Origin of the sequence: Streptomyces sp. ID05-26A, assembly GCF_033794685.1 — a bacterium.
GTDB lineage: Bacteria > Actinomycetota > Actinomycetes > Mycobacteriales > Pseudonocardiaceae > Lentzea.
On sequence record NZ_JARAYZ010000005.1, the window covers coordinates 567,763 to 624,537 of the forward strand.

A 56,775-nucleotide genomic window follows, 5' to 3' on the forward strand; every position below is an offset into this window, starting at 1 on the left:
CGCTGCGCGCGGCCATCAAGGAGTACGAGTCGATCCGCGACGATCTGATGGTGGCTCACCAGAACGGCGTCCGGCTGACCACTGTCCAGGGTGCCGGCAAGGACATGCCGAGCCAGGTCTACGCGAACTGGGCGCGCGCTGCCGGTGAGGCGCATCAGCTGTCGAACGAGCAACTCCAGGACACCCTGACCACCAGGATCGAGAACCTGCAGGCCACGCTGCGTCAGTACGAGCAGACCGAGCAGGGCAACCGGGACAACCTCAAGTAGAAGGACTGAGCTGGTGCGCATCCGAACCCTGGTCGCAGGTACCGCGGCACTTGCGTTGCTGGCCGGCTGTGGCGACAGCGGTGGTACGACCGGCACGCCGACCACCGCGAGTCAGCCGACGAGCACCGGTAACAGCGGGGGAACTCCCGAGATCGAGAACCCGCTCGACGTCAAGGCCTTCGAAGCTGACCCGTGCAGCGCGGTCACCCCAGCTCAGGTAGAGGCGTTCGGCATGCCCGGAGTGGGCGGCAGGGTGAACAACACCGAGCTCGGGACGGCCTGCATCTGGCTGGGTGCGAGCACGCCGGCGAAGATGGCTCCCGGGGTCGCGTTCCTCCCGGAAGGCACGAACCTCTCCACCATCGTTCCGAACAAGGACAACATCTACAAAGCCTTTGAACCGCAGCCGGCCATCCAGGGCTACCCCACCTACATCGCTCTCGTGTCCGAGGCCCGCGCCAAGGGCGACTGCGCTTTGCTCGTCGGTGTCTCCGACGTGAAGGCCATCACCTTCACCTTCCAGAGCAATCAAGGCAGCCCGAAGTTCGCCGACCCGTGTGCGGGGATCACGGAGTTCGCGAACCTCGCCATCACCACGATGAAGGCAGGTGCGAAATGACACGGCCCGCGCCCAGCTGCTTCACCGAGGACAACACCCGTGCCGAAGGCTTCTCGGGAGCGCAGATCTACTCCCAGATGCACGGCGGTCCCGGCACCGCGTCGGCGGATGTCGCCGCCACCGCGGCCGCCGGGCTGGGGCGCGACTACGCCGGCATCGAGGCCAGGCTCAAGCGGGTCAGCGAGACCTTGGGCGAGGCGTGGAGCGGCGCGAGCGCGAGTGCCGCTCAGGCCGCCGGCAACCCGATCAACCAGGCCATGATCCAGATGCAGGACGCGCTGAAGCAGGCCGATCACTCGATCTCCAACCAGATCCACCAGTTCACCCTGAACAAGGGGCAGCTGAAGAACATGCCGGCGTCCAAGCCGGACACGAACCTGTGGGACGACGCGACTCCGTGGGACACCGACACGGAGGACAAGGTCAACAGCTACAACTCCGAAGAGGCCCACAACCGGGGCGTCTACAAGGAGTTCCAGAGCGCCAGCAACACCAACCGCGGTGAGCTGCCGAAGGAGTTCCCCGGTGTCCTGACTGACAGCCTCGTGGTCGAGATCGCCCAGACCGGCGGCAACAACGGTGAAGAGAAGACCACGACCACGAGCACCACGACGACGCGCTCGTCCACGACGGGTCTGCCGCCCTCCACGAGCACGCCGCAGAGCACGACCGGCACCGGGTGGACCGTGCCGACGACCAACGGCGACCAGACCACCACGAGCTCGTCGAACACCACGGACACCACGACCACGAGCAACACCAACAACACCGGCAGGCCCGACCACCTCACCACCAAGCCCCCGGTCGGCAGCGTGATCGACAGACCGAACAACACGGGCCTCCCGCCCATCGGTGTGCCGGTCCGCCCGAACACCGGCGGCCCCAACGGGCCCGGCAGCCGTGGTGGCCCCGGCGGTCCCGGCGCGAGTGGTGGCGCGGGCAAGTTCGGCGGCGGCGGAGGTGGCGCGGGCGGTGCCGGCAAGTTCGGTGGCGGCGGCCTGGGTGGTGGCGCTGGCAAGTTCAGCGGCGGCGGCCTGGGCGGCGTCGGCAGCGGAACGGCCGGTGGCACGGCTGCCCAGCAGCCCGGCGGCAAGGCCGGGGTGTTCGGCGGCCTGGGCGAGACCGCGGCGGGTGCGCGCGGCGGTGCGGCGGGCACGGCCGGAAGGGCCGGTGCGGCCGGCATGGGCGGGATGGGTGGTCAAGGGCAGAAGGGCCAGGGCGAGGACGACCTGGAACACAAGTCCGCCGACTACCTCATCTCCGAGGAGAACACGAACGAGATCATCGGCGACATGCCGATGGTCGCTCCACCGACGATCGGGGGGTGACGTGCTGCGGTCGTCCATCCAACTGTCCGACCTCGCCTTCGACGTGTTGTGGAAGCAGGAGAGACTCGGCGAGTACCACCCCGCGCTCTCCGTCGACTCGCCCGGGCAGACCGAGGACGAACGCGTGCTCATCGAACGCGACGTCATCGGTGAGCTGCGCCGGGTCGGCCTCGACCACCCGGACGTCCGGGGCACGCTGCACCTGATCGCCAAGGCGGACCACGACTACTCGGCCTGGATCGGGATCACGCCGAACGAGACCAGGCCCGTGGTCGTGGCGGCGAACGCGCAGCACGGGGTGCTCGCCCTGCACGACAACGGGTTCGTGCAGCTGCACCCCATCCGGCCGGAGAACGCGCCGGAGGTCCTCGCGATGCAGCTGCCCGACGTGCCGGCGGGCCGTGGCGCGTCGATCAACGTGCACGAGACCGAGATCAAGCTGCACCAGCCCGGCAAGGCGTCGCCGTCGATCTCGTTGCGCCAGCTGCTCGCCCAGCCCCGCAAGGGCACGGCGAAGCTGTACGCGGCGAAGCGCAACGGCGAGGGCAGGCAGCGCGCCAAGACCTTCCTCACCACGATCGACTTCGAGGACGGCCGCTGGCTCGTGGTCAAGTACACCGACGAGAACAACCAGACGTGGGTGCACGCCACGCCCGCGTCGCGCCAGATCATCACCGACTGGCTCAAGCGTTTGACCTGATCAATTCACCTCGGGTTGGGCTCCCGGTCAGAACCGGCGACTAGAAACCGCCCATGACCTTCGACCGTCGCACGTTGTTCAAGGCAGGCGCACTCGGCACGGCAGCCGTGCTGGTGCCGAGTGGCGTCAGCCTCGCGAAGACCGACCGACCGATCCTCACCCACGGCGTGCAGTCCGGCGACGTCACGTGGGACGGCGGCATCGTGTGGACGCGCGCCGACCGTCCCTCGCGGATGGTCGTCGAGGTGTCCAACGACCCGGGGTTCCGCTTCTCGCGCCGCGTCCGCGGCCCGTTGCTCACCCCGGAGACCGGTGGCACCGGGCAGGTCAGGGTGTCGAGCCTGCTGCCCGGCCGCCCCGCGTACTACCGGGTCACGGCCGAGGACCTGCACGGCCGCACCCGCAGCGAACCGGTGACGGGCAGCTTCACCACCGCGCCGCTCGGCCGTGACGACGTGCGGTTCGTGTGGTCCGGGGACGTCGCGGGCCAGGGCTGGGGGATCAACCCCGACATCGGCGGCATGCCGATCTTCAAGGCCATGGCCGACCGCAGGCCGGACTTCTTCATCCACAGCGGCGACAGCGTCTACTCCGACAACCCGATGCAGGCGAGCGTGACGCTCCCGGACGGCCGGATCTGGCGCAACCTCGTCACACCGGAGAAGTCCAAGGTGGCCGAGACGCTCGACGAGTACCGCGGCCAGTTCGCCTACAACTTCCTCGACGACAACGTGAAGCGCTTCGCGTCCCAGGTGCCGGTCTTCGCACAATGGGACGACCACGAGGTCACGAACAACTGGTACCCGGGCGAGATCCTCGAGAACCCGCTCTACACCGAGAAGCGCGTGGACGTGTTGGCACAGCGGGCTTTCCAGGCTTTCCACGAGTGGATGCCGATCGATCAGAAGCGCGCTGTGGACGGTCGCGTCTACCGGAAGTTCTCCTACGGCCGCAACGTCGAGATCTTCGTGCTCGACATGCGCACCTACAAGGACAAGAACACCTCTCCCAAGGACAAGTCGGGCGTCATCCTCGGCGCGCAGCAGGCGAAGTGGCTCGTCGACGGACTCAGCCGCAGCACCGCCACGTGGAAGATCATCGCGGCCGACCTCCCGATCGGCCTGACCGTCCCGGACGGCGCGGACGTCGAGGGCGTCGCGAACGGCCTGCCGGGCGTGCCCAACGGCCGTGAGCACGAGATCGCGTGGGTGCTCCGGGAGCTCAAGCGGCGCCGGGTCCGCAACACCGTCTGGCTCACCGCGGACGTCCACTACACCGCCGCGCACCACTACTCGCCCGACCGCGCGGCTGTCGGCGACTTCGACCCGTTCTGGGAGTTCGTGTCCGGCCCGCTGCACTCCGGCGCGTTCGGTCCCAACACGCTCGACCCGACGTTCGGCCCGCAGGCCGTGTTCGTGCACGCCCCGCCCGCCGCCAACACCTCACCGCTGGACGGGTTCCAGCACTTCGGCGAGGTCAGGGCGTCGCAGCACGAGCTCACGGTGTGGCTGCGCGACGCGACGGGCGCCTCGCTGTGGTCCAAAACCCTCAGGGCCGCCTGATGACGTCGTAGGGTCGGTGGGTGCCCATCTCGTTCGACACCACCGGCTTCCGTCAGCTCGACCAGAACACCTGGCAGCACCCCAGCGGTGACCAGGCCGAACTGGCCTACCACGGCCTGGTCCCGGACCTGCCGGCCGGGCTGGACGACCTGCCGAGGCTCCGGCACGACCTCGCCCTGGTCCACGGCGAGACCGGGTGCCTGATCGAGGCGCACGTCGTCCAGCTCGGAGGGGCACCGACGCTGCTGCGGATCGTCAAGATGCCGCTGCCGAACCAGCCGCACGGGCAGATGTTCGTCGCGTCCTTCACCATCCCGAAGGAGAACTGCAGCGCGGTGCTGCAGCTCGGCGCGGTGGAACGGGGCATGACGGGCACGCGGGAGGCCATCCTCGCGGCCGAGATCGGGTTCCAGAACTGGACCAAGCAACACCCGTACGCGCCCGAGCTGGCGGGTGTGCTGCCGTTCCACGCGGGGGATGACCCTCGTCACGACGCACGCTTCCCCGACCACCCGTTGTCCCGCGTGCGCGCGTGGGCCCACCACGTGGTGCGCACGGCACGGGTGGATCCGGGGTTCGCCTCGCTGCCGCCGTTCCGGGGCCAGACGCCGCCACCGCCGGTCGAGCCCGGTCAGACCCTCGTCACCGCGCTGCCCAGCCTGCCGGTCAGGGACTTCATCGGCCTGCAGATCGGCGACCAGACCACGTACTGGCGGACGGCCGACCCGAAGCTCAGGGAGATGCTCGGCCTCGGCCTCATGGGGCGCTCGCCGCTCGCCGAGACCCGGTTCCGCGACATGCTCCTCATCGACGTCGAGACCGGCGAAGCGATGATCCCCGATCGGTTCACCACCAACGGCCAGATGACCGCGCACAGCACGCGCCTGCAGCAGGTCTCGCTGCCCGAGGCCGACGGCGCGCTGTCCGACGACGACGTCATGGACGCCTTCAAGTGGGCCGGCCGGATGGCGGGAGCAGCGGCGGAACGCGGTGAGTTCCTGTCACTGGAACCGATCGAGAACCAGGACGAGCAGGCCGATCCGCACATCCTGCTGGCCGTCCAGCAGCACGAGGGCCGGCAGATGGTCATCGCGCAGTTCTCCCCGCCGCCGTCGGAGGGACCGCTGGCGGGGGCGCCGAGCCGCAGTGCTCCGGCCACGCCCGAATCCGTCGAGGGCATCGGCGTGATCGCCGGCCTGGCGGTCAACGAGTGGCGCTCCCATCCGCTGAAGATGGCGATCACCTACCGGCGTCCGGCGGGCTGATTGCAAACATTTGCAGTACCCGACGTATTGTTTCCCGCTGTTTGTCGTGGTTTCGTGCAGCAACCCTGCAAGAGTTTGCGACAAGGAGGTCGCGATGCGTCGGGTCGTCGCCGCGCTCGCTGCACTGGTTTTGCTCCCCCTGACACCCGTTCAGGCCGTTGCCGCTCCACCGCAACGCCTGGCCGTGGGGGAGGTGGTGGACATAGCGCCCGGTGTGCGCGACGGGGACGCGAAACTCGCGTTGCCGCCCAAACGCGACGACCTTCGGGGCGAGCGCTTCTACTTCGTGATGCCCGACCGGTTCGCGAACGGGGACCCCGGCAACGACCGGGGCCGTTCGAAGGCGGCCGAGCACGGCTTCGACCCCGCTGACAAGGGCTTCTACCACGGTGGTGACCTCAAGGGCCTGCACCGGAAGCTCGACTACCTCGACGGCATGGGCATCACGGCGATCTGGATGACGCCTATGTTCCTCAATCGCTGGGTGCAGGGCGACAGCGCCGGTTACCACGGCTACTGGACGCTCGACTTCACCAAGCTCGACCCGCACTTCGGCACCACGCAGGAGATGCGCGACCTGATCAGGGACGCGCACCGGCGTGGCATCAAGGTCTTCTTCGACATCGTCGCGAACCACACCGCCGACGTGATCAAGTACGCGGAGAACAAGACCCAGTACGTGTCGACGGGCGCGCAGCCGTACCTCGACGCGTCCGGCAAGCCGTTCGACATCGCGGACCACGCGGGCCGCAAGGACTTCCCGAAGCTCGACGCCAAGAAGTCCTTCCCGTACACGCCGGTGAAGGACGGCCCGACGAAGTATCCGTTGTGGCTCAACGACTCCACGCTCTACCACAACCGCGGCGACTCGACGTTCTCCGGCGAGTCGAGCGAGCAGGGCGACTTCTCCGGCCTCGACGACCTGATGACCGAGCACCCGCGCGTGGTCAACGGCATGAAGGACATCTTCACGAGCTGGATCGACACGCTCGACATCGACGGCTACCGCGTCGACACCGTCAAACACGTCAACCTGGAGTTCTGGCAGGCCCTCGCGCCGCACGTGAAGCAGTACGCGAACCGCAAGGGCAAGAAGGACTTCTTCGTGTTCGGCGAGGTCTTCGACTCCTCGCCCGAGAACACCTCGAAGTACACGACCGACGGCCGCATGCAGGCCACGCTGGACTTCCCGTTCCAGAGCAGCGCGCTGAACTTCCTGTCCGGCAAGGGTTCCCAGGGCCTCGGTGAGGTCCTGCTCGACGACGACCGCTACACCGACGCCGACTCCAACGCCTCGTCGCTGCCCACGTTCCTCGGCAACCACGACATGGGCCGGATCGCGTGGATGATCCGCAACGACCGTCCGGGCATCTCGGACGCCGAACTGCTGGAGCGCCTCAAGCTCGGCAACCAGCTGATGTACCTGTGGCGCGGCAACCCGGTCGTCTACTACGGCGACGAGCAGGGCTTCGCGGGCACGGGTGGCGACAAGCTCGCACGTCAGGACATGTTCGCCTCGAAGACGCCGGAGTACATGGCGGAGAAGCTCATCGGCTCCGACCGCACCGGCGCCGTCGACAACTTCAACACCTCTCACCCGCTGTACCAGCAGCTCAAGGCCCTCGCGGCGCAGGTCGACCGCGATCCCGTGTGGCGTGACGGCAACCAGGTGCTCCGGTACGCCGACGGTGACGTGTTCGCGTTCAGCCGCATCCTCGGCCGCGAGCACCTCGTCGTCGCCAACGCCGGCACCTCGCCCGCGACCGTCACCGTGCCGGTGTCCTCGGCCGGATTCGAGAACGCCGCCGTGCAGAACGGCCGCGTCACGGTCACCGTGCCCGCGCTGTCGTCGTTGGTGCTCAAGGGAACCAGCAACGTCGCTGCGACCAAGCCCTCGCCGACGCTGGTCGCCCCGGCCGCCGGAACCGTGCTGGACGAGCGCGTCGAACTGCGTGCGGACGGCATCAGCGCGCCCAACGCGGCCGCCACGTTCGCCGCCCGTGTCGAGGGCACCCGCGACTGGACCGTGCTCGGCACCGACGACGCCGCCCCGTACCGCGTGTTCGCCGACCTGTCCGCACTTCCGGGTGCGGCCGTCGGCAAGCGCGTGGAACTGCGCGTGGTCGCGAAGTCGGGCGAGATCGGCGCGGACGGCGCGTTCGTGTCGCTCGTGGCCGCGCCGCCGCTCCCGGACCCCGGCACGAAGAACCCTGACTGGCTGGTCGTGCACTACGCGCGCGACACCTACGACGGCTGGGGCCTGCACGCCTGGGGCGACGTCGAGACGCCGACCGAGTGGAACGCGCCGCTGCCGTTCGCGGGGGAGGACGCCTACGGGCGCTTCGCCTGGATCAAGCTGAAGCCGGGCGCCAAGTCGGTCGGGCTCATCGCGCACAAGGGCGACGAGAAGGACACGTCCGTCGACCGGTTCGTGGACCCGAGCGTGACGCCCGAGATCTGGCTGAAGCAGGGCGACCCGGCCGTGCACCCGTCGGAGCAGGCGGCCACGGGCAAGGCGGTCGTGCACTACGTCGGTGACGCGGCCGGTGCCGTCGTCCGTGTCGCCGGACGTGGGGACGTGCCGTTCACCAACGGTGTCGCGGAACTCCCGCCCACCACGGACTTCTCCGTCGTGCGCGGCACGACGGTGGAGGCGTCGGGCAAGTTCACGAGCGGCCACTCGTGGGTCGCCGGTGGCAAGGTGCACGCTTCGAAGGCGGCCGCCGAGAACCGGGCGGTGATCCACTACAACCGGCCGGACGGCGACTACACCGACTGGACGATGTACCACTGGACGGGTTCCGAGGAGCCGTCACCGGGCTGGAACCAGTCGCGCGTGCCGGACGGACGTGACCAGTTCGGCGTCTACTGGTCGGTGCCGCTCGCGGCCGGCGCGGCGGGCCTGAGCTACATCGTCCACCGCGGCGACGCCAAGGACCCGGGCCCCGACCAGTTCCTGGACCTGGGCCAGAAGGGGAACGAGGTGTGGCAGTTGCAGGGGAACGAGACCTACCTGCTGCCTCCCAACGCCGGTCCGGCCGCCGATGACGACCTGACCAAGGCCAAGGCGATCTGGATCTCGAAGGACAAGGTCGTCTGGGACGTCCCGTCCGTGCAGTCCGACGGCTACCGGCTCGAGTACGGCGCGAAGGTCCTGCGGCTCTCGCCCACGACCGACGAGGTCCCGGCGCAGTTCCCGCACCTGCGCGGCAAGCCGGTGTTCGCCGTGCGCGGGTTCGTGGACGAGGCGTTGCGCGACAAGCTCTCCGCCGTGCACGTCGATGCGGGCGGAGCCATCCGGCACCGCACGAGCGTTCAGATCGCGGGCGTGCTCGACGACCGTTATGCCGCCGCGGCGACGAAGCTGACGTTCGGGCCGACGTTCGACCACGGCCGTGCGTCGGTCAGGCTCTGGGCGCCGACGGCGTCCAACGTCAAGCTGCGCCTGTTCGACCAGCCCTCCGGAGAGCCTCGGAAGGTCGTGCAGCTCCAGCGCGACGACGCCTCGGGGTCGTGGACCGGTTCCGGTGACTGGAAGAACGCGTACTACCAGTTCGAGGTCACCAACTGGCAGCGCGCGGTCGTGGTCACCGACCCGTACTCCGTGGCTCTGTCGGTGAACTCGACGCACTCGCAGTTCGCTGACCTGAAGGACTCGCGATCGATGCCCGCCGGGTGGGCTCGTGACGTCGCGAAGGGCATGGGCGGCGCGATCACCGAACTGCACGTGCGGGACTTCTCGATCAACGACCAGTCCGTTCCGGCAGCGGATCGCGGCACCTACAAGGCGTTCACGCACCGCGACTCGACGGGCATGAAGCACCTGAAGACGCTGGCCGCGGCGGGCATGGACACCGTGCACCTGCTGCCGACGTTCGACATCGCGACGATCCCCGAGAAGCGTTCCGAGCAGGCCACCCCGGCCTGTGACCTGCCGTCGCTGCCCGCTGACTCCGACCAACAGCAGGCCTGCGTCGGCGCGGTGGCCGGTCGTGACGGCTTCAACTGGGGTTACGACCCGTTCCACTACGACGTGCCCGAGGGCTCGTACGCCACGGCGGACGCGCAGAACGGCTGGGCGCGTTCGAAGCAGTACCGCGAGATGGTGAAGTCGTTGCACGACAACGGCAACCGCGTGGTGGTGGACGTGGTCTACAACCACACGGCGGCGTTCGGCGACGCACCGACGTCCGTGCTGGACAAGGTCGTGCCCGGCTACTACCAGCGGCTCAACCTCGACGGCTCGGTCGCGAACTCCACGTGCTGCGCGAACACCGCGACCGAGAACGCCATGATGGGCAAGCTCGTCGTGGACTCGGTGGTGCGCTGGGCGCGCAACTACAAGGTCGACGGGTTCCGGTTCGACCTGATGGGCCACCACCCGAAGGCGAACATCCTCGCGGTGCGGGCGGCGCTGGACGCGCTGACCGTGGAGCGGGACGGTGTGGACGGGCGCAAGATCGGCGTCTACGGCGAGGGCTGGGACTTCGGCGAGGTCGCCGGCAACGCCCGGTTCGAGCAGGCCACGCAGGCGAACATGGCCGGGACGGGCATCGGCACGTTCAGCGACCGGTTGCGTGACGCCGTGCGCGGTGGCGGTCCGTTCGACGACGACCCGCGCGTGCAGGGTCTTGGTTCCGGTCTGGCCGGGGACGTGAACTCCTCGCCCGCCAACGGGAACGTCGCTCAGCGGCTGGAGAACTACAGCGACCTGGTGAAGCTGGGCATGGCGGGCAACATGGCCTCGTACCGGTTCCAGTCCACCGCCGGGCCTGTCGTTTCCGGCCGGGACGTGAACTACAACGGCTCTCCCGCCGGCTACACCGGGCAGCCGTTGGAGGCCATCACGTACGTCGACGCGCACGACAACGAGGCGTTGTTCGACGCGTTGATGTACAAGCTGAAGCCGGAGACGTCTGTTGCCGACCGCGTGAAGATGCAGACGGTCTCGCTGGCACCGGCGTTGCTCGGGCAGGGGCGCCCGTTCGTGCACGCGGGCACCGAGTTCCTGCGCTCGAAGTCGTTGGACCGCAACAGCTACGACTCGGGTGACTGGTTCAACGCCTACGACCCGTCGTTGCGCGACAACGGTTTCGGTCGCGGGTTGCCGCCCAAGGCCGACAACGAGGCGAAGTGGCCGTACGCGAAGCCGTTGCTGGGTCTGGCGAAGCCTTCCTCGTTCGACATGAAGGCCTCGCTGGACGCGACGCTGGAACTGCTGCGGATCCGCCAGTCGTCGCCGCTGTTCTCGCTGGGCTCGGCGGACCTGGTGCAGCAGAAGGTCTCGTTCCCCGCCGCTCAGTCCGGTCTGGTCGTCATGCACGTCGACGACACGGTCGGGCCGGACGTCGATCCGGCCCGTCGCGGGCTGGTCGTGGTGATCAACCCTTACCCGACGGACCAGGCGGTCACGCTGCCCGCCGGTGACTGGAAGCCGCTCACCAGGGAGAAGAAGGCTGGTGCCGCGCGTTCGGTCGTGGTGCTGGAGCGATAGTTCCGCTGGAAAATAGTTTTGTTCCAGATCAGTTTGCTACCGTGGGCTCATGGGCACGACGGGGTGTACTGACCTGATGATGCTGCTGCATCGGACGGGGCACGCGCTCGAGACAGAGCTGACGGCGAGGCTCGCGGAGATCGGACTGACTCCGCGAGCCCGCTGCGTCCTGTCCAGCGCGCTGGACGCGGAGCTCACGCAGACCGAGATCGCGGACCGGATCAGCATCGACAAGACGACCATGGTCGTGACGATGGACGCGCTCGAATCCGCCGGGTACGCCGAGCGCAAGCCGTCGCCGACGGACCGGCGCGCCCGCGTCGTGGTCGTGACCGAGGCAGGCCGCGCCATCGTGGCGAAGGCGGACGACGTGTACTCCGATGTCGTCGGCAGCGTGCTGGGCTCGTTGCCGGACGACGAGCGCGAAGGCATGGTCAACGGCCTGACGCGCCTGGTCGAAGGCCGGTTGAGCACCCCGGTCGCCTGTGAGAAGCCCCCGCGCAAACGTGCGCTGCGTCATGCTGTTGGGTAGAAGATAGTCCCGTACAAAACTATCTGTTACGGTTCCTCTTATGACTTCAGGGGGATCGAAGACCGACGCGCGCTGGCTGGCGCTGATCGTGCTGTGCGCAGGGATGTTGATGATCGTGCTGGACCAGACGATCGTGAACGTCGCGCTGCCCGCGATCGCGGAGGACCTCAAGTTCGGCCAGGCGGGACTCGCCTGGGTCGTGAACGCGTACCTGATCGCCTACGGCGGTCTGCTCCTGCTCGCGGGCCGCCTCGGCGACCTGATCGGGCACAAGAAGGTGTTCCTGATCGGCCTCGGCGTCTTCACGGTGGCCTCGCTGCTGTGCGGCCTGTCGTTGAGCGCCGAGATGCTGATCGTGTCGCGCTTCGTGCAGGGCGCGGGCGGTGCGCTGGCCACGTCCGTGACGCTGGGCATGGTCGTGACGATGTTCCCGGAGAAGGACGAGCAGAGGCGCGCCATCGGCATCTTCAGCTTCGTCGCCGCTGCCGGTGCGTCTTTGGGGTTGTTGCTCGGTGGGGTGCTGACGGACGGCATGTCGTGGCACTGGATCTTCTTCGTGAACATCCCGATCGGCATCGTGGCCGCCATCGCGGCCGTGCGTCTCGTGCCTGACTCCGTCGGCCTTGGGCTGCGTGAAGGCGCGGATGTCCTTGGGGCGCTGCTGATCGTGGCCGCGGTGATGCTCGGCGTCTACACGATCGTGAAGGCTGAGCACTACGGCTTCGGCTCTGCGCACACGCTTGGGCTTGGTGCCGTGGCGGTGGCGTTGTTGGTGGGGTTCGTTGTGCGCCAGCGGACTGCCGCGAAGCCGTTGCTGCCGTTGCGTGTTTTTCGCTCCAGGAACGTGACTGGCGCGAACCTGGTGCAGATCTCCATGGTGGCCGGCATGTTCGGGCTGTTCTTCCTGGGGACGCTCTACATGCAACTCGTGCTGCAGTACACGCCGTTGCAGATCGGGCTGGCGTTCATGCCCGTTGCCGGGGCCATCGCGGTGTTCTCGGTGTCGTTGTCGGCTCGGTTGAACGCGCGGTTCGGTGAGCGCAACATGCTGATCGTCGGGTTGCTGTTCATGCTCGTCGGCATGGTCGTGTTCACACAGGTGCCCGTGGACGGGTCCTATGTGGCGCACATCCTGCCCGCGGTGGCGCCGTTGGGTGTCGGGCTCGGGTTGTCGTTCCCCGCGTTGATGACGCTGGCGATGTCCGGTGCCTCGCACGACGAGGCCGGGCTGGCTTCCGGGCTGGTGAACACGACCGCGCAGGTGGGTGGCGCGTTGGGGCTGGCCGTGCTGGCCACGACCTCCACGAGTTACACGTCGTCGTTGCTCGCCTCCGGGGTGGGGCGGTTGGAGGCGTTGACGTCCGGGTTCCACCTGGCGTTCTGGATCTCGGCCGTGCTGGTGGCGGTGGCTCTCGGGCTGGCGGTGTTCGTTCTGCGGCAGGTTGCCGTCGATCGGTCCGATCAGCCCGTTCTGGTGCACTAGTGGTCGGCTAGCTCTTCTCGCTCACGGACGTCCTCGGTGCGGAGGATCGTGAACTTGCGGTCCTTCGCGTCCAGGACCTTCAGGAAGCCCGGGCTCGTCTCGAAGACGTAGACCTCCTGGGCGTCGTTGATCCGTTCCTTCGGGACCCACGGAGTGCTGACGATCGCCGCCACGGCCAGTGCGGAGCCCGCCAGGATCCAGGCGAACCACTTGAGGATCCAGCGGGCGTTGCGGATGGCCAGCACCATGGCCGCGCCGATCGCCACCGCCCCCAGCGCCAGCCACCAGCGGTGGTACGTGAGGGTGTGGGAGACCATCAGCGCGATGAGCACGATCAGCGCGAGAAGTGCCGTCGTGTGGGGGCGCTCCGGGTCTGTCCTGGTGCGGAGGTAGTAGAAGAACGTGGCCGGGGTGACGATCATCAGCAGGACCGTGCTGATGCGGTCGTCGGCCATGAACGTGCCCAGGAACAGGCCGGGGGCGTCGTCCAGTTCCAGGGTGTGCAGGAGCGCGAACGCGGTGTGCCAGTCGTAGTGGGAGACCGCGAGGAGCCTGAGTAGGACGAACAAGACGGCTGCGCCGGTCACCGCGGAGCCCGTGTGCTTTGCACTCACGCTGCGCACTATCGCAGGTGTGGCGTTCGCTACCCTGTCGTGCACATCCCGTACCTGTTCTTCGAGGAGTCGTACCGCCGTGTCCGAGCGCACCCTTGTTCTCGTCAAGCCCGATGGCGTCGCCCGTGGTCTCGTTGGCGAGGTGATCGCCCGCATCGAGCGCAAGGGCCTCAAGCTCGCCGCGCTGGAGCTGCGCACCGCCGACCGCGCCACCGCCGAGCAGCACTACGCGGAGCACGACGGCAAGTCGTTCTACAACGACCTGGTCGACTTCATCACCGGTGGGCCGTTGGTCGCTCTGGTGGTGGAAGGGGTTCGCGCGGTGCCGGCGTTCCGTCAGCTCGCCGGTGGGACCGACCCCGTCGAGAAGGCCACCCCTGGCACGATTCGTGGGGATTTCGGTACTGAGGTTCAGTACAACCTGGTGCACGGGTCGGACTCGGCCGAGTCCGCCGAGCGCGAGATCAAGATCTGGTTCCCGAACCTCTGAGGGTTTGCGGTGCGCTGACCCGGTGGGTGGTCGCCTTGCGATCCGCGACCGGGCGGGTGGTCACCTTGCGGGCGGCCTGGTCGCTTTGCGTGCTTCCCCTGGGGGCGCTGCCCCCAGACCCCCGGCAATCTGATCAGGGGGCCCGCGCCGCTCGCGGGTAGATGGCACGCCTGTGGCGTTGGGCGGCTGCCTGTTGCTTAGTTTGGTTGCGTTGGCGGTGGGGTCCCATCACGAGCCGAGCCAAGAGCGGGCCACATGAGAGAAGGGGTGTCACACCGCCGAAAAGCGTGGCGGTGTGACACCCCTTCTCTCATGCAGCAAGAGCTGTGGCGCGACTCGTGATGGGACCCCACCGCCTGGACCGCTTGCTGAAGACGAAAGACGGACGGCTCGCCTGCGGCATCGCGGACGTCAGGCGTTCCTTCTCGGGCTGCTGCCCAAGCCACCCGCTGTCGCGCCGTTCAGGGTGGTGCCCTTCGGGTAGCCGAGCGGGCGGTACATCCACACGTCGTCCCACCGTTCTGTTCCTACGGCGATCGCGTTCGGCATGCGGCCGCACTCCTGGAAGCCCAGGCGTTCGTACAGTTCGATGGCGCCGTGGTTGTTGCCTCGCACGCCCAGCATGAGGATTTCTATGCCCTGCTCCTGGGCGTTGGCCACCAGGCCCTCCATCACCCGCTTGCCCAGGCCCAGGCCGCGTGCTGACGGGTGGGCCATGATCTGCTGGACTTCGGCGCGGTGCTGGAAAACCGCCGTTGAGCCGCGGCGCCACAGGCCCACTGCTTGCACTGTGCCGTCCACCACGGCTGTGCAGAAGGCGGCGTCGCCGTCTCGGACCTGTTTGAGGACCGTGTCCAGCCAGGTCGAGATGCGGTCGTAGGTCGGGGGCTCGTGGTAGCCGACCGCTCCGCCTGCCGCTACCACGTCGTGCACGACTGCGTGGATCTCGGCGCGGAGGGTGGCGTCGGCTTCCGTCGGCCAGTGGAGTTCGGGCATGGGGCGATCGTAATTGCGTCGAGAATTGTCAGACCTGTTCGTTAACGTCGGGTCTTGTGGACAACCTTGTTGAGGCCAAGGCGCTGACCAAGCACTTCGGGTCGTTCGAGGCCGTGCGGGGCATCGACGTCGAGGTGCGGCGGGGGGAGGCGTTCGGGTTCCTCGGGCCCAACGGGGCCGGGAAGTCGTCGACCATGCGGATGATTTCGTGTGTGTCCGGGCGGACCGGTGGGGAGTTGTCGGTTCTCGGGATGGATCCCGGGACCGAAGGGCCCCGGATCCGGGCTCGGCTCGGGGTGGTGCCCCAGTTGGACAACCTCGACACCGAGTTGACGGTTCGGCAGAACCTGCAGATCTACGGGCGGTACTTCGGGATGTCGCGGCAGAAGTGCCGGGAGAAGGCCGTGGAGTTGCTGGAGTTCGCGCAGCTCTCGGATCGGGGGGATCACGAGGTCGAGCCGCTGAGCGGCGGGATGAAGCGGCGGCTGACCATTGCTCGGTCGCTGGTGAACGATCCCGAGTTGCTGTTGCTCGACGAACCGACCACCGGGCTGGACCCGCAGGCGCGGCATCTGTTGTGGGACAGGCTGTTCCGGCTCAAGCAGGACGGTGTCACGCTCATCATCACCACGCACTACATGGACGAGGCCGAGCAACTGTGCGACCGGCTCGTGGTGATGGACGGTGGGCGGATCGCCGCTGAGGGGTCGCCCAGTGAGCTGATCAACCGGTACTCGACCCGGGAAGTGTTGGAGCTGCGGTTTCAACCCGGTGCGGAGAAACCGGATCTGGAGCGCTTCGCGGAGCGGGTCGAGGTGTTGCCCGACCGGCTTTTGCTCTACACCAAGGACGGGGAGGCGACTCTCCAAAGAGTCCACGAGCACGGGGTGCAGCCGGTGCAGAGCCTGGTGCGGCGCAGTTCGCTGGAGGACGTGTTCTTGAGGCTCACCGGCCGGACGTTGGTGGACTGATGGAGACGTTGCGGGCCTCGTGGTTCGGATTCGAGAAGACCTGGACGTGGTATCGGCGCAACTGGCGCGCCACGGCGGTGTCGAGCTTCCTCACGCCCGTGTTGTTCCTGCTGGCGCTCGGGCTGGGGTTCGGGTCGCAGGTGCAGTCGACGGCGTTGATCGGTGGCGTGCCGTACCTGCAGTACCTCGCGCCCGCGCTGGTCGTGGTCACGGCGGTGCAGGGGGCCACGTTCGAGTCGACGTTCCCGGTCATGTCGCAGTTCATGTGGCAGAAGTCGTTCGTCGCGATGGTGGCCACGCCGATCACGCCGGCGCAGGTCCTCTACTCGCAGGTGATGTGGATCGGCTCGCAGTTGTTGTTGCGGTCGGTCGTGTTCGTGGGGGTCGCGGCCGCGTTGGGAGCTGCGGCGGGGCCGGGGATCCTGCTCGCCATTCCCGTTGGGACGCTCGCCGGGCTGGCGTTCAGCGCGCCGTTGGTGGCGTACAGCGCGACCTTGGACAAGCCGGACGCGTTCAACAACATCTTCCGGTTCGTGCTGATGCCGATGACGTTGTTCACCGGCGCGTTCTTCCCGGTCAGCCAGCTGCCTGACTGGCTGGTGCCGCTGGTGTGGCTCACGCCGGCGTGGCACGGCATCGAGCTCGCGCGAGGCGCGACGTTCGGCACGTTGGACCTCTTACCGGCGTTGGGCCACGTCGTGTACCTCGTCGCGTTGGTCGGTATCGGGATCGCGCTCGGCGTGAAGTTCTTCCACCGGAGGCTGGCCGTATGACGCAGACCCTGGAACGAGAGAAGGCCAGGCCCGCGAGTGTGGGGCTGCTGTGGCGCGTGATTCCGCCGGGGCTCTACGGCAGGCGGGCGAGCATGCTCGTCGAACGGTCGGCCGTGGTGAACCGGCGCGCGTGGTTCGTGCTGGTCGGCGGGGCGTTCGAGCCGATGCTGTTCCTGTGGTCGCTCGGGCTCGGGTTCGGGCAGATGGTGAACGCCGTGGCCGGGCCGGACGGGCGGCCGATCTCGTACGCGGCGTTCGTGGCGCCCGCGTTGCTGGCCGCGAGTGCGATGAACGGGGCTGTCTACGACGCGACGTTCAACGTGTTCTTCAAGTTCAAGTACGTGAAGCTGTACGACGCGATGCTCTCGACGCCGATGGGGCCGATGGACATCGCGATCGGCGAGATCTCGTGGGCACTGCTGCGCGGCGGGCTGTACTCGGCGGGGTTCCTCGGCGTCATGCTCGGGATGGGGCTGATCTTCTCGCCGTGGGCGCTGCTCGCGTTGCCGGCGGCGCTGCTGGTGGCGTTCGCGTTCGCGGCGGTGGGCATGGCGGCGACGACGTTCATGAGGTCGTGGCAGGACTTCGACCTCGTGCAACTCGCGGTGCTGCCGTTGTTCCTGTTCTCGACGACGTTCTACCCGCTGTCGGTCTACCCGGGCTGGCTGCAGGCCGTGGTCACGTGGACGCCGCTCTACCACGCCATCGAGCTCATGCGGGGTCTCACGCTGGGCGTAGTCGGCTGGGGCATGCTCGGTCACGTCGCGTACTTCGCGGTGCTCGCGGCCGTCGGAACGGTGGTCGCGGCGCGGCGATTGGGGAAGTTGTTGCTGGACTGAGGCGCGATTCGGCCCCCGCCTGTGGGGGCCGTTACTCTGGTCGTGTGAGTGCTGAGTCTGTTTTCCCCAGGTTGGAGCCTCTGCTGCCACGGATCTCCAAGCCGGTGCAGTACGTCGGCGGGGAGCTCAACGCGACCGTCAAGGACTGGGACGCGGCGTCCGTGCGCTGGGCTTTGATGTACCCCGACGCGTACGAGGTCGGCCTGCCCAACCAGGGCGTGATGATCCTCTACGAGATCCTCAACGAGCTGCCGGACGTGCTCGCCGAGCGCACCTACGCGGTGTGGCCGGACCTCGAGGCGTTGATGCGCGAGCACGACGTCCCGCAGTTCACGGTCGACGGGCACCGTCCGCTCAAGGCGTTCGACCTGATGGGCATCAGCTTCGCGACGGAGCTGGGCTACACGAACATGCTGACGGCGCTGGACCTCGCGGGCATCCCGTTGCACGCCGAGGACCGCACCGTGGACGACCCGATCGTGGTCGCCGGTGGGCACGCGGCGTTCAACCCCGAGCCGATCGCGGACTTCGTGGACGCGGCCGTGCTCGGCGACGGCGAAGAGGCCGTCCTCGAGATCACCGAGATCGTCAAGAACTGGAAGGCCGAGGGCTCGCCCGGAGGCCGCGACGAGGTGCTGACGAGGCTCGCCGAGACCGGCGGCGTGTACATCCCGCGGTTCTACGACGTGGAGTACCTGCCGGACGGCCGCATCCAGCGCGTCGTGCCGAACCGCGACCGGGTCCCGTACCGCGTCTTCAAGCGGACGACGATGGACCTCGACGCGTGGCCGTACCCGAAGCAGCCGCTGGTGCCGCTCGCCGAGAGCGTCCACGAGCGGATGAGCGTCGAGATCTTCCGCGGCTGCACGCGCGGCTGCCGCTTCTGCCAGGCGGGCATGATCACCCGCCCGGTGCGCGAGCGGTCCATCGAGGGCATCGGCGCCATGGTCCAGAAGGGCCTGGCGGCGACCGGCTTCGAAGAGGTCGGCCTGCTGTCGCTGTCCAGTGCGGACCACAGCGAGATCGCCGAGATCACCAAGGGCCTCGCGGACCGTTACGAGGGCACGAACACGGGCCTGAGCCTGCCCAGCACGCGGGTCGACGCGTTCAACATCGACCTCGCGAACGAGCTGTCCCGCAACGGAAGGCGCTCGGGTCTCACCTTCGCGCCCGAGGGCGGCAGCGAGCGGATGCGCCGCGTCATCAACAAGATGGTGTCCGAAGAGGACCTCATCAGGACGGTGTCGGCCGCGTTCTCCAACGGCTGGCGGCAGGTGAAGCTCTACTTCATGTGCGGCCTCCCGACCGAGGAGGACGAGGACGTCCTGCAGATCGCGGAGATGGCGAAGAACGTCATCCGCGCGGGCCGGCAGGCGAGCGGCCGCAACGACGTCCGCTGCACCATCTCGATCGGCGGGTTCGTGCCCAAGCCGCACACGCCGTTCCAGTGGGCCCCGCAGTGCGACCCGGACACGGTCGACGACCGTCTCCGCAAGCTCCGCGAGGCCGTGAACAGCGACCGCAGCCTCGGCCGCAACATCGGCATGCGCTACCACGACGGCAAGCCGAGCCTCATCGAAGGCCTGCTCAGCCGGGGTGACCGCCGTATCGGCAAGGTCATCGAGGCCGTGTGGCGCGACGGCGGCCGGTTCGACGGCTGGAGCGAGCACTTCTCCTATGACCGCTGGACCGCGAAGGCGGCCGAGCAGCTGGAGCCGCTCGGCGTCGACCTCGCCTGGTTCACCATGCGCGAGCGCGAGGAGCTGGAGGTCCTGCCCTGGGACCACCTCGACTCGGGTCTCGACAAGGAATGGCTCTGGGCCGACTGGCAGGACGCGCTCGACGGGCGCGAGCAGGACGACTGCCGCTGGACCCCGTGCTTCGACTGCGGTGTCTGCCCCGCGATGGGCACGGACATCGAGGTCGGCCCGACGGGCCGCAAGCTGCTGCCGATCTCGCCGGTCGGTGTCGGTTCGCCCGTGAAGAACCCGGCTCTCACGCCGTAGCTCCACGCCAAGAGGGGCCCTTCCGTGCTGCGGAAGGGCCCCTCTTGGCGTGGAAGCAGCTATTTCGTGACGGCGGAGAGGGCGTCCACGAGCCCGTGGCCGTAGAACGAGTTGTACTCCGAGTACCCGGTGCAGAACGCGTCCTGCACGCCCGTCCCGTTCAGGTCGTAGTCGGCGGGGCAGGCCAGCGTCGACGCCTGTGCGTTCAACATGCGGCCCAGCGACACCGCGTCGGTGTCCGGATGCGTCGACGCGATCAGCGCCGCCACCCCGGCCGCGTGCGGGGTCGCCATCGACGTGCCGCACGAGTAGTCGTAGCCGGTCGGCACGGTCGACAGCACGCACCCGTTCGGGGTGCGCGGGTCGCCACCCGGCGCCGTCACGTCGATCGCGCCCAGCCCGTACGAGCTGTACCCGGCCTTGGTCTCGGTCGAGTCGACCGCCGACACGCCGACGACGTTCTTGAGTTGTGCCGGCAGCACCACGCACGTCGAGTCGACCGGACGGGTCTGCGCGTCGCCGTTCGTCGGCGACATCGAGTCGCGCCCAGGCCGGGACAGGTCGGCGGCGGCGTTGCCGGCGGCGGCGACCGTCAGCACGTTGCGCGACGTCGCGTGGTCCACGGCGCGGCGCACGGCCTCGTAGATCACGCGCTGGCCGGGCTCGCTCTGGCACGTGAACAGGTACGGGTCGATGAAGTAGCTGTTGTTGGTGATCGTCATGTTCTGCGAGGCGGCCCACATGAAGCCGCACACCGCGTACTCGGGGTAGATGAAGCCGTCGTCGTCCACGACCTTCACGGACGCGATGCGCACGCCCGGTGCGACGCCCGTGATGCCGCGGCCGTCGTCCGCCGCGGCGATGGTGCCGGCGACGTGCGTGCCGTGGGCGGAGGTCGTCGGGGCCCAGGCGGAGGGCGACGTGTCGGGCTTGCCGGTCAGGCAGCCGGCGGACAGTTCGGGCGCCAGCGCCTCGGCCAGGTCGGGGTGGCGGGGGTCGACACCGGAGTCCAGCACGCCCACGACGACGGACTTGGAGCCCGTGGAGATCTCGTGCGCCGCCGGCGCGTTGATGAGATCCATGTCCCATTGTTCGGCGGAGCGCACGCCCGAGGGCCGCAACAGCTCCGTGTCGTCCTTCTTCCGCTTCACCGACCGCTTGGCGATGCTCTCGGCCTGGGCGCTGTACGCGCGATCCGGGCCGATCTGCTTGAGGAAACGAGGGTCCGGCGAGGTGGCCACCGCGACCGAGATCTGCGGGTAGTAGACCGTCGTCAGGCCGCAGGCCCCGGTGATCTCGGCGTTCGCCGTCTCAGCGGGTGTGGCCTGCGGAAACACCACCAGGTACCGCAGCAGGGGACCGGGCTGGATGCAGGTGCGCGCCGCGGGTGCCGGATCCGGTTCCGCGCCGGCGGGAAAGGTCGCCGCCATGCACCCGGCCACGAGCAGTGCGGTCATCGCCGCCGCTCGGGCGCGGTGGGGCAGAGGCACCAGTGACCTCCAGGTCGGCAGGGCGTCCAGTCAGCCGGACCGTAGCCACGCGCAACGATCTAGACAAGCTGAACGTTCTGAATCAGGTTCACGGTACCGTCCTCATGGACGAACAGCCTGCGCCGATGGGACCGCTCACCCGTCGGAACACCACTCGGGAGCACCGCTGAGCCGCAACCTGCCCAACAACCCCTCCGCCGCGGCGGTGCAGAAACTGCGCCTTCGCTACACCAAGCGGGGGAGGTTGCGTTTCACCTCGCACCGCGACATCGCTCGCACGTTCGAACGTGCGCTGCGCAGGGCAGGCGTGCCCATGGCCTACTCCCAGGGGTTCAGCCCTCACCCGAAGGTGTCGTGGGTCGGCGCCGCGCCGACCGGGGTCGCCAGCGAGGCCGAGTACGTCGAGGTCTCGGTGGTCGAGACGCTCGACCCGGTGGCGTTGAGGGCCGCGCTCGACGAGGCGTTGCCGCCCGGCATCGACGTCGTCGAGATCGTTCAGGCTCGAGGGGGCAACCTCACCGAGCGCATCGACGCGAGCGAGTGGCGGATCGAGCTCGACGGGGTGGAACCCGAAGAGCTGGCCGCGGCGGTGAGCGCACTGCTCGCGGCCGAGTCCGTCGAGGTCGAGCGACTCACCAAGAACGGCACGAAGATGCTCGACGTGCGGCCGGCCGTCGTGTCGGCGCTGGTCGAACCACGTTCGAGCGACGCCGGACACGATGACACCGCTTTGTCACGACCGTGTGGGATACTCATGACGGTTGTACGGCAGGTAACGCCTACCGTGCGACCCGACGACGTGCTGAATGCGCTTCGCGTCGTGGCCGATCTCGTGCCGCCGGTACCTGCGAGAGCAACCCGGATGGCGCAGGGAAGGCTCGACGGCGAGGGCAGGCTGGTGGACCCGCTCCAGCAGGACAGAGAGTCCTGACGAGCGCAGACGGTTGTCTGTTCGGTCCGGTCCAGCCGGGACGCGCATACAGGAGGAGCGGCGCTGACAGCGGCGTCGTCGTGGGACCTGCGCAAGCGTGCGCCCAGTGAGGCGCCACGCCGCTGCGCGCGAGGCAAGGATTCCCGCCGCGAGAAGCGGTGGAAGAGACGAGAGAGGCCCCTGCGCGGCCGCGTCCTCACGGGACGCGCCCGGGGGTGGAGGAGCTGCATGTCGAACGAGGAAAAGCCTGCCGGTGTCACCGGCGGGCAGGGCGTGGTTGCCGCACGCCCGGCACTGGCGGACCTGCCGGAGAAGTTGCGGGTCCACGCACTGGCGAAGCTGCTGGACGTCAGCAGCAAGGACGTGATGACAGCGCTGGCCGACCTCGGTGAGGTCGCCCGCAGCGCGCAGTCGAGCGTCAGCCGCGACGTCGCGCTGAAGGTCGCCGAGACCCTGGTGGACTGGGACGACGTGGTCACCGGTGAGGTCACCGAGGACTACGAGGCCCCGGCGATCCCGGCGTTCGAGGCACCGGCGCTCGCGCCGATCTTCGCCGCGCCGAGCGCGGTCTTCCTGCCACCCACGCCCGTCGAGCGCCCCAAGGCGTCCGCGTCGCCGTTCGTGGTCGAGGAAGAGCCGGTCGTCGAGGAGAAGTCCATCGGCGAGATCGCCGCAGACGAGCTCGACGCCGCCGAGGCCGAGGCGGAGACCGACGCGGACGCCGACGCCGACGGTGACGACGAGGCGGACAGCCGCCGTCGCCGCCGCCGGGGCCGTCGTGGCCGTGGCCGCGGCAAGGGCACCGACGCCGAGTCCGGTGACGAGTCCGACGAGGCAGCGGCGGAGGACGCCGAGGCCCCCGAGGAGACCGAAGCCGCCGACGAGGCCGAGGACGAGGGCGACGAGGGCTCGACCCGCCGTCGCCGCCGTCGCCGTCGCCGCAAGACCGGCACGGACGACGACGTCACCGCCGAGGACGACCCGCCGAACACCGTCGTGCACGTGCGTGAAGTCCGTGAGGCGCGGGACGCACGGGACGACAAGGCCGACTCCGAGGCCGCGCAGAACGAGGTGCGCAGCATCCGGGGCTCCACGCGCCTGGAGGCCAAGCGCCAGCGCCGCCGCGACGGTCGCGAGGCCGGCCGCCGCCGTGCCCCGGTGCTGACCGAGGCCGAGTTCCTGGCCCGCCGCGAGGCCGTGGCCCGCACGATGGTCGTCCGCGAGCGCGGCGACCGCACCCAGATCGGCGTGCTCGAGGACGGCGTGCTCGTCGAGCACTTCGTCACCTCGTCGGGCAGCGGCTCGATCGTGGGCAACGTCTACCTCGGCCGCGTCCAGAACGTGCTGCCGAGCATGGAAGCCGCGTTCATCGACATCGGCCGCGGCCGCAACGCCGTGCTCTACGCCGGTGAGGTCGACTGGGACGCCGCCGGTCTCGAGGGCAAGTCCCGCAAGATCGAGCAGGCGCTCTCCAGCGGCGACTCGGTGCTCGTCCAGGTCACCAAGGACCCGGTCGGCCACAAGGGCGCCCGCCTGACCACGCAGATCAGCCTCCCCGGCCGCTTCCTCGTCTACGTGCCGGGCGGCGGTGCCACGGGCATCAGCCGCAAGCTGCCGGACAACGAGCGCAAGCGCCTCAAGGACATCCTCAAGCGCGTCGTCCCCGAGGACGCCGGCGTGATCATCCGCACCGCCTCGGAGGGCATCTCCGAGGAGGAGCTCGGCCGCGACGTCACGCGTCTGCAGGCCCAGTGGAAGGTCATCAAGGAGAAGTCCGAGACCACCTCCACCAAGGCTCCGACGCTGCTCTACGAAGAGCCGGACCTGCTGGTGAAGGTCGTCCGCGACCTGTTCACCGAGGACTTCGCCCAGCTCGTCGTCCAGGGCGACGAGGCGTGGGAGGTCATCGACTCGTACGTCCGCCACGTGGCGCCGGACCTGCAGGACCGCCTGAAGAAGCACGTCGGCAACAACGACGCGTTCGTCGAGTACCGCATCGACGAGCAGCTGATGAAGGCGCTCGACCGCAAGGTCTGGCTGCCCTCGGGCGGCTACCTGATCATCGACCGCACCGAGGCGATGACGGTCATCGACGTCAACACCGGCAAGTTCACCGGGTCTGGCGGCAACCTCGAAGAGACCGTCACGCGCAACAACCTGGAGTCGGCGGAGGAGATCGTCCGCCAGCTCCGGCTGCGCGACATCGGCGGCATCATCGTCATCGACTTCATCGACATGGTGCTCGAGTCGAACCGCGACCTGGTGCTGCGCCGCCTCACCGAGTGCCTCGGCCGCGACCGCACGCGTCACCAGGTCGCCGAGGTCACCTCGCTGGGTCTCGTCCAGATGACCCGCAAGCGGGTCGGCACCGGCCTGCTCGAGGCGTTCAGCCAGACGTGCGAGCACTGCCGCGGCCGTGGCGTCGTCGTGTCCACCGAGCCCGTGCACTCGCACGGTGGTGGCGGCGGTGGCGGCCAGCAGCAGCAACAGCAGGCCCAGGGCGGTGGCCGCAAGTCGCGCCGCAACAAGGGTGGCGGCGAGCAGGCGGCCGAGACCACCGAGGTCGTCGAGGCGGCCGTCGAGACGCCGGTCGAGCCCGAGGCCGTCCAGGTCTTCGAGCCCGGTGAGCCCGAGGACACCTCAGAGGACTTCGTCGCCGCCGACCAGGAGCACGAGGGCCACGGCCGTCGTCGCCGCCGTCGTCGTGGCCGCGACAAGGAGCCGCAGGCCGTCGTCGACGCGGTCGTGGTCGAGGAGCAGGCGCTCAACGGTCACGTGTCGCACGAGGACCCGGCGCCCGTCGAGCTCGAGCCCGTGGTCACCGAGTCCGAGGTGATCGAGGAGACCGTCGACGAGCTCGTCGAGCCCGTCGTGGAGAAGCCCCTCGTCACCGGTCGCATCGGCGCCCAGCGGCCTGCCGAGCCCGAGGAGCAGCCCGTCGTGACGGGTCGCATCGGGGCGCAGCAGCCCGCCGTGACCGGTCGCATCGGTTCCCAGCGGCCCCTGCCGGCCGTCGAGCCCGAGCAGGAGCCCGCAGCGGCCCCGGAACCGGTCTCCGCACCCGAGCCCGTCGCCGAGGCCCCCGCGGCCCCGGTGGAGGCTCCTGTGGTCCGCGTGCGGCGTCGCGCGGCCAAGCGCGCCGCCGGTGCTCCGGCCGCGACCGAGGCACCCGCCCCGGTCGTCGTCGAGGTGCCCAAGCAGCCCGAGGTCCAGATGCCCGCGCCGGTGGTCACCACCACGCGCAGGCGCCGCGCCGTGTCGCGTCCCGCGGGACCGCCGGTCCAGGAGGACTGACGCCTGAGATGTGAGACCGGGGTCGCCTGCGGGCGGCCCCGGTTTTGCGTTGCGGGGCAACGATGTGAGGGACCGCACAGCCTGTGGGAACGCGTTCTGGGCACCCCGGTTTGCTCCTGGCGTACCCACTCCCGTAACCTTGTTGACGGCCCGCCATCCGACGGGTCCTGTCGTGTGCCTCCTCTGGTGCCTTTAGGTGGAAACACCGTCCCAGAATGGCTGGCACATGGCCCGTCACCATCGAGTAGCAGGAGACTTCCGTCCTGATGTACGCGATCGTCAAGACCGGCGGCAAGCAGTACAAGGTCGCTGTCGGCGACATCGTCGAGGTCGAGAAGCTCGAGGGCGAGCCGGGCACCGAAATCTCCCTCCAGGCGCTGCTCGTGGTCGACGGCACTGACGTCACCGCTGACGCGGCTGCCCTGGCGAAGTTCTCGGTTACCGGCAAGCTGGTCGAGCACACCAAGGGCCCGAAGATTCGCATCCACAAGTTCAAGAACAAGACCGGCTACCACAAGCGACAGGGTCACAGGCAGAAGCTGACCCGCGTCGAGGTCACCGGCATCACCGGTAAGTGAGGACCTGACTTCTCATGGCACACAAAAAGGGTGCATCCAGTTCCCGCAACGGCCGTGACTCCAACGCTCAGTACCTGGGCGTGAAGCGGTACGGCGGTCAGGTCGTCAAGGCCGGCGAGATCCTGATCCGCCAGCGCGGCACCAAGTTCCACCCCGGCGTCGGCGTCGGCATCGGCAAGGACGACACGCTGTTCGCCCTGCTGCCGGGTGCGGTGGAGTTCGGTTCGAAGCGCGGTCGCAAGACCGTCAACATCGTTCCGGTCGCGGTCTGAGAAAGACCGCTCCTGGAACGTAGTTAGACCTCTGCGAGGGGCGGGCCCGGTCATCCGGCTCCGCCCCTCGTTGTTTGTCCGCAGTCTTTTGAAGGGAAGTAGTACCGTGGCCCGCTTCGTAGACCGGGTGGTGATCCACGCTGCCGCCGGCAACGGGGGCAACGGTTGTGCTTCAGTGCACCGCGAGAAGTTCAAGCCGCTCGGCGGCCCGGACGGCGGCAACGGAGGCGGTGGCGGCAACGTCATCCTCGTCGTCGACTCGCAGGTGCACACCCTGCTGGACTTCCACTTCCGCCCGCACGCCTCCGCCACGAGCGGCAAGGCCGGTGCCGGTGCGAACCGCGACGGCGCGAACGGCGAGGACCTGATCCTGCGCGTCCCGGACGGCACGGTCGTGCTGACCGAGGCCGGCGAGATCGTCGCGGACCTCGTCGGTGAGGGCACCCAGCTCATCGCGGCGGCCGGTGGCCGTGGCGGTCTGGGCAACGCCTCGCTCGCGTCCAGGGCCCGCAAGGCGCCCGGTTTCGCGTTGCTCGGTGAGCCGGGCGAGACGCGGGACCTGGTGCTGGAGCTCAAGTCCGTCGCGGACGTGGGCCTGCTCGGCTTCCCGTCGGCCGGCAAGTCGTCGCTGATCTCGGTGCTGTCCGCGGCGAAGCCGAAGATCGCCGACTACCCGTTCACGACGCTGGTCCCGAACCTCGGCGTGATCACCGCGGGCGAGACCATCTTCACGATGGCGGACGTCCCCGGCCTGATTCCCGGTGCGTCACAGGGCAAGGGCCTCGGCCTCGACTTCCTGCGCCACATCGAGCGCACCGCCGTTCTCGCGCACGTCGTCGACTGCGCGACGTACGAGCCGGGCCGCGACCCGATCGCGGACATCGACGCGCTGGAGAAGGAACTCTCGGAGTACACGCCTGCTCTCGGCGGCAACTTCGAGGACCGCCCGCGCGTGGTGATCCTCAACAAGGTCGACATCCCGGACGCCCAGGACCTCGCCGACATCGTCCGCCCCGAGATCGAGGCCCGCGGCCTGCCGGTCTTCGAGGTGTCGACGGTGTCCCGCCAGGGCCTGCGCGAGCTGACGTTCAAGCTGGCCGAGGTCGTGAACGAGTACCGCGCCTCCAAGCCGAAGAAGGAATCGACCCGAATCGTGCTGCGGCCGACCGCCGTGGACGACCAGGGCTTCACCGTGACCGAGGACCCCTCGGTCGAGGGTGGCTTCATCGTGAAGGGCGAACGCCCCGAGCGCTGGATCCGCCAGACCGACTTCTCCAACGACGAAGCCGTCGGTTACCTCGCGGACCGCCTCAACAGGCTGGGCGTCGAGGAGAAGCTCGTGAAGATGGGCGCCGTCCCCGGTTGCCAGGTCACCATCGGCGACCTGATCTTCGACTGGGAACCGACCACCCCGGCCGGCATCGCGATGACGATGACCGGGCGAGGCACGGACATCCGTCTCGAGCGCAACGACCGCATCGGCGCCCACGAGCGCAAGGCCCTGAAGAAGGCCCGCCGCGCGCCCGGTGAGTACGGCGACGACTTCGACGAGGAGTAAAACCGTGACGGCCCCCGTGGTCTCACAAGCTCGAACCGCGGTCGCCTCGGCGAACCGCATCGTGGTCAAGGTCGGTTCTTCTTCTTTGACCACAGCGGAAGGTGGCCTCGACCCGGCGCGTCTCGACGCGCTGGTCGACGCCCTCGCCGCCCGTGCCGCCGCAGGAAGCCAGGTCGTGCTCGTGTCCTCGGGCGCGATCGCGGCAGGCCTGGCGCCGTTGAAGATCTCCCGTCGTCCGCGTGACCTCGCCACCCAGCAGGCCGCCGCGAGTGTCGGGCAGCTCACCCTCGCGCACGCCTACGCGAACTCGTTCGGCCGCTACGACCTGACGGTCGGCCAGGTCCTCCTGACCGCCGACGACGTGGTGCGCCGAGCCCACTACCGCAACGCGCAGCGCACGTTCGACCGGCTGCTGGCCCTGGGAGCCGTTCCGGTCGTGAACGAGAACGACACCGTGGCCACCGAGGAGATCCGCTTCGGCGACAACGACCGGCTGGCCGCCCTGGTGGCCCACCTGGTCGGCGCCGACGCGTTGTTCCTGCTCTCCGACGTGGACGCCCTCTACTCGGGTGACCCGCGCAAGCCGGGGTCCGTGCGCATCGCCGAGGTCGCCTCGGCGTCCGATGTGGACGGCGTGAACGCCACCGCTCCCGGCGCGTCCGGTCTGGGCACCGGTGGCATGGCCTCGAAGCTCGCCGCCGCCCGCCTGGCGTCGTCGGCGGGCATCCCGGTGCTGCTCACCGGCGCCACCGAGGCAGGTCGCGCCCTGACCACGGCCGACGTCGGAACCGCTTTCGCCGCAACGGGTTCCCGTCTCACCGCCCGCCGCTTCTGGCTCGGGTACGCCACCGACGCCAGCGGCCGCCTGCACCTCGACGACGGCGCCGTCGCCGCCGTCGTGGGCCGCCGCCGGTCGTTGCTCGCGGCCGGGATCACCGGCGTGGACGGCGACTTCGAGGCGGGCGACGTGGTCGAGCTGGTCAGTCTCTCGGGCGAGGTCGTGGCCCGTGGTGTGGTCGGGTACGACTCGGCGGAGCTGCCGTCGTTGATCGGCCGCAAGAGCCACGACCTGGCTTTGGAACACCGCCGTGAGGTCGTGCACGCGGACGATCTGGTGCCGCTGACTAGGTGAGCTCGACGCCCTTCGTCTCCGGCAGCGTCAGGACGACGAGGAACGTGATCACCGCGGCGACCGCGACGTACCAGAAGAAGACGGTGCCGCCCACGGCCTGGATGACCAGCGGGGCGGTGCCGCCGAACACGGCGACGGTCAGGTTGTACCAGGCGCCGATGCCGAGGCCGCGCAGTTCGGTCGGGAACAGCTCGCTCATGATCGCGGGCGCGATCGACGTGATCGCCGTGTAGAGGCCGAGTCCCACCGCGAACACGACCACGAGGTTCGCCAGGCCCGGTTTGACCAGTGTCGACAGTGGCACCACCAGCAACGCCATCGCCGCCGACCACACGAGCATCTGCGGTTTGCGGCCGTAGCGGTCGGCCGTCCACCCCATCGGGTACTGCAGCGCGATGAACACGACGGTGCCGATCGACAGCGCCAGGAACACGTCGATGTCGTTGGCGCCCTTGCTCTTCACCGCGAACGGCGTCAGCGCGCTGAAGAAGGTGTAGAAGCTCAGCGTCGACAGCAGCGTGATGCCGATGAGCTGCCCGACCGCTTTCGGGTGCTCCTTCAGCGTCATCCTCAGCGGGTTGCGCAGGCTCTCGGCCTTGGCCTTGTTCTCCTCGAACTGCTCGGTCTCCTTGAGTTCCCGCCGCAGCCACAACCCGACCAGTCCGAGCACGCCACCGATCAGGAACGGCACGCGCCAGCCGTAGGAGGCCATCGCGGCCTTGTCGAGGTTGCGCGACAGGAAGAACCCGAGCAGCGACGCGATCAGCACCGCCGCGCCGGTCGAGATGTAGAAGAACGACGAGTACCGGCCGCGGTGGGAGGCCGGCGCGATCTCCGCCAGGTAGGCCGACGCGTTCGACACCTCGCCGCCGAGTGCCATGCCCTGTGCGATGCGGGCGAGCACCAGCAGCGCCGGGGACAGCCAGCCGACCTGCTCGAACGTCGGCAGCAGGCCGATCATCACCGATCCGCCGGACATCAGCACGATCGTGAACAGCATCGCGGTCCGGCGTCCTTTGAGGTCCGCGAACCGGCCGAGCAGATAACCGCCGAGCGGGCGGAAGAAGAAAGCCAGTGCGAACGTCGCGAAGGTGCTCAGCAGCGCGGCGGCCTCGTTGCCCGCAGGGAAGATCTGCGTGGCGAAGTAGATGCTGAAGGCCGTGTAGATGCCCCAGTCGTACCACTCCACCGCGTTGCCGGCGCTTGACGCGACGAGCGTGCGTACGGGCAGTCGATGCTTCTCCGATGTAACCGCCATAGAGGCACCCAATCACATACAGTGCTTGGAACGAGCAACTAGTCCAGCGCGGGGCTGCCCATCATGCGCTGGCGCGCCGTATTGGTGCATATGTCTGGGTTGGCTCGTTGGCCAGGAAGTCGACGATCATCGCGTTGCACAGCGCGGGTTTCTCGTGCAGCAGCCCGTGTGACGTGCCGGGAACGACGGCCAACTCGACGTTGGGCAGCGCCCGGTACATGGCCGTGGCGTGTTCCAGCCTGACCTCGTCGTCGTCGCCGATCATGATCAGCGTCCGGTTCTGGAGCTTGGCGAGATCGGTCTCGGTCAGGGTGGGCGACCGGTGGTGCATCGGAGTCAGTTCCGTGGCCGGGTCCCAGCCGTCGTGGTGGTAGACGCCGCACACGACCACAAGCCGTTGCACGAGGTCGGGTCTGAGCACGGCGGTGAGCAACGCCACGGTGGCGCCGTCACTGCACCCGAGCAGGTGGGCGGGCCCGGTCCGGTCGAGGAACTCGATGGTCTCGTGAGCCATCTCGGTGTGGTCCTGAGTGGCCTGGTCGGTCCGATGTGGTGCGTGCAGGGCGAAATCAGCCAGAGCGTCGAACTGCGGTCCGAACGCCGAGGGGTCCGCACCGCCGGGGTGCAAGAGCACGAGTGAGTCAGCCATGTGCGAGTAGACCTCTCTCGTCGTTGATACTCATCGCCGTGCGATCTATTGGGTTGGTGACGTTGGTTGTCCGCGACTACGACGAGGCGATCCGCTTCTATGTGGACGGTCTCGGGTTCACGCTGGTCGAGGACATTCCTCAGGGCGACAAGCGCTGGGTCGTGGTGTCGGCGGGGGAGGGGACGTCGCTGCTGCTGGCACAGGCTGACACAGGTCAGCAGCAGGCACGAGTGGGCGACCAGACCGGTGGCCGGGTCGGTTTTTTCCTCAACACCGACGACTTCGACCGCGACCACGCCCGCATGACCGAGTTCGGGGTGTACTTCCGGGAGCAGCCACGTGACGAGGTCTACGGCCGCGTGGCCGTGTTCGAGGACCTCTACGGCAACCGCTGGGACCTGATTCAGCCTGCCCGCGCCTGACCGGGTGACATCCCCACGATCCGTTTGAACGCGCGGCTGAAGGCGGCCTCCGACTCGTAGCCGAGGCCACGGGCGATCTCGCTGACCGTGCTGTCTCGGTCCTTGAGGCGGTTCATCGCGACGTGCATGCGCCACCGCGTGACGTAGCGCATGGCCGGCTCGCCGACGAGTTCGGTGAATCGCGCCGCGAACGCCGACCGGGACATGGCGGTCTGGTGCGCGAGGCGTTCGACGGTCCACGGCTGCGCTGGGTCGCGGTGGATCAGCGCGAGCGCCTGCCCGATCTGCTGGTCCTGCAACGCGCCGAGCCAGCCCGTGCGCGCGGCCGGGTCGTTGGCGAGCCACGAGCGGATCGTCTGGATCACCAGCACGTCCGCGAGCCTGGTGATGACCGCCTCACCGCCGGGGCGCACCGCCTGTGACTCGATGGCCATCAGGTCGATCGTGGCGCGCATGTCGTCGGCGCGGCGCACGTACAGCACGTTCGGCAGCACGTTGACGAGGTGCTTCGCGGCCGGATGGTCGAAGCGGACCGCACCACACACGAGGTGCGTCACCGCACCGCCGCCACCGTGCCGCAGGATCGCGTAGTTCTCCGTCTCGAACTCGTGCGGCAGCGTCGTGACGAGCGGCGTCTCTGCGTCGCCGTGGAACAGCCGGTGGCGCTGCCCGCCCGGCACGAGCAGCACGTCGCCGGGTTCGAGCGAGATGACCTGGCCGTCGACCTCGACGTCGCACTGACCGCTGGTCAGCACGTGGAACCACAGGCAGTCCGCCATGTCGGGCATCGTCGCGCCCCACGGCTCGGTGAGTTCGTTGCGGCAGTAGAAGGTGCCGGACATCCTCAACAGGTGCAGTGCCTCGCCCAGCGCGTCCGTCATGCCGTTGATTCTGGACGAACGAGCAAGCCTGCGCGATGAATTGTCATTGAGAGTCCGTCGTCGGCAGGTCAGAGTTGCTGCCATGGGGACACTCACGCTGATCGCAGTCACTGCCACCGGTCTGATGGCCGGTGTGTTCTTCGCCTTCTCCGTCGCCGTCATGCCGGGCCTCGCGGACCTGCCCGCCGCAGACGCCCGCGCCGCCATGCGCCGGATCAACGCGCGCATCCAGAACCCGGTGTTCCTGCTGCTGTTCCTCGGCACCGCGGTCCTGTGCGGCATCGAGGTCTTCCAGGGAAGGATCGTCGGCGGCCTGCTCTACATCGTCGGCTGCCTGTTGCTCACGATGGTCGTCAACGTGCCGATGAACAACCGTCTCGAACGGACCGACGACGCCTACTGGCCTGCCTACCTGCGCACGTGGACGCTCTGGAACCACGTGCGCGCCGTCGCCTGCATCGGGGCGACGGTCATCCTGCTGCTCGGATTCTGAGACCGTTCTTCGGACGCATCGCGGCGAGACCGGTCGGCGTCAGGCGCTGGGGGAGCAGTTCGGGTTTCGGCCGTTGCAGCAACACCTTCAGCATCACGGTCAGCTCGGTGGTGGCGAGACCGGCACCGATGCAGCGGTGCGGGCCACCGCCGAACGGCAGGAACTCGTGCGGCGCCGGCTTGGCCTCCCAGCGGTCGGGGTCGAACTTCAGCGGGTCCGGGAAGACCTCGGCCAGCCGATGCGTGACGTACGGGCTGTACAGCAGGAACGTGCCCTGCCTGATCTTCTTCCCGGCGAACTCGAACTCCTGCGTCGCGACCCGTGCCGAGACGACCGCCGGTGGGTAGAGCCGGAGCGTCTCGTTGACGACGTTCGCCAGGTACTCGTCGTCTTCGCGCGCCCGCTCCCAGACCCCGTTGTGCCGCAACAGGTTGAACACCGCCCACGCCATCGCGCCGCTGGTCGTCTCGTACCCGGCCGCGATCAGCGTGACGATCTGGTCGCGCACCTCCAGGTCGCTCAGCCCGTCACCCTGCACGAGAGCAGCGAGCACGTCACCGGCCGTCTTGCCCTGACGCGTCTCCTCGATCGCCCGGTACACCCGCGCGTCCACGGCCCTGCGCGCCCGCATCGCGTTGCGCCAGGCCGGAGTCCGCATCGTCCGGAGCAGCGTGACGACCGCCGGGTTGCGGTCGATCAGGTTGATCAGCACCTGCAGGTGCGCGCCGAAGAAGTCCGACTCCTGCGCCAGTTCCTCGCCGAACAACGCGTGGATCGTGCTGCGCCGGATGGCCCGGCGGAACTCCTGGTACGCGTCGACGGTCTCGCCCGGCCGCCACGCGTCGATCGTCGCCTCGGCGTTGGCCCGCATGACCGGCTCGTAACTCGCGATCTGCCGATGCGCCAACGCCGGCTGCACGTACCGGCGCCGCCGTTTGTGGTCCTCGCCGTCGCTGACGATCAACGACGTGGGCCCGTCCACCGGCACCAGCGACTGGAATGCCCGCTCCACCTCGAACAGTTCGGAGTGCGCGAACACGAACCGGTTCGCCTCGGGCCCGAGGAGGTAGGTGTACGGGCCCATCCGCACGACCGGCCCGAACCGCCGGTGCAGAGCCGAGAGGAGATCGGCCTGCCGGTACCGCACGACGTCCGGAGTCATGGCGCTGACAGTGCCACACGAGCGGTTTCCTCGCGTGACTCCGAACGGCTCACGTCCCGCCACTGCTCGCGGGTCCACGCCGGGCGGCCCCGGCAGGAGTCAGTTCGTCACCGCCAGCGCGAACGGCAGCACGGCGGACACCCCCTCCTTCCTGAGCATCCGAGCCGCCACCGTCATCGTCCAGCCGGTGTCGATGTGGTCGTCCACCAGCAACACCGGACCGTCCACACCGGACACGTCCGGTGTCTCGCCGGCCCGCACCAGCCCGGCGAGGCGCTGCGCGGAGTTGGCACGATGCGTCGACTCACCGAGCCACACGGTGCCCAGGAACGGCAGCCGCCCGATCGACGCGATCTTCTGGCCGAAACTGCCGACCAGCTGCGGACGCCGGCGCGAGCCGACCGTCACGACGCCGACCGGCCGCTCGTCCCAGTTCCACGCCGTCAGCACCTTCACGCACGCCGCGAACACGTCGTCCGGGATCTCGCGGTCGGCGCCGTCCGCGAGCAGGTCACGCAGCCTGTTGCCCCAGCCGATGTCGGTGAGGCGGCCCAGCGCCCGGCCCGTGGCCGCCACCTCGGTCGCGGGGATCTTGCCGGACAGCGGGACGCCGATCGCGTTCATGCCCGTCGGCCACATCTTGCGCGGCGCCACGTCCAGGCCGGGGCGCAGCAGCCGTTCGCGGGCCGCTTCCGCCGCCACCTCGGACACCTCGACCGAGAGCCGCTCGCCGGTGCAGTTGTCGCAGCGGCCGCACTCGTGCGAGGTCGGGTCGTCGAGCTGGTCCTGCAGGAACTTCATCCGGCACGTGTCGGTGCGCAGGTAGTCGACCATCACCTGCTGTTCGGCCTTGCGCGCCTCCGCGATGCGCGCGTACCGCTCACCGTCGTACTCCCACGGCAGGCCCGTCGACTCCCAGCCGCCCTTCACCCGCCGGACCGCGCCGTCGACGTCCAGGACCTTCAGCACCACCTCGAGCCTGCCGCGCGACAGCTCGACCATCGGCTCCAGCGCCGCCGTCGAGAGCGGCCTGCCCGCGCCGTCGAGTGCGGACAGCACCTGCCGCACCACCACCTCGGGCGGGAACGCCAGCGACGTGAAGTACGCCCAGATGTCCTTGTCCTCGTGGCCCGGCAGCAGGACCACCTCGGCCCGCTCGACACCACGGCCCGCGCGGCCGATCTGCTGGTAGTACGCGATCGGGGAGGACGGGGCGCCGACGTGCACGACGAACCCCAGGTCCGGCTTGTCGAAACCCATGCCGAGCGCGGAGGTGGCGACGAGCGCCTTGACCTTGTTGCCCAGCAGCTCTTCCTCGGCGCGTTCACGTTCCGAGGGCTCGGTCTTGCCCGAGTACGCGGTCACCGCGAAACCGCGCGAGGAGAGGAACGCCGCGATGTCGTCCGCCGCCGCGACCGTGAGCGTGTAGATGATCCCGGAACCCGGCATGCGGTCGAGCCGCTCTGCCAGCCACCCGAGCCGAGACTCCGCGGTCGGCAGCAGCGCGACCGACAACCGCAGGCTGTCGCGGTCCAGCGGCCCGCGCAGCACCAGCGTGCCCTCCTCGGCGCCGAGCCCCAGCTGCTCGGTGACGTCGTGCACCACCCGGTTGTTGGCCGTCGCCGTCGTCGCCAGCACCGGCACGCCCGGTGGCAGCTCCGTCAGCAACGTCCGCAGCCTGCGGTAGTCCGGCCGGAAGTCGTGACCCCAGTCCGAGATGCAGTGCGCCTCGTCGACGACGAGCATGCCCGCCGACGCCGTCAGCGAAGGCAGCACCGCGTCCCGGAAGTCGGGGTTGTTCAGCCGTTCCGGACTCACCAGGAGCACGTCGACCTCGCCGGCCGCCACCTGCTCCTGCACGGCGTCCCACTCGCCCGGGTTCGCCGAGTTGATCGTCACCGCGTGCACGCCCGCCCGCGCCGCCGCGTCGATCTGGTTGCGCATCAACGCGAGCAACGGCGACACGATGACCGTGGGGCCCTCACCGAGCTGACGCAGCAACGCCGTCGCGATGAAGTACACCGCCGACTTGCCCCAGCCCGTGCGCTGGACGACGAGAGCTCTGCGGCGCTGGGCCACGAGGGTGTGGATCGCCGTCCACTGGTCCTCGCGCAGCACGGCCTTCGGGCCCGCCAGTGCCCGCAGCCGTTCCTCCGCCAGTTCTCGCAACGCGATGTCGTCCATGGGGAGCAAGCTTGCCAGGCCACTCTGACAATTGTGATTGTCGCAGGTCGTAAGCTGTGTGGCGTGACTGATGACCTGCGCGACCAGGTGCACGGCGCTGCTCGCCGCGCCCGCGTCGCCGCCGACGAACTCGTCCTCGCCACCCGTGAGAGCAAGGACACCGCACTGCACGCGATGGCCGCCGCGCTCCGCGAGCGTGCGCCAGAGATCATCGAGGCCAACCAGAAGGACCTCGAAGCCGGCAGGGCAGCAGGTCTCCCGGACAACATCCTGGACCGCCTCACCCTGACCGAGGCCCGTGTCGACGCCGTCGCGGTGGGCCTGGAAACCGTCGCGGGCCTGGGCGACCCGGTCGGCCAGGTGATCACCGGCGGCATCCTCCCGAACGGGCTGGAGCTCAAGCAGGTCCGCGTCCCGATGGGCGTCGTCGGCATGGTCTACGAGGGCCGCCCGAACGTCACGGTCGACGCCGCCGGTCTCGCGCTGAAGTCGGGCAACGCCGCGCTGCTGCGGGGCTCCTCGACCGCCGAGAACTCCAACACCACGCTCGTCGCCGTCCTGCGCGATGCACTCGAAAGCGTGAACCTGCCGGCCGACTGCGTGCAGCTCCTGCCGTGCCACGACCGCGCGTCCGTCACCCACCTCATCACCGCCCGCGGCCTGGTGGACCTGGTGATCCCGCGTGGCGGTTCGGGCCTGATCAACGCCGTGGTCGAGCAGGCGACGGTGCCCACGATCGAGACCGGCGTCGGCAACTGCCACGTGTACGTGGACGCGCACGCCGACCTCGACATGGCCGAGGCGATCGTCCTCAACGCCAAGACGCGGCGCACGAGCGTGTGCAACGCGGCGGAGTCCCTGCTGGTGCACAAGGACGTCGCGCACGAGTTCGTCCCGCGCATCACCAAGGCGTTGCAGCAGGAGAGCGTGACCATCCACGGCGACGAGGAGTTCGCACAGCAGGCCGACGTGGTCGCCGCGAACGACGACGACTGGGGCACCGAGTACCTGAGCCTCGACATCGCCGCGAAGGTCGTCGACTCACTGGACGACGCCGTGAAGCACATCGCGACGTACGGCTCCGGCCACAGCGAGGCCATCGTCACGAAGGACGTCACAGCAGCACGCAGGTTCACGGCTCGTGTGGACGCGGCGGCGGTGTTCGTCAACGCCTCCACGGCCTTCACGGACGGCGCGGAGTTCGGAATGGGCGCGGAGATCGGCATCTCCACCCAGAAGCTGCACGCCCGCGGTCCGATGGGCCTGACCGAGCTGACTTCCTCTAAATGGGTCGTGTGGGGCGAAGGCCACACCCGCCCGAAGGCGTAGCTCTACGTTCGGAGACATGGCTCCCACCTATCCGTTCTCCGAAACTGACGGCCTGAACCTCGATCCGACCTATGAACGTCTACGGCGTGATGAGCCCGTCACGCGCGTGACGTACCCGTACGGCGGCGAGGGTTGGCTCGTCACGTCCTACGAAGAGACGAAGTTCGTCCTGGGCGACCCGAGATTCAGCCGTGAGCGCACGGTCGCCCAGGACGTGCCTCGCATGCAGCCCCTCATCGCGCCCGGCGGGTCGATCCTCACGCACGATGGCGCGGACCACGCGCGCATGCGCCGCTTGGTGTCCAAGGCGTTCACGGTGCGCCGGATCGAGGAACTGCGCCCGCGCGCCCAGCGGATCGTCGACGACCTGCTCGACCGCCTGGACAACCCCGGTGACCTGGTCGAGGGCTTCAGCATGCCGTTCCCGATCACGATCATCTGCGAGCTGCTCGGGGTGCCGTTCGAGGACCGCGACGAGTTCCGCACGTGGTCGAACCTGGTGCTGGCCACGGTCGGCGGGCACACGCCTGAAGAGGCCATGCACGGCGTGATGAAGTTGCACGCCTACTTCGTCGACCTCATCGCCAAGCGCCGTGCGAACCCGACGGACGACCTGATCAGCGCGCTCGTCGCCGCACGCGACAACGAGGACAGGCTGAGCGAGGACGAGCTCGTCCGGTTCGGCATCACGTTGCTGGTCGCGGGCCACGAGACGACGGCGAACATGCTCTCGAACAGCGTCGTGACCCTGTTCGAGCACCCGGAAGCCATGAAGAGCCTCCAGGACGACCCCCAGAAGCTCCCGAACGCCATCGAGGAACTGCTGCGGTTCATTCCGCTGGGCAGCGGCGCGGGATTCACCCGCATCGCGACCGAGGACGTCCAGGTCGGCAACGCGCTGGTGAAGGAAGGCGACGCCGTGCTGGTGGTCGTGTCGTCGGCGAACCGCGACGAGGCGATGTACGCCAACAGCGCCGAACTGGACGTGGAGCGCGAGGTCGGCCAGCACATGCAGTTCGGGCACGGCATCCACTTCTGCCTCGGCTCGCAACTCGCCCGGATGGAGTTGCAGGTCGCGCTGGGCGCGTTGCTGCATCGCATGCCCGGTCTGCGGCTCGCCGAACCCGTCGAATTCCGCAAGGGTTCGCTGGTCAGAGGCCCGGTGAAGCTCGTCGTGGCCTGGTGAGGAAAAATCTTGGTCCGACCTGCGTAATGGGGGAGGTGCCCGCGCGTTCCTCCAGTGCGCGCGGCTTTGCTTCGGGGTAAGCCGCGACCCGAACGGCTCGTCCTCCCCCTGAGCCGTGCGGTGTGATCAGCACGACCGGCGTCAGGTCTCGGGAGCGGCCTGACGCCGGTCTAGGCTGATTCGATGCGCATCGGCGTCATGGGTGGCACGTTCGATCCCATCCACCACGGCCACCTGGTGGCCGCCAGCGAGGTGCAGGACCGGTTCGACCTGGACCGCGTGATCTTCGTGCCGACGGGTCAGCCCTGGCAGAAGGCGTCGCGGGAGGTCTCCGCCGCCGAGGACCGCTACCTGATGACGGTCATCGCCACGGCCTCGAACCCCCATTTCTCGGTCAGCAGGGTCGACATCGACCGCGACGGCCCCACCTACACCGTGGACACGCTCACGGACCTCAAGAAGCAGTACCCGGACTCCGAGCTGTTCTTCATCACGGGTGCGGACGCCCTGGAACAGATCCTGTCGTGGAAACGCGCGGCGGACGCGTTCGACCTCGCGCATTTCATCGGAGTCACCCGTCCGGGGTACGTGCTGAACGACCGTCACCTACCGCCCGGTTCGGTGTCGCTCGTCGAGATCCCGGCCATGGCCATTTCGTCAACTGGCTGTCGCGCAAGGACTGCGTCCGGTCAGCCGGTCTGGTACCTGGTGCCGGACGGAGTAGTCCAGTACATCGCAAAAACAGGCCTGTACTCCGAGTCGTAACCACCTTCGAGTGGATTTTGCGTGCATCCGAGCGCGCGGGGAGCAACAATCAGCGGGTTGTTGCTGGTTCGTGGAAGGCAAGACTTTGGCTACTGGCACCGTGAAGTGGTTCAACGCTGAAAAGGGCTTCGGCTTCATCGCGCCCGACGACGGCTCGGCGGACGTCTTCGTGCACTACTCGGAGATCCAGTCGAAGGGTTTCCGTTCGCTCGAAGAGAACCAGAAGGTCGAGTTCGAGGTCGGTCAGGGCCAGAAGGGCCCGCAGGCCCAGCAGGTCCGCCCGCTCTAAGCATCGGCGCAGGTGAAGGCCACCTCAGGGCGCTGAGGTGGCCTTCGTCATGCCCGCGTGTGAAGTACCCGTTGGCGGGCGCCGGTACCCTCAGTAACTCGTGTGGGCGTATCGACGCCCGCCGGAAGTCAGAGGAGTGACGTGGCAGCCACCGACGAGGCACGACGGCTGGCGCTGGTCGCGGCGAACGCAGCGGCAGACAAGAAGGCGCACGACGTGACGGTGCTCGACGTCTCCGACCAGCTCGTGATCACGGACGTGTTCGTGATCGCGTCCGCTCCGAACGAGCGGCAGGTCGGCGCGATCGTCGACAACATCGAGGAGAAGCTGCGGGAGGCCGGCAAGAAGCCGGTGCGCCGCGAAGGAGCCCGCGAGGGCCGGTGGGTGCTGCTGGACTTCATCGACGTCGTGGTGCACGTGCAGCACGTCGAGGAGCGCAGCTTCTACGGCCTGGAGCGGTTGTGGAAGGACTGCCCGCAGATCGAGTTCGTAGCGGACGTCCCTGCCGAGTCCACGGCTGAATAGAGGTAGCTGATGGCCCTGAGCCGGCTCGTGCTGTGGCGGCACGGTGAGACCGACTACAACGCGACCGGTCGTCTGCAGGGTCATCTGGACTCGGCGCTCACCGAGACCGGCTTGAACCAGGCCAGGTTCGCCGTCCCGGTGCTCGCCGGGTTCGAACCGGAGATCGTCGTGGCCTCCGACCTGCAACGCGCGCGCAACACCGCCGGCGTCTTCACGACGTCGACGGACGTGCCGCTGCGGATCGACGAGCGGCTGCGCGAGACCCACCTGGGCAAGTGGCAGGGCCTGAACGTCGCCGAGGTCGAGCAGGAGTGGCCGGGCGCGGTCAGGGTGTGGCGCACCGACCCGACCTACGCGCCGCCGGACGGCGAGTCGCGCGTCGAGGTCGCCGAGCGGGCCATCCAGGTCGTGCACGAGGTGGACGCGGAGTTCTCCGGAACAGTCCTGTTGTGCGCGCACGGCGGTCTGATCAGCGCCCTGACCGGACGGCTGCTCGGCCTGCCGGTGGAGAACTGGTCGCAGCTCGGCGGCATCTCGAACTGCCACTGGACCGTGTTCACCCGGCGCAACGACCTCTGGCGGCTGACGTCGTACAACGCGGGCACCACGCGTTGAGACTGCTCGTCCTCGGGGACTCGCTGTCGTTCTTCGGCCCCTCGGGGCCGTTGCCCGCTGACCACCCACGCCTGTGGCACAACATCTGTGCCGAGGCGCTGGGTGGTTCCGCGGAGCTGGCGGCCGGGTTCGGGTGGACGGCGCGGGACGCCTGGTGGGCGTTGACGGGGGATCCGCGGATCTGGTCGTTGCTGCCTCGTACGGACGTGCTGGTGTTCGCGGTGGGCAGCATGGACACGCTGCCCTCGCCGTTGCCGACGTATCTGCGCGAGGGACTGCGTTATGTGCGGCCGGACTGGCTGCGGCGTTGGGTTCGTGCGCGCTATCAGTTCGTGCAGCCCCGGTTGGCGCCTTACACGCGCGCGTCGCTGCCTCCCGCGCTGACCGCGCGCTACCTGCGGGACATGCTGCAGTCCGTTCGCAATCTCCAGTACACGATGCCGGCGGTCGGGATCGTGCCGTCGGTGCACCGCGCGGCTACGTATGCCTACGCGCATCAAGGGCACGCGGCTGCGGTTGCTGCCGTGCGTGGATGGGCCGCGGGTGCGGGGGTGCCGTTGCTCGACCTGCCGACGGTGATCGGGGAGCACGTGCGGTCGGGTGCCGGGAATCCGGACGGGATGCATTGGGGCTGGGAGGGCCACGAGTCGGTGGGCAAGGCGATGGCCGCCTTGATCTCGTCCGTGGCGTTGAGTCCCTCGGAGGAGTGAGCCCCGTAGGCTCGTCGCTCGTGCGCATCTCCATCGTCACCGACTCCACGGCATACCTGCCCGAGGGGTTCGCGAAGCGCCATGCGATCACCGTCGTGCCGCTGCACGTCGCGGTGGACGGTGCCGGACGCCTCGACGGCGTCGACTTCGGTCCTTTCGAGCTGGCCGGCGCTCTCGCCGAGCACCGCCGGGTGACGACCTCACGTCCCACTCCCGGCGAGATGGCGTCCGTGTACCGCGAGGTGCTGTCGTCGTCGGACGCGGTCGTGTCCGTGCATCTCTCTCGTGAGCTGTCCGGGACGTGGGAGGCCGCACGGCTCGCTGCCGAGGAGATCGATCCCTCCCGGGTTCGCGTCGTCGACTCGCGGTCCACGGGCATGGGGCTCGGGTTCTCGGTGTTGCGCGCGTGTGCCGCAGTCGCTGCCGGACGCTCGCACGCCGAGGTCGAGGACGCTGCTACCTCGGCCGCCCACCAGACGCGGATGTTCTTCTGCCTCGAGACGCTGGACCACCTGCGCCGGGGCGGTCGGATCGGCACGGCGGCGGCGCTGGTGGGCACCGCGCTGGCAGTGAAACCGTTGCTGCACATGGATGACGGCCGGATCGTGCCGCTGGAGAAGGTGCGCACGATGAGCCGTGCGGTGGGCCGCCTGGTCGACCTGGCGGCGGCCGCGGCGGGTGATGGCCCCGTCGGACTGGCCGTGCACCACCTGGCCGCTCCCGAACGCGCCGCCGAACTGGCGACGCGCCTGGACGAACGGCTGCCCGGCTCGACGGGATGCGTGATCTCGGAGGTGGGCGCGGTGATCGGCGCGCACACCGGTCCAGGCGTGCTGGGCGTCGTGGTGCTGCCGGGAGGACCCGACAGCCTCCCACAGACCCCCGACAATTCCCCGTCCCAGCACCACGAGTGATCGCGACCTGTCCACAACCCGCGAGTAATCCACAGCCCCGGAGCTCACCCCACCTCCCCGCCCGCCCCGCTCCGTAACGTCGCTCGCATGTTCCCCCGCTCCCACCAGGACTCCCTCCCGACCGAACGCCTGGCCGCCCTGGCCGACAAGGTGAGAGCCGACCCGACCCTGGTCTACACACGATCAGAGGACTCGGACGAACACGGCTCGCCCGCTCGCCGCTTTCGCCTACCGCGCCTTCCACGCCGTGGCCTGCTCGCCGTCGGTGTGGCCGTGGCGTGCACGGTGATAGGCCTGGGCAGCTGGTGGCAGAGCCCCGCCGCCGAGCCAGCCCCGGACCTGGCGCTGGTGAGCACCTCCGCACCGGCTCCCGAACTGGTCGTGAACGTGGTCGGCGAGGTGGCCAGCCCAGGCCTCGTGACCGCGCCGTCGGGTGCCAGGGTCGCCGACGCCCTGCGCCTGGCCGGAGGCATGAAGCCGGGCACGAACCTCCACAACCTGAACCTGGCCCGCAAACTCACCGACGGCGAACAGATAGCGGTGGGCATCCCACCCCCGCCCCAGGCAGGGGCGGCGCAGGCAGCCGGCACCCAGCCGAAGCTGAACCTGAACTCCGCCTCGGCAACAGAACTGGACGCCCTCCCCGGCGTGGGTCCGGTGACGGCTCAACGCATCGTCGACCACCGCACCCGCAAAGGCCCGTTCGCCTCAGTGGACCAGCTACGCGACGTGGAGGGCATCGGCGAATCGAAACTGGCCAAACTCGCCGACCTGGTCCACACATGACCCTCGCCACCAAGGCCCTGGCCCTCTACCACCGCACAAAGGCCCAATACCGCCACCTGACCGCCCAACACCCACAGCCGGCAGACCACACCCACCTAACCCGCCCGCTGTCCCTGGCGTTCCCCCTCCACCACTCCCAAACCCCACCCCACCGCCGCCCGCGCCCACTGGCGACAGCCCTCCGCCACCTACGGAACGCCGCCGCGCCCCCACCCCCGCCAAGCCCGTCCCCACCCGCTCCGCTCACAGTCCCGCCGGTCCTGATGCAACACCCGTGCCGAATCTGCGCAGCAACCGTGCACCGCCCGTAAACCCCTACCCCCCAACGAGTTCCGGCCTCGCGACTCCAACACCACTTGAAGCACCGCAAGCCGAACCTCAGCCCAGCGTCGCCGACCGACTCGCCCGCCCCCCACGGCACAACGCCGCTGAGCGTTCAGTCCCGGTCGCACCCTCCCCGCCACACAACCCCGCTGGGGCACCCCGCCGTGTACCGCCACGGCCTACCGGCACCAGCACGGCCTACCGGCACCCCTACCGCCGCCTACCGGCACCCCTACCGCCGCCTACCGGCACCTACCGCTGCCGCCACTCGCCGCCCAACACCGCCTACCGGCACCGCCACCCCTCGCCGCACCACCTGCCGCCGCCACCACCTGCCGTTCACCGTCACCACCTACTGCCACCGCTCCCCACTCACCGCTTCCACCAGTCGCCGCCACCACCTGCCGTCCACCGTCACCACCTACCGCCACCACTCCCCGCCCACCCGCTTCCACCACCACCTGCCCCATCTCACCAACCGGAGTCAGCCATGCCCTCAGTCCGCATCACCCGCCCCTCCCGCATCGACACCGCCTGGCACCACCCCACCGCCAGACGCCCCCAGGTGCAGCTGCACTCCCCGCACCGCCCACGCCCCCCGAAGCTCCCACGGCCGCGCCAAGGCAGCCCCACCTCCGACCCGAGACCTCCCACCGACCCGAGACCTCCCACCGGTCCCAGACCTCCCGACCACGGCAGGCCCCAGTGCCCCGCAACCACCCGATAGCCCACGACCTCCGCCTGGTCCCGGCGGCAGCAGCGGTCTGGACGACCGCAGTGGCCGGGCTCTTCCTGAGCTGGCAAGCGGCAGCAGCAACCGGCCTCGCCGCAGGAGCCATCGGCCTGGCAGCGTGGCGCAGAGCCTGGTGGACCAGGACCTGCGCGATAGCGCTCCTGATCTCCGGCCCGGTGGCCGCGGCCTGGGTGGGCGGCAACGTCCTGCGAGCCGAGTCCCACCCACTCCGCCTGGCAGCTGACGAGGGCCGCAGCACCACCCTCGCGGTCGAACTCACCACCAGACCGAAGGGCATCCGGGCCGCGGGCTTCGGCGGAACCCAGGCGGGGGTGGAGAACGTCGTGATCAAAGCGACGGCGGACGGTGCCCAGCTCGTGCTGCTGGCTCCGGCCGACAAGTGGCGAGATCTGTTGCCAGGCCAGAAGGTCACGGTCAAAGGCACGCTCGCGCCGCCCCGGGGCGGTGATCTGGCGTCGGCGTTGCTGCGGGTGCGCGGTCCGCCGCAGGACGCGATGCCGCCGCCGGTCTGGCAGACCTGGGCCGGCGACCTCCGGGACGGCCTGAGGCAGGCCAGCAAAGTCCTCGACGACGAGGAGGCCGGGCTCTTGCCGGCGCTCGTGGTGGGTGACACCGAGCAGATGGTGCCGCGCATCGTGGAGGAGTTCCGGACGGCGGGCCTCGCCCATCTGCTCGCGGTGAGCGGGGCGAACCTGGCGATCATCTGCGGTGCGGTCTACCTGCTCACCAGACGGCTCGGGCCGCGTCCGGCGGCCTGCGCGGCGCTGGCGGCTCTGGTCGGGTTCGTCGTCCTTGCCGGGCCGGAGCCGAGTGTGCTCAGGGCCGCGGTCATGGGTGCCGTGGCATTGCTGGCACTGGTGCTGGGCCGGCAACGGTCCGCTGTGCCGAGCCTGGCGACGGCGGTGCTCGTCCTGGTGCTGCACGATCCGGCGCTGGGTGGTGATCCGGGATTCGCGTTGTCCGTGGTGGCGACGGCGGCTTTGGTGCTCGTTGCGCCCAGGTGGGCGCGGGCGCTGAAACGGCGTGGTGTGCCGAACGGGCTGGCTGAGGCGATCGTCGTGCCGATGGCCGCGAGCCTGGCCACTGCTCCGGTGGTGGCGGGGTTGTCCGGGCAGGTGAGCCTCGTGTCGGTGGTGGCGAACCTCGTCGCCGGGCCGGTGGTCGCGCCGGCGACGGTGCTGGGTGTGCTGGCGGCGGCTGTCGCGCCGCTCTCGCCCCAGGTGGCCGAGGTCGTCACGCACGTTGCGGGGCCTGCTGTGAGCTGGCTTATCGCGGTTGGGCGGCAGGCGTCGGCCGTGCCCGGTGCGGCGGTCGGCTGGCCGGACGGCTGGGTCGGAGCGCTCGCGCTGACCGGCGTGACCGCCGCGGTCGTGGTGCTGGTGCGGTTCAAGAAGACGCGGACGTTGGTCGTCGCGGTGCTTGTCGGTGCGTTCGTGGTGCTGGTGCCGCTGAAAGTCGTGGTGCCGGACTGGCCGCCCGCGGGGTGGAAGGTCGTCAGCTGCGACGTGGGTCAGGGCGACGCGCTCGTCCTCGCCACCGACGCCCCCGACACGGCGGTGCTGGTCGACACCGGGCCCGATCCCGGTGCGGTCGACCGGTGCTTGAAGACGTTGGGGATCAAGAGGATTCCGCTGGTGGTGTTGACGCACCTGCACGCGGACCACGTCGGCGGTCTCGACGCTGTGCTCACCGGGCGTGCGGTGGGGGCGGTGGCCGTCGGGCCGCTCAAGGAGCCCGCGTGGGCGTGGAGGGAGGTCGGCGAACGGGTTCGCGCTCGGAACGTGCGGGTCGTGGAGCCGAAGGCGGGCGAGCGGTTCGCCTTGCCGGGACTGGAGTTGGAGGTGCTGGGACCGAGGCGGCCGCCGGTCGCCGAGGACGAGAACACGACGGTGAACGACTACTCGCTCGTGCTCAGGGCGCACACGAGGGCGGGCCGGGTGCTGCTCACCGGCGACGTCGAACTGGCCGGCCAGGCGGCGTTGCTGGGGGAGCGGGACCTGAACGCCGAGGTGCTCAAGGTCCCGCACCACGGGTCGCGGTACTCGCTGCCCGCGTTCCTGAAGGCCGTGCGGCCTCGGGTGGCGCTGGTGAGCGTCGGCGCGGGCAACAGGTACGGGCACCCGAGTCCGCACGTCATCGACCTGTTGCGGACTGGAGGTGCGTTGGTGTTGCGCACGGACAAAGACGGAGACCTGGCGGTGTTGCCGGGAAACCGAATCGTACGAAGGAGAAGAGATGGTCTGGGTCAGGTTGTTCAACACGCGCTACCCGATTCCCGGTGGCACGCCAGGACTCGCGTGGGCGCTGTGGCAGACGAACTACTCGGCGACGCCGTGGCCGCACGACGAACTGAAACCCGATTTCGGTTACTACATCTGCGAAACGCTCGAAGACGGTACTCGCGCCGTCACTCACAAAGCGGTGATCACGCATGTGCTGCCGCCGACGAAGGCGGAGACGCCGGAGGAGGCGTACGACCTGGTCGCCGAGCGGGTGTTCGACGACGAGCTGCGGGTGGCGCCGGACGTCTGGCACGACTACCACTACAACGCGCTCAAGGCGGACGCCCCGTGGCCGCAACGGGTTGTGGCGTGGCGCGCGGCTGTGGAGCAGGTCGGGCCGTACGTGGTGGACGGCCTGCAGCGCTTCCCGCGCACGGGCTGGCTCAAGACGGACGCGATCTCCCTGTGAGCCAAGGAGATCGCGTCCGTGAGGAGGTGATTAACCCAGTGCCTTGATGACGGCCTCGGCCGACGGCGGGACCGTGGCGCGCGGGCCGATCGTGTCGCCGAGCGCGTCGAGGGTCTTGAGGCCGTCGCCGGTGATCAGCAGCACGGTCTCGGCGTCGGGGTCGAGCTGGCCCGACTCGATCAGCTTCTTCGCCGTCGCGACGGTCACGCCGCCGGCGGTCTCGGCGAAGATGCCCTCGGTGCGGGCGAGCAGCTTGATGCCCTCGACGACCTCTTCGTCGGTGACGTCCTCGATGGCGCCGTTGGTGCGGCGCACGGCGTCGAGCACGTACGGGCCGTCGGCCGGGGCGCCGATCGCCAGCGAGCGGGCGATGGTGTCCGGGCGGACCGGGCGGATGACGTCGTGGCCCGCCTTGAAGGCGGCGGAGATCGGGGAGCAGCCGGTGGCCTGCGCGCCGAACACCTTGTACGGCGAGGCTTCGACCAGGTCGAGCTGGCCGAGTTCGCGGAACGCCTTGTCGACCTTGGTGAGCTGCGAGCCGGACGCGATCGGCACGACGATCTGGTCGGGCAGGCGCCAGCCGAGCTGCTCGGCGACCTCGTAGCCGAGCGTCTTCGAGCCTTCCGCGTAGTACGGGCGGACGTTGACGTTCACGAACGCCCAGTCCTCGTTCTCCGCGGCGAGTTCCTGGGCGAGGCGGTTGACGTCGTCGTAGTTGCCGTCGACGGCGATCAGGGCGCCGTCGTACACCGCGCTCATGAGGATCTTGGCGCGCTCGAGGTTGGAGGGCACGAGAACGACGGACTTCCAGCCCGCGCGGGCGGCGGCCGCGGCGACGGCGTTCGCCAGGTTGCCGGTGGACGGGCAGGCCAGCACCTTGAAGCCGAGTTCGCGGGCGGCGGCGAGCGCGACGCCGACGACGCGGTCCTTGAACGAGTGCGTGGGGTTGCCGGTGTCGTCCTTCACCCAGATCTTGCGGACGCCCAGCGCCTTGGCGAGGTTGTGCGCCTCGACCAGGCGGGTGCCGCCGGGATCGGTGTTCGGGTGCTGTTCCACAGTGGACGGAACGGGGAGGAGGCCGCGGTAGCGCCAGATGGACCTGGGGCCGGCCTCGATGTCCTCGCGCCGGATCTTCCCGAAGTCGTAGGCCACTTCCAGCGGCCCGAAACACTCGAGACAGGCGTACTCAGGAGCGAGAGGGGTCTCATTCCCACACTCCCGGCACAGCAGTGCCCGGGCAGGGCCGAGGTCGAACTTCGTGCTCGTGGGCACAGTGACAGCAGTCATCGCGAGGTATCTCCTCATCTTTCCCGCGAAATCGAACGGGTCGGAATTGGCACCGTGATCGTCTGCGCATGCCTATGCACAAGGTTCTGCGCATGGCGCTGACGCCGGTTGCCGGGGCTTCTTCGGGCCGTTCCCTCTGCCCCTCTGGATGAGCGGTGTTCAGTTGTGGTCACCAAGCTACGGCAACAGTCCGTCGCGCAGCCACCAACGTCCACGATCCGGGACGTGGAAAGATGCGGAGCGTGAGCGCACCGGAGTCACTGCACCTCGTCATCGGCGAGGAGGAGTTGCTGGTCGAACGTGCTGTTCGGGCGGCTCTCGAGGCCGCACGAGAGGTCGACTCGACCGCCGATCTGACCCGCGTCCAGGTGACTGATCTCACGGCTCCGGAGCTCGCCGAACTGGTGAGTCCGTCGCTGTTCGCGGAGGGTCGCGTGATCGTCCTGCAGAACGGGCAGGACATCAGCAAGGAGATCGCCGACATGGTGCTCTCCTACGTCAAGGCGCCTGCGGACGGCGTCACGCTCGTCGTCGTGCACACGGGCGGCGGTCGCAGCAAGGCGGCCAAGGATCTGCCGGGGCAGCTGAAGAAAGCCGGTGCCGCGGTCACGGAGTGCGCCAAGGTCACCAAGCAGGGTGATCGCGAGGCGTTCGTGCGCAACGAGGTGCGGCGCGCGGGCGGCAAGATCGACTCGGAGGCCGTCGCCACGCTCATCGACGCGGTGGGCACCAACCTGCGCGAGCTCGCCGCGTCCGCGTCGCAGCTCGTCTCCGACACCGACGGCAAGGTGACGGTTGAGGAGATCCGCCGCTACCACCAGGGCAAGGCCGAGGTGACCGGGTTCGCCGTCGCGGAGAAGGCCGTCGTCGGCGACCGGGCGGGTGCCATGGAGGCGCTGCGCTGGGCCATGCAGCTCGGCGTGCCGCACGTGCTGGTCGCGGACGCTCTGGCGGACGCGGTGCGCACGGTCGCGCGGGTGTCCGCTGTGGGCCGCGCCGACCCGTTCAGCCTGGCCGGGCCGCTCGGCATGCCGCCGTGGAAGATCAAGAAGGCGCAGGCCCAGTCCCGCGGCTGGGACCAGTCGGGGCTCGCCGACGCGATGCAGGTGGTCGCGGGGCTCAACGCCGACGTGAAGGGCGTGGCGGCCGACGCCGACTACGCGCTGGAGCGCGCCGTGCTCCGGATCGTGGCCGCGCACAGTCGCCGCTGACGATCGCAGGCGCCGCTGACCTGCCCGATCACGGCCGGCGCGGAATCCCGATCAGGTACTGGGTTCCGGTGAAACCGGGTTCGACGCCGATCGTCCAGTCGAACGACTCGGTGCGGTCCAGTCCGTCGACGATCCGCCGCAACTCCGCGCGCCCGTACATGCGCAGGAACGACACCACGCTGTCGAAGAACATCATGATCGGCAGCACCGGCACGACGTAGGTCAACGCCAGCCGCATCAGGTAGCGCGGCAGCGGGTTGCGCTGGAACGGCGCCGCCAGCAGTACGGCCAGCGTGAGGAAGAACGGGAACACCAGCACGTAGAGCCACGAGCGTTTGGTGTCCACGACGACCATCGGCTGGCGGGTGTCGACGGCGTTCTGCAACATCCGTGCGGCCAATGCGGGCGGGAAGTGGTGGAAGGCGCCGTAGATCGTCCGCGTCCCTTCCAGCCGGCAGTCCGTGGCGTCGACCGACGAGGCGACGTGGTCTACGGAGCAGCACGGGTCCGGCAGGCGGCGCCGGTTCTGCCTGGCCACGCGCTCGAAGGCGGGCACGTTCGGCACCAGGTCCGTCAGCGTGACCTGGGTGTGGACGCCCTGCGCGTGCAACCGCCGCTGGATCAACGGCACCGGTCCGCCCGACCCCGCGCAGAGGTCGACGATCCGGTGGTCCGCACCCGACCGCAACGCCAGCGCCAACGGGCGTGAGTACTCGCGGGCGGCGTCCGTCAGCCGGTAGATGGTCATGATCGACTCGGTGTGCAGGGTCCTCAGCACGGGCGGGGTGCCGTCGAGGTCGTGCAGCTCGAAGAAGTCGATGCGCGGCAGCGATTCCATGGGGTCTACGCCTACACCAGAAACGCGAAAGGGCCCCACATCCCGGAGGAGGTGGAGCCCTTCGCGGAAGCTCGAAGGTCTACGAGCGAGATCAGCCCTCGAGGGCGTTCGCGCGCAGGGCCATCGCCGACTTCTTGTTGGCGGCCTGGTTGGCGTGGATGACGCCCTTGGTGGCGGCCTTGTCGAGCTTGCGGGACGCGTCCTGCAGCAGCTCCAGGGCCTTCGCCTTGTCGCCGGCCTCGGCAGCCTCGCGGAACTTGCGGATGGCCGTCTTCAGGGACGACTTGACCGACTTGTTGCGAAGGCGAGCCTTCTCGTTGGTCTTGATCCGCTTGAGCTGGGACTTGATGTTCGCCATGCGACATCACCCTTCATGTCGAAACCGGAGTTCGTGACGCGCTTGGTCGGCGCCGGCCACAAGGACCGGGTCTCCTCCACGGCGGAGAGCCGCGCGTTCACGACGACGAAGGATATCAGGCCAGCTCAGCGCACCGTGAAGGCGGCCTTCTCGGCACCCACCACGGCCTCGTAGCCACCGCGCGCGACCTCACGCCGTCCGTCACCGTCCACGTCGCCGACGGTCAGGGCCAGCTGCGAGAGCTTGAACGACACCTCGACCTGCTTCGACTCTCCCGCAGCGAGTTCCACGCGGGTGAAGCCCACCAGACGGGCGTCCGGGGTCAGCACCGGTGAGGCCGGCTGACGCACGTAGACCGGCACCACCGCGGTGCCTGGGCGCCCACCGGTGTTCGCCACCGTGAACTTCACCACGCCCTCCCGGCGATCAACGGACACCGACGTCCCCGAGGTCGTGAACGACGTGTACGAGAGCCCGTGCCCGAAGGCGTACAAAGGATCGTATTTCGCACCGGCCGAGGTGTTCGCGCCCGGAAGCTGGTCGTAGGTCAGCGTCGGGTCGCCCAGCGCCTTGGGCCACGAGATCGGCAGCTTGGCGCTCGGGTTCACCGCGCCGAACAGCACGTCGGCGATCGCCCGGCCACCCTCGCTGCCCGGCAACCAGCCCGCGACCAGCGCGTTCGCGTCCGCCGCCGCGCCGAGCACCTGCGGACGCGCGGTCAGCAGCACCACGACCACCGGCTTGCCGGTCGCCTGCACCGCGTCCACCCAGGCCTGCTGCTCGGGTGTCAGCACCGGGTTCTCCGTGTCGGCAGGACCCTCCGCGCCGGGCTTCTCGCCCAGCACGACGACGACCGCGTCCGCGCCCTCCGCCTCGGACACCGCCGCGGCCTGGGTCGGAGCGTGCACGACAGACGCACCAGGAACGGCCTCACGCACACCCGTCAGCACGGTCGCGGTCGGCGGCAACGGCGAGTCGTCCGGCACGCCCTGCCACTCGACGGTCCAGCCGCCGAGCTGGCGGCGCACGTCGTCCGCGGTCTCACCGGTCACCACGATCTTCTTGGCAGACGCCGGAAGAGGCAGCACGCCGTCGTTCTTCAACAGCACGGTGCCCTCGGCCGCGGCCTTGCGCGCCAGGTCCCGATCCGCGTTCACCACGTTGCCGTCGGCCTTCGCCGGGTCCACGTACGGCTTCTCGAACAGCCCCAGGTCGAACTTGAGCTTCAGCACCCGCCGCACGGCCTGGTCGATCCGCCCGCGCGACACGGACCCGTCGCGCACGTTCGCCAGCAGCAACGACGTGAACTCGGCCGCGTTCGACGGCTCCATCGCCATGTCCACACCGGCGTTGACGCTCATCGCGATCGCCGTCTTGTAGTCGGGCGCGACCTTGTGCCGGTCCACCAGGTACTTCATGTCCTGCCAGTCCGAGACCGCGACGCCCTTGAACCCCATGCGGTCCCGCAACTGCGTCTGCAGCATGTACTTCGACGCGTGCACCGGCACACCGTTGATCGAGCCAGAGTTGATCATCACGGTCTTCACGCCCGCGTCGAACTGCGCCTGGAACGACGGCAGCACGAGGTCCTGCAACTGCCGGATCGGGATCTGCGCCGCCGCGCGGTCGTGCCCGTTCGCCGGCGCCGAGTAGCCGGCGAAGTGCTTGGCGGTCGCGGTCAGCTGTGCGGTGTCGTCCACCTTGGCCTGCTGACCGCGCACGTTCGCCGCCGCCAGTTGACCCGACAGGAACGGGTCCTCGCTGTAGGTCTCGTAGTAACGGCCCCAGCGCGTGTCCCGCGCGATGTCCGAGACAGGGGCGAAGTTCCAGAAGACACCGGTGGCGCGCAACGCCTTCGACGCCGACACACCGATCTTCTCCTGCAACCCCGGATCCCAGGTCGCGCCGAGCCCGATCTGGTGCGGGAACATCGTCGCGGAGATGACGTTGTTGTGCCCGTGCACGCCGTCCGAGCCGTAGATGATCGGGATCTTCAACCTGTTGTTCTCCAACGCGTAGCGCTGGATCGCGTTGTTCATCTCGGCCCACGCCTTGGGCGTGTTGTCGAGCGGTGCGTCACCACCACCGGACAGGATCGATCCCACGTGCGCGTCGGCGAGAACCGCCTTCAGGCAGGAGTCGACCAACGGGCCGTTGACGTTGTTGCAGTCACCGCGCAGCTTCCCGACGCGGATCTGGGCCATCTGCCCGATCTTCTCCTCGACCGTCATTCTGCGCAGCAGGTCCTCGACCCGCCGCTCCGTCGACGCCCGGCTGTCCAGATAGATCTCTCTACCCGCCGCCAGACCACCGGCCGGTGTCAGTGACGCGATCACCACAGCAACGCCCAGCACGCCGAGACCAGCGCGCTTGCGGGACAACAAAGACAAGACTCCTCCACGTTCCCGGTGCGCCCGTGGCACACCCTCGCGTGGAGGAGTCGGTCAAAACACCCCCGAACGGATGAACTGAATGACAGCGTTTTCATGCAGGTGAAACGCCTGTTCAGGACCTCGTGTCCGGGGAGTTCCGGAACAGTTTTCCTACGACTGTTCCGACGGTTCCTCAGGCTCCGGGTTCTTCGGTGGCCTGCCGCGGCGGGGCATCCTCTTCGCCTCACCGGGCAACCGGCCCTCGTCCGCCAGCGCACGCCGCAGCAGGAACTCGATCTGCGCGTTGGTGCTGCGCAGCTCGTCGTTCGCCCACCTGCTCAACGCGTCGTGCACGGCCGGATCGAGCCTGAGCAGAACGCTTTTGCGATCTGCCATCAGGTGTAAAGCGACCCGGTGTTCACCACGGGCTGAGTGGAACGGTCACCGCACAGGACGACGAGCAGGTTGGAGACCATCGCCGCCTTGCGCTCCTCGTCGAGTTCGACGACGTCGTGAGCCGCGAGCCGCTCCAGCGCGAGCTCGACCATGCCGACGGCGCCCTCGACGATCCGGGTCCGTGCCGCGACGACCGCGCCGGCCTGCTGCCGCTGCAACATGGCGTGGGCGATCTCCGGTGCGTACGCGAGGTGCGTGAGCCGGGACTCGATCACCTTCACGCCGGCGGACTGCACGCGTGCCGAGATCTCGATCGCGAGCGTCTCGGTGATCTCGTCCGCGTTCTCCCGCAGCGAGAGACCGGTCTCCTCGTGGTTGTCGTACGGGTAGCTGTTCGCGATGTGCCGCACGGCCGTCTCGGTCTGAATGCCCACGAACCGCACGAAGTCGTCGACCTCGAACCGTGCGCGCGCCGTGTCCTCGACCTGCCACACGACCACGGCCGCGATCTCGATCGGGTTGCCGTCGGCGTCGTTGACCTTGAGCGTCGCCGTCTCGTGGTTGCGGATCCGGACGGAGATCTTCTCCCGCGTGGTGAGCGGGTTCGCCCACCGCAGACCGTCCGTGCGAGCCGTGCCGACGTAACGGCCGAGGAACTGCAGCACCCGCACCTCGCCGGGTGCGACGGTGAAGAGCCCCTTCCAGATCACCGCGGCGGCCAGGAGCACCAGCACTCCGGTGAGCAGCAGCCCTCCCGCCGGTTCGCCGTCGGCAGCGTCGGTCGCCTTGATCCCCTCGATGATCGTCCACACGCCCACAGCGAGCACCGCCAACCCAGCGAAGAACATGACGAGACCGGGCAGTTCCCGCGCTTGCTTCTCGCGGACGACAGGCGCCGGCATCTGGACCGTCGTTTCGATGGATGTACTCATCCAGGACCCCCTAGCGAAGTAGTAGCTAAGTGATATCACTTTTCTCAGGGTGATCGCAAGTTACGCTGCGTCGCATGAGGGCGAAGAAGCAGCGCGTGGCGGCGTACGGGGTGTGCGTCAACGAGGACGACGAGATCCTGCTCGCGCGCTGGCTTGGCCCAAAGGGCAAACGTTGGATCCTGCCGGGAGGCGGTATCGACCACGGTGAGCACCCGTACGACGGGGTCATCCGGGAGATCGAGGAGGAGACCGGGTACGTCGCCGAGGTGGTCCGCCTGCTCGGCATCGACTCCGAGCTCCGCGAGGAGCCCGACCGCGACTACCACGCACTTCGCATCATGTACGAGGTGCGGATCGTGGGCGGCGAACTGCGCAACGAGGTGGGCGGCACGACCGACCTAGCTCAGTGGCACCCGCTCGCAGACATCGGACAACTGGAGCGCGTGCCCTCGCTCGACACGGCCCTTGGTTTGTACCGGACTACCCCACCTGCCGGAATCTTGCGGTAAATTCGCCCTACCGCCGCCGACGACCCAACACCGGAGTTGGCGAATGATCCGATCACTGGCCGTAGTCGGCGCGGCCGCCCTGCTGTCGTCCTTCGTTCACGTGCCTGCCTTCGCTGCTGTCGTCGGCGTGTCGACCGTGTCCTCCTTGCAGGCCGCACTCGACACCGCACGACCCGGCCAGCGCATCGTGCTGGCCGACGGAGTGCACCTCGCCGATCAGCCCATCAAGATCACCAAGTCGGGCATCACCGTCGCCGCGCGGAACGCCGGCCGCGCGGTCTTCACCCGCGGCGGCTTCGAACTCGGAGCCGTTCGAGACGTGACAATCGAAGGCTTCGTCTTCGACGGAACCAGCACGCTTTCGGTCCCGGCAGAAGCGGCGGGAACCCGCATCACCCGCAACACCTACAACGGCGACAAGCCCAGTTCGTCGCTCACGGTCAGCGCGGACGACGTCCAGGTGGACCACAACACGTTCTCGAACCGCAGCAACGAGGGCGTCTACCTGCAAATCACCGGTCCGGGCAGTGAGATCGCCAAGCGGACCTGGATCCACCACAACTACTTCTACAACCACAGCTTCTCCGGCGACAACGGCGGCGAGTCGATCCGGCTCGGGTTCAGCCACAAGCAGTCGAAGTCGGCGTACGCGGTGATCGAGCACAACCTGTTCGAGAAGGCGAACGGCGACGCCGAGGCCATCTCCGTCAAGGCGTCGGACAACACCGTCCGCTTCAACACGATCCGCGACAGCAAGGGCTACATCGTCCTGCGCCACGGCCACCGCACCACGGTCGAGGGCAACGTCCTGTTCAACAGCGGCATCCGGTTCCACGGAAACGACCACAAGGTCTTCAACAACTACGTGCAGAACACCGGGGACCGCGCGATCGTCTTCGGTTCGGGCAAGGAGGCCGACAGCGGCCCCGACTCGAAGCTGCACGACCGGCCGGACCGGGTGACGGTCGCGTTCAACACGCTGATCGGCTCCGGCGCTGTCGTGGAGAGCGACGGTGGCGCTTTCCTCCCGAAGGACTGCGTGCTCGCGAACAACGTCATCAAGGGTTCTTCGGGTGGAGTCGTCTCCATGCACGCCGGCTCGACCGTGAAGTACGAAGGCAACGTCATCTGGGGCGGCACCGGCGGCAGCATGCCGTCGTCCGGCTACAGGTCCGTGGACCCGAAGCTGGTGAAGGACGCCAACGGACTGTTCCGGCTGGCGTCCGGCAGCCCGGCCATCAACGCGTCGGCGGGCACCTACTCCTATGTGACGCGTGACTTCGACCTTCAGGCGCGCTCCGGCAAGCCTGATGTCGGGGCGGATGAGTACAACTCGTTGGCGGTGCGGAAGCCGCTGACGAAGGCCGATGTCGGGGTCTCCGCACCCTGACGAAGGCATTTGTCCTGGTAGCCGCACGTGTGGCGGTTACCAGGACCCCCCGATTTGGAGATCGAAACAGGCCCGTGTAATGTTCTCCATGTCAGAGCGAAGCGGGCCGGGAAATACAGACCGGAACGGGCCTGGCCAAAAAACCGGAAGAGAAAGAGCCTCCGAGAGGCCGATTTGACACCGGAGAGCAAGACCAAATAAGCTTCAAACACAGCCCCGGAAGTAAGTCAGCGTGAAGCTGATGTGACTGCGGTGTGCGCGTGTTCTTTGAGAACTCAACAGCGTGCCGAAACACAGCCAGTAATATATGAATTACCTCCTCGTTGAGGTAGTTCCTTTGAGGCAAGAC

General features: G+C 68.7%; 49 protein-coding genes and 1 riboswitch (1 of these 50 only partly in view). Of the genes, 35 read left to right on the plus strand and 14 right to left on the minus strand.

Annotated elements, in window-relative coordinates:
• The 9 genes from PV646_RS37325 to PV646_RS37365 form a co-directional block, all read left to right on the plus strand.
• A protein-coding gene (locus PV646_RS37325; protein WP_500347018.1) for a PE domain-containing protein crosses the window boundary here: on the plus strand, positions 1–269 show its 3' portion. Its footprint begins 28 nt before the window's first position; 269 of the gene's 297 nt are visible here — the last part of the coding sequence; its start codon lies off the left edge, out of view; it ends in the stop codon at positions 267–269.
• A 13-nt stretch (positions 270–282) separates the two neighbouring features.
• Complete coding sequence (locus PV646_RS37330) at positions 283–888, plus strand: DUF3558 domain-containing protein (protein WP_500347019.1); 606 nt, start codon at positions 283–285, stop codon at positions 886–888.
• Complete coding sequence (locus tag PV646_RS37335; protein WP_500347020.1) at positions 885–2,216, plus strand: hypothetical protein; 1,332 nt, start codon at positions 885–887, stop codon at positions 2,214–2,216. The genes PV646_RS37330 and PV646_RS37335 overlap by 4 nt, the downstream gene beginning before the upstream one ends.
• A gap of 1 nt (position 2,217) precedes the next feature.
• Complete coding sequence (locus PV646_RS37340) at positions 2,218–2,916, plus strand: ESX secretion-associated protein EspG (protein ID WP_500347021.1); 699 nt, start codon at positions 2,218–2,220, stop codon at positions 2,914–2,916.
• A gap of 53 nt (positions 2,917–2,969) precedes the next feature.
• Positions 2,970–4,478, plus strand: a complete 1,509-nt coding sequence (locus PV646_RS37345) for an alkaline phosphatase D family protein (RefSeq protein ID WP_500347022.1) — start codon at positions 2,970–2,972, stop codon at positions 4,476–4,478.
• Between the two features lie 20 nt (positions 4,479–4,498).
• Positions 4,499–5,743, plus strand: coding sequence for a hypothetical protein (locus PV646_RS37350; RefSeq protein WP_500347023.1), 1,245 nt, complete (start codon positions 4,499–4,501; stop codon positions 5,741–5,743).
• Between the two features lie 94 nt (positions 5,744–5,837).
• Positions 5,838–11,237: a pullulanase-type alpha-1,6-glucosidase gene (gene pulA / locus PV646_RS37355; protein WP_500347024.1), complete on the plus strand. Its 5,400-nt coding sequence runs from the start codon at positions 5,838–5,840 to the stop codon at positions 11,235–11,237.
• Between the two features lie 49 nt (positions 11,238–11,286).
• Positions 11,287–11,769 carry a MarR family winged helix-turn-helix transcriptional regulator gene (locus PV646_RS37360; protein WP_500347025.1) on the plus strand — a complete coding sequence of 161 codons (483 nt, stop codon included), beginning with the start codon at positions 11,287–11,289 and terminating at the stop codon, positions 11,767–11,769.
• Positions 11,770–11,809: 40 nt separating this feature from the next.
• Positions 11,810–13,252: a DHA2 family efflux MFS transporter permease subunit gene (locus PV646_RS37365; protein ID WP_500347026.1), complete on the plus strand. Its 1,443-nt coding sequence runs from the start codon at positions 11,810–11,812 to the stop codon at positions 13,250–13,252.
• On the opposite strand, the gene PV646_RS37370 is transcribed toward PV646_RS37365, so the two are convergent.
• The gene (locus tag PV646_RS37370; RefSeq protein WP_500347027.1) at positions 13,249–13,866 is read right to left on the minus strand and encodes a hypothetical protein; all 618 of its coding nucleotides are present in this window, start codon (positions 13,864–13,866) and stop codon (positions 13,249–13,251) included. The genes PV646_RS37365 and PV646_RS37370 overlap by 4 nt on opposite strands.
• 79 nt (positions 13,867–13,945) lie before the next feature.
• Here PV646_RS37370 and ndk point away from each other — a divergent pair, with 79 nt between their 5' ends.
• Positions 13,946–14,356: a nucleoside-diphosphate kinase gene (ndk, locus tag PV646_RS37375; protein ID WP_382436958.1), complete on the plus strand. Its 411-nt coding sequence runs from the start codon at positions 13,946–13,948 to the stop codon at positions 14,354–14,356.
• A 411-nt stretch (positions 14,357–14,767) separates the two neighbouring features.
• On the opposite strand, the gene PV646_RS37380 is transcribed toward ndk, so the two are convergent.
• On the minus strand, positions 14,768–15,352 hold the full coding sequence (locus PV646_RS37380; protein WP_500347028.1) for a GNAT family N-acetyltransferase: 585 nt from the start codon (positions 15,350–15,352) through the stop codon (positions 14,768–14,770).
• A 56-nt stretch (positions 15,353–15,408) separates the two neighbouring features.
• Here PV646_RS37380 and PV646_RS37385 point away from each other — a divergent pair, with 56 nt between their 5' ends.
• The 4 genes from PV646_RS37385 to PV646_RS37400 are packed head-to-tail and all read left to right on the plus strand — an operon-like array spanning position 15,409 to position 19,941.
• Entirely contained in the window at positions 15,409–16,323 is a 915-nt protein-coding gene (locus tag PV646_RS37385) for an ABC transporter ATP-binding protein (protein ID WP_500347029.1), read from the plus strand.
• Positions 16,323–17,096 (plus strand): ABC transporter permease, encoded by a 774-nt coding sequence (locus PV646_RS37390; RefSeq protein ID WP_500347030.1) that lies wholly within the window; start codon positions 16,323–16,325, stop codon positions 17,094–17,096. The genes PV646_RS37385 and PV646_RS37390 overlap by 1 nt, the downstream gene beginning before the upstream one ends.
• Positions 17,093–17,935, plus strand: a complete 843-nt coding sequence (locus PV646_RS37395) for an ABC transporter permease (protein ID WP_189160199.1) — start codon at positions 17,093–17,095, stop codon at positions 17,933–17,935. Before PV646_RS37390 ends, PV646_RS37395 begins: the two co-directional genes overlap by 4 nt.
• A gap of 44 nt (positions 17,936–17,979) precedes the next feature.
• On the plus strand, positions 17,980–19,941 hold the full coding sequence (locus tag PV646_RS37400; RefSeq protein WP_500347031.1) for a TIGR03960 family B12-binding radical SAM protein: 1,962 nt from the start codon (positions 17,980–17,982) through the stop codon (positions 19,939–19,941).
• A gap of 59 nt (positions 19,942–20,000) precedes the next feature.
• On the opposite strand, the gene PV646_RS37405 is transcribed toward PV646_RS37400, so the two are convergent.
• Positions 20,001–21,431 carry a S8 family peptidase gene (locus tag PV646_RS37405; protein WP_500347032.1) on the minus strand — a complete coding sequence of 477 codons (1,431 nt, stop codon included), beginning with the start codon at positions 21,429–21,431 and terminating at the stop codon, positions 20,001–20,003.
• Between the two features lie 205 nt (positions 21,432–21,636).
• Here PV646_RS37405 and PV646_RS37410 point away from each other — a divergent pair, with 205 nt between their 5' ends.
• From PV646_RS37410 to proB, 6 genes are all read left to right on the plus strand, one after another.
• A complete protein-coding gene (locus PV646_RS37410; protein WP_500347033.1) occupies positions 21,637–22,362 on the plus strand; it encodes a TIGR03936 family radical SAM-associated protein in 726 nt (241 codons plus the stop codon).
• Positions 22,363–22,590: 228 nt separating this feature from the next.
• Positions 22,591–25,656 (plus strand): translation initiation factor IF-2 N-terminal domain-containing protein, encoded by a 3,066-nt coding sequence (locus tag PV646_RS37415; protein WP_500347034.1) that lies wholly within the window; start codon positions 22,591–22,593, stop codon positions 25,654–25,656.
• A 266-nt stretch (positions 25,657–25,922) separates the two neighbouring features.
• Positions 25,923–26,234, plus strand: a complete 312-nt coding sequence (rplU, locus tag PV646_RS37420) for a 50S ribosomal protein L21 (RefSeq protein WP_030479431.1) — start codon at positions 25,923–25,925, stop codon at positions 26,232–26,234.
• 14 nt (positions 26,235–26,248) lie between these two features.
• The gene (rpmA, locus tag PV646_RS37425; protein WP_090071165.1) at positions 26,249–26,506 is read left to right on the plus strand and encodes a 50S ribosomal protein L27; all 258 of its coding nucleotides are present in this window, start codon (positions 26,249–26,251) and stop codon (positions 26,504–26,506) included.
• Positions 26,507–26,612: 106 nt separating this feature from the next.
• On the plus strand, positions 26,613–28,064 hold the full coding sequence (obgE, locus tag PV646_RS37430) for a GTPase ObgE (protein ID WP_500347035.1): 1,452 nt from the start codon (positions 26,613–26,615) through the stop codon (positions 28,062–28,064).
• Positions 28,065–28,068: 4 nt separating this feature from the next.
• Positions 28,069–29,196, plus strand: a complete 1,128-nt coding sequence (proB, locus tag PV646_RS37435; protein ID WP_500347036.1) for a glutamate 5-kinase — start codon at positions 28,069–28,071, stop codon at positions 29,194–29,196.
• Here the strand turns inward: proB and PV646_RS37440 are convergent.
• Positions 29,189–30,454: an MFS transporter gene (locus tag PV646_RS37440; RefSeq protein ID WP_500347037.1), complete on the minus strand. Its 1,266-nt coding sequence runs from the start codon at positions 30,452–30,454 to the stop codon at positions 29,189–29,191. The two genes, proB and PV646_RS37440, sit on opposite strands and share 8 nt — an antisense overlap.
• Before the next feature lie 61 nt (positions 30,455–30,515).
• Positions 30,516–31,103, minus strand: a complete 588-nt coding sequence (locus PV646_RS37445; protein WP_500347038.1) for an alpha/beta fold hydrolase — start codon at positions 31,101–31,103, stop codon at positions 30,516–30,518.
• A 38-nt stretch (positions 31,104–31,141) separates the two neighbouring features.
• On the opposite strand from PV646_RS37445, the gene PV646_RS37450 reads away from it, so the two are divergent.
• The gene (locus PV646_RS37450) at positions 31,142–31,525 is read left to right on the plus strand and encodes a VOC family protein (protein WP_500347039.1); all 384 of its coding nucleotides are present in this window, start codon (positions 31,142–31,144) and stop codon (positions 31,523–31,525) included.
• Here PV646_RS37450 and PV646_RS37455 read toward each other — a convergent pair.
• Positions 31,507–32,406 carry an AraC family transcriptional regulator gene (locus PV646_RS37455; RefSeq protein WP_500347040.1) on the minus strand — a complete coding sequence of 300 codons (900 nt, stop codon included), beginning with the start codon at positions 32,404–32,406 and terminating at the stop codon, positions 31,507–31,509. The two genes, PV646_RS37450 and PV646_RS37455, sit on opposite strands and share 19 nt — an antisense overlap.
• Before the next feature lie 82 nt (positions 32,407–32,488).
• Between PV646_RS37455 and PV646_RS37460 the strand changes: the two genes are divergently transcribed.
• Positions 32,489–32,899: an anthrone oxygenase family protein gene (locus tag PV646_RS37460; protein ID WP_500347041.1), complete on the plus strand. Its 411-nt coding sequence runs from the start codon at positions 32,489–32,491 to the stop codon at positions 32,897–32,899.
• On the opposite strand, the gene PV646_RS37465 is transcribed toward PV646_RS37460, so the two are convergent.
• Both PV646_RS37465 and PV646_RS37470 read right to left on the minus strand, forming a co-directional pair.
• The gene (locus PV646_RS37465) at positions 32,877–34,061 is read right to left on the minus strand and encodes a cytochrome P450 (RefSeq protein ID WP_500347042.1); all 1,185 of its coding nucleotides are present in this window, start codon (positions 34,059–34,061) and stop codon (positions 32,877–32,879) included. The two genes, PV646_RS37460 and PV646_RS37465, sit on opposite strands and share 23 nt — an antisense overlap.
• A gap of 99 nt (positions 34,062–34,160) precedes the next feature.
• Positions 34,161–36,245, minus strand: coding sequence for a RecQ family ATP-dependent DNA helicase (locus PV646_RS37470; RefSeq protein WP_500347043.1), 2,085 nt, complete (start codon positions 36,243–36,245; stop codon positions 34,161–34,163).
• Between the two features lie 63 nt (positions 36,246–36,308).
• Here PV646_RS37470 and PV646_RS37475 point away from each other — a divergent pair, with 63 nt between their 5' ends.
• The 10 genes from PV646_RS37475 (at position 36,309) to PV646_RS37520 (ending at position 47,180) form a co-directional block, all read left to right on the plus strand.
• Entirely contained in the window at positions 36,309–37,574 is a 1,266-nt protein-coding gene (locus PV646_RS37475; protein WP_500347044.1) for a glutamate-5-semialdehyde dehydrogenase, read from the plus strand.
• Positions 37,575–37,590: 16 nt separating this feature from the next.
• Positions 37,591–38,760 carry a cytochrome P450 gene (locus PV646_RS37480; RefSeq protein ID WP_500347045.1) on the plus strand — a complete coding sequence of 390 codons (1,170 nt, stop codon included), beginning with the start codon at positions 37,591–37,593 and terminating at the stop codon, positions 38,758–38,760.
• A gap of 183 nt (positions 38,761–38,943) precedes the next feature.
• Positions 38,944–39,525, plus strand: a complete 582-nt coding sequence (gene nadD, locus PV646_RS37485) for a nicotinate-nucleotide adenylyltransferase (protein ID WP_500347046.1) — start codon at positions 38,944–38,946, stop codon at positions 39,523–39,525.
• 85 nt (positions 39,526–39,610) lie between these two features.
• Positions 39,611–39,814, plus strand: a complete 204-nt coding sequence (gene cspE, locus PV646_RS37490; RefSeq protein ID WP_030468099.1) for a transcription antiterminator/RNA stability regulator CspE — start codon at positions 39,611–39,613, stop codon at positions 39,812–39,814.
• Positions 39,815–39,955: 141 nt separating this feature from the next.
• On the plus strand, positions 39,956–40,339 hold the full coding sequence (gene rsfS / locus PV646_RS37495; protein WP_500347047.1) for a ribosome silencing factor: 384 nt from the start codon (positions 39,956–39,958) through the stop codon (positions 40,337–40,339).
• 9 nt (positions 40,340–40,348) lie between these two features.
• Positions 40,349–40,954, plus strand: a complete 606-nt coding sequence (locus PV646_RS37500; protein ID WP_500347048.1) for a histidine phosphatase family protein — start codon at positions 40,349–40,351, stop codon at positions 40,952–40,954.
• Positions 40,951–41,664, plus strand: coding sequence for a diglucosylglycerate octanoyltransferase (gene octT, locus PV646_RS37505; protein ID WP_500347049.1), 714 nt, complete (start codon positions 40,951–40,953; stop codon positions 41,662–41,664). Before PV646_RS37500 ends, octT begins: the two co-directional genes overlap by 4 nt.
• A gap of 20 nt (positions 41,665–41,684) precedes the next feature.
• Positions 41,685–42,578, plus strand: a complete 894-nt coding sequence (locus tag PV646_RS37510; protein WP_500347050.1) for a DegV family protein — start codon at positions 41,685–41,687, stop codon at positions 42,576–42,578.
• A gap of 87 nt (positions 42,579–42,665) precedes the next feature.
• Entirely contained in the window at positions 42,666–43,364 is a 699-nt protein-coding gene (locus tag PV646_RS37515; RefSeq protein ID WP_500347051.1) for a ComEA family DNA-binding protein, read from the plus strand.
• 1,029 nt (positions 43,365–44,393) lie between these two features.
• A complete protein-coding gene (locus PV646_RS37520; protein ID WP_500347052.1) occupies positions 44,394–47,180 on the plus strand; it encodes a DNA internalization-related competence protein ComEC/Rec2 in 2,787 nt (928 codons plus the stop codon).
• On the opposite strand, the gene thrC is transcribed toward PV646_RS37520, so the two are convergent.
• A complete protein-coding gene (thrC, locus tag PV646_RS37525; RefSeq protein WP_500347053.1) occupies positions 47,164–48,420 on the minus strand; it encodes a threonine synthase in 1,257 nt (418 codons plus the stop codon). The two genes, PV646_RS37520 and thrC, sit on opposite strands and share 17 nt — an antisense overlap.
• 11 nt (positions 48,421–48,431) lie before the next feature.
• Positions 48,432–48,575, minus strand: a riboswitch (SAM riboswitch).
• An 87-nt stretch (positions 48,576–48,662) separates the two neighbouring features.
• Between thrC and holA the strand changes: the two genes are divergently transcribed.
• Positions 48,663–49,631 (plus strand): DNA polymerase III subunit delta, encoded by a 969-nt coding sequence (gene holA / locus PV646_RS37530; protein WP_500347054.1) that lies wholly within the window; start codon positions 48,663–48,665, stop codon positions 49,629–49,631.
• 28 nt (positions 49,632–49,659) lie between these two features.
• On the opposite strand, the gene PV646_RS37535 is transcribed toward holA, so the two are convergent.
• The 5 genes from PV646_RS37535 to PV646_RS37555 all read right to left on the minus strand — a co-directional run bounded on the left by PV646_RS37535 (position 49,660) and on the right by PV646_RS37555 (position 54,527).
• Complete coding sequence (locus PV646_RS37535; RefSeq protein ID WP_500347055.1) at positions 49,660–50,469, minus strand: hypothetical protein; 810 nt, start codon at positions 50,467–50,469, stop codon at positions 49,660–49,662.
• A gap of 91 nt (positions 50,470–50,560) precedes the next feature.
• On the minus strand, positions 50,561–50,827 hold the full coding sequence (rpsT, locus tag PV646_RS37540; protein WP_166047155.1) for a 30S ribosomal protein S20: 267 nt from the start codon (positions 50,825–50,827) through the stop codon (positions 50,561–50,563).
• 125 nt (positions 50,828–50,952) lie between these two features.
• Positions 50,953–53,217: a glycoside hydrolase family 3 N-terminal domain-containing protein gene (locus tag PV646_RS37545; protein ID WP_500347056.1), complete on the minus strand. Its 2,265-nt coding sequence runs from the start codon at positions 53,215–53,217 to the stop codon at positions 50,953–50,955.
• Between the two features lie 153 nt (positions 53,218–53,370).
• On the minus strand, positions 53,371–53,595 hold the full coding sequence (locus PV646_RS37550; RefSeq protein WP_500347057.1) for a type II toxin-antitoxin system antitoxin: 225 nt from the start codon (positions 53,593–53,595) through the stop codon (positions 53,371–53,373).
• Positions 53,595–54,527, minus strand: a complete 933-nt coding sequence (locus tag PV646_RS37555) for an SPFH domain-containing protein (protein WP_500347058.1) — start codon at positions 54,525–54,527, stop codon at positions 53,595–53,597. Before PV646_RS37555 ends, PV646_RS37550 begins: the two co-directional genes overlap by 1 nt.
• Positions 54,528–54,601: 74 nt before the next feature.
• Here PV646_RS37555 and PV646_RS37560 point away from each other — a divergent pair, with 74 nt between their 5' ends.
• Together PV646_RS37560 and PV646_RS37565 are read left to right on the plus strand one after the other, a co-directional pair.
• The gene (locus tag PV646_RS37560) at positions 54,602–55,036 is read left to right on the plus strand and encodes an NUDIX hydrolase (protein ID WP_500347059.1); all 435 of its coding nucleotides are present in this window, start codon (positions 54,602–54,604) and stop codon (positions 55,034–55,036) included.
• A 43-nt stretch (positions 55,037–55,079) separates the two neighbouring features.
• Positions 55,080–56,426 (plus strand): polysaccharide lyase 6 family protein, encoded by a 1,347-nt coding sequence (locus tag PV646_RS37565; protein ID WP_500347060.1) that lies wholly within the window; start codon positions 55,080–55,082, stop codon positions 56,424–56,426.
• Positions 56,427–56,775 lie beyond the last annotated feature (349 nt).

Coding starts and splice junctions, on each gene's coding strand:
- PV646_RS37465 (WP_500347042.1), bottom strand. CDS start 34,061: ATGACTCCGGACGTCGTGCGGTACCGGCAGGCCGATCTCCTCTCGGCT.
- PV646_RS37335 (WP_500347020.1), top strand. CDS start 885: ATGACACGGCCCGCGCCCAGCTGCTTCACCGAGGACAACACCCGTGCC.
- thrC (WP_500347053.1), bottom strand. CDS start 48,420: ATGACTGCTGTCACTGTGCCCACGAGCACGAAGTTCGACCTCGGCCCT.
- rplU (WP_030479431.1), top strand. CDS start 25,923: ATGTACGCGATCGTCAAGACCGGCGGCAAGCAGTACAAGGTCGCTGTC.
- PV646_RS37470 (WP_500347043.1), bottom strand. CDS start 36,245: ATGGACGACATCGCGTTGCGAGAACTGGCGGAGGAACGGCTGCGGGCA.
- PV646_RS37460 (WP_500347041.1), top strand. CDS start 32,489: ATGGGGACACTCACGCTGATCGCAGTCACTGCCACCGGTCTGATGGCC.
- PV646_RS37440 (WP_500347037.1), bottom strand. CDS start 30,454: ATGGCGGTTACATCGGAGAAGCATCGACTGCCCGTACGCACGCTCGTC.
- PV646_RS37480 (WP_500347045.1), top strand. CDS start 37,591: ATGGCTCCCACCTATCCGTTCTCCGAAACTGACGGCCTGAACCTCGAT.
- PV646_RS37380 (WP_500347028.1), bottom strand. CDS start 15,352: ATGCCCGAACTCCACTGGCCGACGGAAGCCGACGCCACCCTCCGCGCC.
- PV646_RS37365 (WP_500347026.1), top strand. CDS start 11,810: ATGACTTCAGGGGGATCGAAGACCGACGCGCGCTGGCTGGCGCTGATC.
- PV646_RS37360 (WP_500347025.1), top strand. CDS start 11,287: ATGGGCACGACGGGGTGTACTGACCTGATGATGCTGCTGCATCGGACG.
- PV646_RS37550 (WP_500347057.1), bottom strand. CDS start 53,595: ATGGCAGATCGCAAAAGCGTTCTGCTCAGGCTCGATCCGGCCGTGCAC.
- PV646_RS37515 (WP_500347051.1), top strand. CDS start 42,666: ATGTTCCCCCGCTCCCACCAGGACTCCCTCCCGACCGAACGCCTGGCC.
- PV646_RS37565 (WP_500347060.1), top strand. CDS start 55,080: ATGATCCGATCACTGGCCGTAGTCGGCGCGGCCGCCCTGCTGTCGTCC.
- nadD (WP_500347046.1), top strand. CDS start 38,944: ATGCGCATCGGCGTCATGGGTGGCACGTTCGATCCCATCCACCACGGC.
- PV646_RS37395 (WP_189160199.1), top strand. CDS start 17,093: ATGACGCAGACCCTGGAACGAGAGAAGGCCAGGCCCGCGAGTGTGGGG.
- rpsT (WP_166047155.1), bottom strand. CDS start 50,827: ATGGCGAACATCAAGTCCCAGCTCAAGCGGATCAAGACCAACGAGAAG.
- PV646_RS37500 (WP_500347048.1), top strand. CDS start 40,349: ATGGCCCTGAGCCGGCTCGTGCTGTGGCGGCACGGTGAGACCGACTAC.
- PV646_RS37345 (WP_500347022.1), top strand. CDS start 2,970: ATGACCTTCGACCGTCGCACGTTGTTCAAGGCAGGCGCACTCGGCACG.
- rpmA (WP_090071165.1), top strand. CDS start 26,249: ATGGCACACAAAAAGGGTGCATCCAGTTCCCGCAACGGCCGTGACTCC.
- PV646_RS37445 (WP_500347038.1), bottom strand. CDS start 31,103: ATGGCTGACTCACTCGTGCTCTTGCACCCCGGCGGTGCGGACCCCTCG.
- pulA (WP_500347024.1), top strand. CDS start 5,838: ATGCGTCGGGTCGTCGCCGCGCTCGCTGCACTGGTTTTGCTCCCCCTG.
- PV646_RS37535 (WP_500347055.1), bottom strand. CDS start 50,469: ATGGAATCGCTGCCGCGCATCGACTTCTTCGAGCTGCACGACCTCGAC.
- PV646_RS37415 (WP_500347034.1), top strand. CDS start 22,591: ATGTCGAACGAGGAAAAGCCTGCCGGTGTCACCGGCGGGCAGGGCGTG.
- PV646_RS37455 (WP_500347040.1), bottom strand. CDS start 32,406: ATGACGGACGCGCTGGGCGAGGCACTGCACCTGTTGAGGATGTCCGGC.
- PV646_RS37555 (WP_500347058.1), bottom strand. CDS start 54,527: ATGAGTACATCCATCGAAACGACGGTCCAGATGCCGGCGCCTGTCGTC.
- PV646_RS37390 (WP_500347030.1), top strand. CDS start 16,323: ATGGAGACGTTGCGGGCCTCGTGGTTCGGATTCGAGAAGACCTGGACG.
- PV646_RS37560 (WP_500347059.1), top strand. CDS start 54,602: ATGAGGGCGAAGAAGCAGCGCGTGGCGGCGTACGGGGTGTGCGTCAAC.